The sequence below is a fragment of the Streptomyces sp. NPDC006332 genome (assembly GCF_040612855.1).
Lineage (GTDB): Bacteria > Actinomycetota > Actinomycetes > Streptomycetales > Streptomycetaceae > Streptomyces.
This window is the reverse complement of the sequence record NZ_JBEXRA010000033.1, coordinates 57070-105361: the sequence shown is the minus strand read 5'-3', so window position 1 is coordinate 105361 and position 48292 is coordinate 57070. Positions and strand designations below refer to the sequence as shown.

Sequence of the window (48292 nt, the reverse complement as noted above, 5' to 3'; positions counted from 1 at the left end):
GTCGCCCCTCGCCGGTCTCGGCGGGGGGCGACGGCCTTCGCGCACGAAGCGGGCGGTCTGTCGTGCATAAGGGGACGGGCGTCGTACATGAAGGGACCGACCTTCGTGCATGAAGCGACCGACCGCCGTGCATGAAGCGACCAATCGCCGTGCATGAATATGCTAAGCAACTAGAAAAGATGCAGTCCGGGATTCCTCGCGACAGGAGACGCTGACATGTCCGACACCGCACCGCAGGCACCGCAGGGGTTCGTCGTGCACACGGCGCCGGTGGTGGCCGACGACGGCCGCGACGACTTCACCGTGCTCGCTTCGACGGTCCCGGCGCAGGTGAGCGCCGTGTACACCCGCTCCCGGTTCGCCGGGCCGAGCGTCCGGCTGAGCCGGGACGCGAGTGCGGACGGCCGGGCCCGCGGCGTGGTGGTGCTGGCCCGCAACGCGAACGTCGCCACCGGCCGCCAGGGCGAGGCCGACGCGCGTGAGATCCGGGAGTCCGTCGCCCGCACCCTCGGCGTGCCCGAGGACGAACTCCTGATCGCCTCCACCGGGGTGATCGGCCGTCAGTACCCGATGCAGAAGATCAGGGACCACCTCAAGACGCTCGCCTGGCCCTTTCCCGAGGGCCGCTTCGACCGCGCGGCCCACGCCATCATGACGACCGACACCCGGCCCAAAGAGGTCCGGGTGAGCGTCGGCCCGGCGACCCTCGTCGGCATCGCCAAGGGCGTCGGCATGCTGGAACCGGACATGGCGACGCTGCTGACGTTCTTCGCCACCGACGCCCGGCTCGACCCGGCCGAGCAGGACCGGATCTTCCGCCGGGTCATGGACCGCACCTTCAACGCGGTGAGCATCGACACCGACACCTCCACCAGCGACACGGCGGCCCTGTTCGCCAACGGGCTGGCCGGCGAGGTGGATCCGGGGGAGTTCGAGCGGGCGCTGCACACCGTCGCGCTGGCCCTGGTCAAGGACATCGCCGGGGACGGCGAGGGAGCGAGCAAGGTCATCGAGGTGCAGGTCACCGGCGCCCGCGACGACGCCCAGGCCAAGCGGGTCGGCAAGACCGTGGTCAACTCCCCGCTGGTGAAGACCGCGGTGCACGGCAGCGACCCCAACTGGGGCCGGGTCGTCATGGCTATCGGCAAGTGCTCCGACGACACCGACATCGACCAGGACCGGGTCACCGTCCGCTTCGGGGAGGTCGAGGTCTATCCGCCGAGCGCCCGCGGCGACCGGGACGAGGACGCGCTGCGCGCCGCCGTGGCCGAGCACCTGCGCGGCGACGAGGTCGTCATCGGCGTCGATCTCGGCATCGCCCAGGGCGCCTTCACGGTCTACGGCTGCGACCTCACCGAGGGTTACGTGCGGCTGAACTCGGAGTACACCACCTGACACCGCCCGGCCCGGCTATACCGACCGGGCCCGGGCTATGCGCGCACGCCGCCACGGCCCTCGTTCGGCGCACCGCCCCCGCACGATGTGAGGGAACGCGACGACGAGGGCTGGAGGGCCATGGAGACCACCCGTTCGACGACCACGGACGAGGACTTCGACACCGCCGTCCGCGGCGTGGTCCGCGCCACCGACGCCGAGGGCGGCACGCTCCGGCTCGTGCGCACGGACGACTTCGACTCACTCGACCCCGGCAACACCTACTACGCCTACACCTGGAACTTCCTGAGGCTCATCGGCCGAACCCTGGTCACCTTCGACACCGCCCCGGGCAAGGCGGGCCAGCGGCTCGTGCCCGACCTGGCCGAGTCCCTGGGCGAGTCCTCCGAGGGCGGCCGGGTGTGGACGTACCGGCTGCGTGCGGGGCTGCGTTACGAGGACGGCTCCCCGGTCACCTCCGGCGACGTCAAGTACGCGATCGCCCGCAGCAACTACGGCACCGACGTGCTGGGCGCCGGGCCGACCTACTTCCGCCAGCTGCTCGGCACCGACTACGGCGGCCCGTGGCGGGAACCGGACGCCGACGGCCCGGCCACGCTGGAGACCCCCGACGACCGCACCCTGGTCTTCCGGCTGCGCGAGCCGTTCGCCGGCCTGGACCTGCTGGCGACGATGCCAAGCACGACCCCGGTGCCGCGCCGGCTGGACACCGGCGCGCGGTACCGGCTGAAGCCGGTGGCGACCGGACCGTACCGGGTCGCCTCCTACACGCGCGGCGAACTGGCCGTCCTGGAGCCCAACCCGCACTGGGACCCCGCCACCGACCCGGTGCGCGTCCGGCGGGCCCGGCGCGTCGAGGTCCACCTCGGCAAGGACCCGCACGACGTGGACCGCATGCTGCTGGCCGGGGACGCGCACATCGACCTGGCAGGCTTCGGGGTGCAGCCCTCGACGCAGGAGCGCATCCTCGCGGACCCGGCGCTGCGGGCGAACTCCGACAACCCGCTGACCGGCTTCACCTGGATCTACTGCCTGTCGAGCCGGATCCCGCCGTTCGACGACGTGCACTGCCGGCGCGCCGTGCAGTTCGCCACCGACAAGGCCGCGATGCAGGAGGCGTACGGCGGCTCGGTCGGCGGGGACATCGCGACCACCATCCTGCCGCCGACGCTCGACGGCTACCGTCCCTTCGACCGCTACCCGGTCGGTCCGCACGCCACCGGGGACCTGACGGCGGCCCGCGCCGAGCTGAAGGCCGCGGGGATGCCCGATGGCTTCCGGACGAAGATCGCCGCCCGTAAGGACCGGCTCAAGGAGTACCGGGCCGCCGAGGCACTGTCGGCCGGCCTCGCCCGGGTCGGCATCGAGGCGGAGGTCCTGGACTTCCCGTCCGGTGACTACTTCGACCGTTACGGCGGCTGCCCCGAGTACCTGCGTGAGCACGGGATCGGCATCATCATGTTCGGCTGGGGCGCCGACTTCCCGGACGGCTACGGCTTCCTGCAGCAGATCGTCGACGGGCGGGCGATCAAGGAACGCGGCAACCAGAACATGGGCGAACTCGACGACCCGGAGATCAACGCGCTCCTCGACGAGGGCGCCGGCTGCGCCGACCCGGTACGGCGGGCGGAGATCTGGCACCGCATCGACCGCCTCACCATGGACCACGCGGTGATCGTGCCCTACCTCTACCCGCGTTCCCTCCTCTACCGCCACCCGGACGCCCGCAACGTCTACGTCACCGGCTCCTTCGGGATGTACGACTACGTGGCTCTCGGAGCGAAGTGAGAGCGGCGCCCGTCCCGACAGCCCCGGGGGCCAACGAGACGGGCGCCCCTGTCACCCCGCCTCCCCCGACAGCCCCGCCGCCGTCGCGTGCCGGGCCGGCCAGTGCCCGCGCGGCAACGGATGGTCGACGGTGCGGCAGGCGGCCGTGGCGACCCGGAACTCTGCCTCGTAGCGGGAGAGTTGGTGCAGGAAGCGGCGGGTGGGGTCGGTCAGCTCGGTGCCCCGGGGGCTGCGCAGCAGCAGATGGGCGCCGAGGGACCGCTCCAGGCGGTGGATGCGGCGGGTGAGCGCGGACTGGCTGATGCACAGCGCGGCCGCCGCGCGGTTGATGCTGCCGTGCTGGGCCACCGCCCGCAGCAGATGGAGGTCCGTCACGTCCAGTTTGCGGGCCTCGGCCGGCACCGGCGCCGGGCCCTGGTCCGGGCCACCGTCCGCGAGAGGGTTTGGGGCGCCGTCGGCGAGAGGGTCCGGGGCGCCGTCGGCGAGAATTCCGGTCCGTTCCGTGTACCAGCGCGCCCACCAGGGCTCGTGCAGCAGGTCCCGGTGCTGCTCGGCGAACCGCCGCAGATGCCGGTCGGCGATCAGCGCGGCCAGCCGCCGGGCCACCGCCCGGGGCACGATCGTGGGGTCGACGAGCAGGCTGGTGGTGCGGTGCGGACGTTCCGCGAGCGAGCGGCGGACCAGCGAGGGGTCGAGGACGGCCGGGTGGGTGGGTGAGCCCAGCCCTATCGCGTCACCGCGGCGCAGCATCCCCCGTGCGACCGAGGCGTCGGTGACGCGCAGCCGGGTGGGCGAGGGCAGGCCCGCCGTCTGGAAGACCCGGGACACCAGGATCTCGGAGCTGGGTCCGGTCTCGGACACCCAGGTCTCGTCCCGCAGATCGGCCAGCGAGACGGTGTCGCGGACCGCGAGCGGGTGGTCGAGCGGCAGGATCACCCACAGCGGATCGTCGAGGACGGCGTACGTGCGGGTCGCCCGGTCGAACGAGTGGCGCGGGGAGTCCAGGCTCCAGGTGTACACCGCGTCGACGTGGTAGCCGGCCAACTGTCCGGCGATCCGGTGCGGCGCCTCGTGCCGGACCGACAGCAGCAGGCCCACCAGGGCCGCGGCATCCTCGACGACCTCCTCAAGGAGCGGTTCGCTGGAGGCGATGGACAGCACTTCCGGGGCGTCGACGGCCTCGGGGCCGTGGCCGAAGATGTGCGTGCGCGCGGCGAGGTCGACCCGGTGGAAGAACCGGCGCCCGGCGACCAGCAGCCGCGAACCCGCCGAGGTCAGCCGGGCGGTGTGACGGCTGCGCAGGGTCAGCGGCAGTCCGACGGCCCGGTCGAGACGGTCCAGTCGGCGTTCCACGGAGGCGAGCCGGGTCCCGGCACGCCGGGCGATCTCACCGAGGTCCCCGCACTGCCCCACCGTGTCCAGCAACGACAGGTCATGGCGGCTGAACGGGGAGAGTAATTCCGGCCGACCGGCCACAGACGTCAATTCCGACCCGAGAGACAATGTCGGTTTCCTTTTCCGTGAAGATCAGTACCGCTGAATTGTCCGCATTTCTCTGCTATTTGTTCGGAATCGATCGTAGGCAACGTCACTCTTCGGGCTCTCCTCGTCGGCCGGTGTGAAGAGCGGCCGAAGACCGGGCGGATAGCGGGGGCGGCGGGGCCGTCGCCGGGTGGCGCGCCGCCTCGGGCGATGCCGGCGCTATGACTGTTTCCGCCGGGTTATGCGGGCCGCGCCGGGCCCCCGGGCGCGCCCTGCCGGGCTGCGGCAGATTGGCCGGACGAACGGCGCCATCCGGGTGCGGCGATGGGCGGTGTGGAGAGCGCCGGATGCCCACGGTTTTCTCCCGTTTCTCCCGCACAGCGGCCGACAAGGAGCGAAGATGATCGAATCTGCCGGTTCCGTCCCGTCCGTCCCGTCCGTCCCGTCGATCCCGTCCACCCCGTCAGTGCCCTCCGTGCCGTCCGCCGCGCTTGCGGCGCTCGCCGCCGACGCCTCGCCGCGGGGGGATGCGGCCCTGTGGGTCGTGGGGCTCCTGACCGGGCCCGAGACCGGCCAGGACGTGGACCTGGCCGGCCGTTTCGTGCCCTCCGTGACCGCCCGGCCCGGCTGGGACTTCGCCGCGACGCTGGCCGGGTGGCGGGCGAAGGGCCCGTTCACCGTCGTGTCGTACCAGCCCGTCGCACACAAGGCGTGGGTCACGCTGTCCGGGCCGGAAGAGCAACGCCAGACGCTGTCGCTGACGCTCGACTCCGACGGCCTGATCCGCGTGCTCACCCTCCAGCCCGAGGTCGTGACTCCCGAGATACGCACCTGGGACGAGTTGGAGCAGGCGCTGCGCACCCCCGGCGTGGAGCACTCCGTCCTCGCCGCACGGCTCACCGCCGACGGGTACGACGTCCTGCACGCCTCGGCCGCCGACCGTCCGATGCCGTCCGCCTCCGTCAACAAGCTGTACCTCATGCGCGCCCTCGCCCACGCCGTCGAGCGCGGGGAGCTGACCTGGGACGACGAGGTGACCGTACGGACGGAACTGCGCAGCCTGCCCACCGGTGACATGCAGGACCTCCCGGACGGCACCCGACTGCCGGTGCGCGGGACGGCGCAAAAGATGATCGCGATGAGTGACAACACGGCCGCCGACCTGCTCCTCGACCGGCTGGGCCGGAGGGCGGCGGAACAGGCGGTGGCCGACTCCGGGCACCACGACCCCGCGCTGTTACGACCGTTCCCGAGCAGCCGTGACATCTTCGAACTGGGGTGGGGGGAACCGGAGGTGAGGAAACGCTGGGCCACCGGAGACGAGGGAACACGACGGGCTCTGCTGGACGGGATCGACCGGCCGCTGACCGTGCGTCTGTCCGACCTCGGTGAGAGTGCCCACCAGTTCGGCGTCGACTGGTTCATGAACGCCTACGACGTGCTGCACGTCCTGCGCGGACTCGTCGCCGACAGCGAGCGGGACGCCACCGGCACGGTCGAGCAGATCATGACCGCCAACCCGGGCATCGTCGTGGACAGCGGCCGCTGGACGCGGGCCTACTTCAAGGCCGGGTCCCTTCCGGGCGTGATGATGTTCTGCTGGCTGCTGAGCGACCGCTCCGGCGACACGTACGTCCTGGTGCTGCGGCAGCGGGCCGACGAGCAGAAGTCCGTCGGGGACGGTCTGTTCCTGCGCGGGCTCGGCGCCCGTGTGATCGAGTCCGGGATGCTCGGCCGGTGAGCGTCAAGGATCGTCTCCTCGCCTCCTTCGTGGCCCTGGTGTGGGGCCTGAACTTCCTCGCCGTGCGCATCGGCCTCGACCACTACCCGCCGTACTTCCTCTCCGCGCTGCGGTTCCTGGTCCTGGCCGTGCCGGTGGTGCTGTTCGTGCCCCGGCCCAAGGTGCCACTGCGCTGGCTCATGCTGTACGGGATGGGCTTCGGGGTGCTGCAGTTCGGGCTGCTGTTCCTCGCCATCGACCAGGGCATGCCGCCGGGGCAGGCCTCGGTCGTGGTGCAGGTGGGGGCGCCGTTCACCATGCTGCTGGGCATCGCGCTGCTCGGGGAGCGGATCAACCTGCGGCAGCTGGGCGGGATCGTCCTGGCCGTGCTGGGCATGACCGTGATCGCGGTGGAACCGGGCCGCACCGTCGCCCTGCTGCCGCTGCTGCTGACCGTGCTGGCGGCCCTCGGCTGGGCCGTGGGGAACATCGCCGGACGTCTGGCCCGCCCGGACCACCCGGTGCACTTCGCCCTGTGGATGGCGGTCGTGCCGCCGGTGCCGCTGCTGGCCCTGTCGGCCGTCATGGAGGGCCCCACCACGGGCTGGCGCGCGCTCGGTTCCTCCTTCAGCGCCGACGGCTGGCCCGCCCTGGTGGCGCTGCTGTACATCGCGCTCGCCGGGACCGTGGTCGGCTCCGGCATCTGGACGGCCCTGCTGAAGCGGTACGAGGCGGCCACGGTGGCTCCCTTCGCCATGCTGGAGCCGGTGGCCGGCGTCGCGGCCTCCTGGATCTTCCTCGACGAACGCCTGACCGGCTGGGCGGCCGTGGGCAGTGTGGCGGTCGTCGGCGGTGTCCTGGCCGGCTCGACCACCGCACGCCGCAAGGCCCTCGCGAACCGGACACCGGTCAGCGAGGGCCGCACACCACCCGGGGCTCAGCCCCCCGCCGAGCCGACCGCACCCGTCCAGGACACCAACCGGTCATAGGGTTCGAACCCCATCGCCCGGTTCACCGCGATCATCGGCCGGTTGGTCTCGTCGTTCGCCGTCTCCACCAGCCGCACCTCGGGCTCGTGGCGCAGCGCGTGGTCCAGGTTCGCCAGCTTCAGCAGCAGGCCCAGGCCGTGGCCGCGGTGATCGCGGTGGACCACGGTCATGCCCTGGAGCAGGTACCGGGGGTTGCCGGTGGTCTTCGAGACGCTGGTGTACCCGGCGAGTTCACCGCTCGCCTCGTGCACCAGGCCGGTGTGGTGGGCGCGTCGGCCCCGGCCGACGCGCATCGTCTCGAACTGGCGGGCGTAGCTGGTGCGGACCTCCTGCTGGGCGGCGTCCGCGGGGGTGTCGCCGAGGGAGAGCTCCAGCGCCGACACCTGTACCGCGTACTCGTCGGGCGTGATGGTGCCCCAGGTGACGAGGGAGTAGCCGGACGGCGGGGCGGGGACGCCGCCGGCGAGCGGATCGTGCCGGTCGAGGTCGAGCCACTGGTGCAGTCCCGCCGGGGCATCCGCGCGGACCGCGCCCAGCGCGGCGGCGAACGCGGCCGGTCCCGCGCCCAGCGGCGGCCCGTCCGGCAGGCCCTCGGTGAGCGTCGCGGCGAGCGTGGACCGCCCGTGCTTGCGGGCCAGTTCGAGGGCGTGGCCGTGCAGCGCGCGCCCGATGCCCCGCCGGCGCAGCCGCGGATGGACAAGCAGCTGGTCGACGCGGGCGGCCGGTGCCCCTTCCGGCAGCACCAGGCGCAGCGCGCCCACCACCCGGCCGTCGGCCCGCACCACCCAGTCGTCCAGGGCAGTGGCGGGCGGGGCGTGGCGCAGCGAGCCGACCATGTCGACGTCGCAGGGGGGAGCCGCGTGCGGAAGGTCGCCGGACGACTCGGCCAGCAGGGCGAGCCACTGGCCGACCGTGTCGTCGTCGTCCGCGACGAGCGGGACGAACTCCAGTTCCTGTGGGATGTCGGTCATGCGCGTTGTCCTTACGAGTCGGAGCCGGGGGCCGCGTCGGGGGCCAGGTCCTGTCTGACAATTCCCGTCGTCGCGCGGCAGGCGGGAATTGTCAGACAGGGCCTAGGCCCATCGCCTGGATGTCGTAGAGGCCGAAGGCCGGATGGACGTAGACGTTGGTGACCCACGGGTTGCGGAAGTGCAGGGTCTTGTCGTGGACGAGGGGCAGCAGCACCGCGTGCTCCATCACCCGGCGTTCCACCTCCCGCCACCGGTCGGCGCGCTCGGCGGGGTCGGTGGTGTGCAGGGTCTCGTCGATCAGGCCGTTGACCACCGGGTCGTCGAGTTCGGGAAGGTTCCAGTTGCCGCCGTTGCGTTTGATCTGGCGGCCGTCCACCAGCGGCGCGAGGAAGCCGTACTCGGTGGGGAAGTCGGCGCCCCAGTCGGTGACGATCAGCCCCAGCGCGTTCTCCCGCACCGTCCGCGGATGACCGGCCCCGAGGCTGAAGTACGTCGCCACGTCCAGTTCCTTGACGGTCAGGTGGATGCCGACCCGGGCCACCGACTCGGCGAGCGCGTCGGCCACCAGCCGGAACTTGCCCCGCTGGGTGCCGATCACCGCTTCGAGGCCGTCCGGGAGGCCCGCCGCCTTCAGCTCGGCCCGCGCCGCGTCCAGGTCGCCGCGCAGGTCCGGGCCGCCCGGGTAGGGGTCGAGGTCCTGATGGGCCGGCAGCCGCGGCGGGAACAGGGCCGTGGTCAGGTCACCGCCGGTGACGGGACCGCCGCGCGCGTCCTGGAGCAGCAGCCGGTCGGCGGCGTAGTGCACGGCCCGGCGCGCGTGGACGTCGCCGAACGGCGGGATGTGCGGCTGGATCGCGATGAAGTGCAGGAAGCTCGTGCGGGGGTTGTCGGTGTGCGAGCGCAGCACCTCGTCCACCGTGACCCGGCCCTGTGCGGCGTGCTGAAGCCCCCGGCCCTCCAGGTTGATGTCGAATTCCCCGGCGATCAGCCGCGCGTCGAGTTCGTCGACGTCCAGGCCGATGGTCAGCTCCACCCGGTCGGGCAGCGCGGCCCTGATCGGGTCGGTGGCCGCGTCCCAGTGCGGGTTGCGCTCCAGCTGGAGGTGCGCGCCCAGCCGATGCCGGGCCACGCGGTACGGGCCGCTGGAGAGCGGGGCGTCGCCGTAGTCGGCGCCGGTGTCGGCATGTCGCGGCACCGGCGCCGCACAGGGCTGCGCCATCAGGTGGTCGAAGTCGGAGAACGGCCGGTTCAGGTGGAAGACGATGGTGTGCTCGTCGGGCGTGCGTACGGACCGCAGCGGTTCGTCGGTCCGGTACGGGCCGGGGTAGGGCCGGGCGGGATCGTCGAGCAGCGGTACGAGGTAGGTGGGGCCGCCGGGCAGTACGTCCTGGGCGAACACCCGCTGCACGGCGTGCCGTACGTCGGCGGAGGTGATCGGGGTGCCGTCGGAGTGGCGCAGGCCCTGGCGCAGCCGATAGGTCCAGACGCGGCCGCCGTCGCTGACCCGGCCGGGGCCGTCGGCCAGGTCCGGGACCGGGACGAGTCCGCCCGGCCCGGGGTCGGTGGGGTAGGCCATGAGCGTGCGGTTGAGCAGCCGCTGGAGCAGCCACACCCACACGTAGTAGGTGCGTGCCGGGTCGAGCGAGTCCATGGCGGACGAGGAGACCAGCCGCAGCGTTCCGCCGCGCCGGTCGGAGGGGTTCACCAGCGCGCCCACGGCGGCGTCCCAGCCGGGGCCTCTGGTCGCCGGGGCGGAGCGTCGGGTCGGGGTGGTCATCGTGGACCCTTTCCGAGACTCAGGAGGTAGGAGTGTTCCTGGGCGGCGAGGCAGCCGCGCGCGAGTTTCGCCTCGACGCTGCCGATCCCGGCGTGCAGAACGGTGACGCCCTGCTCGGCCGCCGCCTCCAGGACGCGGTAGTACAGGACGTCGTAGTAGAGCGGCAGCCTGCCCTGGGCGTCGTAGTCGAAGCCGGCCCGGTGGCCGAACCACTCCTCCCGGCCCCGGGATTTGGAGCGCAGCACCATCCCGAAGCCGATGGGGACGCCGTCCTTGCGGGCGACGGAGACCATCACGTCGTCGCCCATGACCTCGCCGATCCAGCCGATCAGGCCGGCCGAGTGCTCGGGGCTGGCCGGGTTGCCGTACTTGCGCAGCAGGTTGCAGTCCAGCTCGCCGAGGCGGGGCACCAGTTCGGGGGTGAGCGGCTCGACGCGGGTGTCGATCTTCGCCTCGGCCAGCGCGCGTCGCTCCAGACGGACCCGGCGGCGCCGGTGCTTGCTCATCTCGGCGAGGAACTGGTCCCAGCCGCCGGGTGGGATGGGCAGCCAGGCGTAGTGCGCGGACGGGTGGGAGACATAGCCGCGTCCTTCCAGCAGGTCGACGAGGTCGGCGTCGCGCTCGTCGACGTGCGGGAAACACACCGAGGCCGCGCCCCGCTCGGCGGCGAGCCGCTCCGCCTCCGCCACCAGAGCCTCCACGTCCGACGGCAAAGCCTCGGGCGCGGCCAGCGGGCGGGTGCGGCCCAGGTGGCGGCCGCCGCACACCAGGGACGGCAGCAGCGAGGCCGGATCGCCCCGGGCCACGTCGGCGAGCCGGGCCAGCGCCTCGGGCACCTCGTCCCGCACTCCCCGGGCGAGCATCGCGTCGGGACGGGCGAGCAGCCAGGGCACCGAGTCGTGCGCCCAGGCGGTCACCAGGGCCGCGACGGGCGTGCCGGCCCGGCGGCGCATGAGGAAGTCCATGGTGGTGCCGGAGTTGCGCTCCTGCACCCCCAGCCAGCGGGACGTCTGGAAGAAGTCCTCGGGGCCGACCAGATCCGACCAGCCGGCCTCCTCCAGCGCTGCGGCGCCGGGGACCTGCACCACCTCACCGTTGTCGTTCACGACTGGGTGTCCTGGCCGGCCTCGTCCTCCTCGACCACGAAGTCGAGGAAGCCCGCCGCCTTGTCGGCGAGGGCCCGCGCCTCCAGTCGGTCCGGTCCGTTGCAGTAGGTGAAGCCGACGCAGGAGGAGTTGTCCATGCGCTGGAGCAACTTGTCGCCCTTCTCCACGTGCAGCAGCACCTGGACGCCCGGTACGGCGGAGGCGGCCTCGATGCCGTCGATCCGCTTGAGGGTGCCGCGCCGCTCGGGGTAGATCATGCGCACGGCCGCGCCCCCGTTGTGCACGACGGGCTCGATCGGCGGGACCTCACCGATCGCCAGCAGCCAGGCGTCCAGGATCGGGCTGCGCCCGGTGACGTCCGTGACCAGCATCGTCATGCAACTCGACGGTGTGCGCGGATTGGCTTCGATGACCCGCCACCCGGTCTCGGTGCGGCGTACCTCGGTGTGGCAGGGGCCGTGACGGTAGCCGATCGCCTCCAGGGTCAGGCGGACGACGGAGTACAGCGCGTCGCGCTCCTCGTCGGACAGCGGCACGGGAAAGGTGTGCCCGCACTCGATGTAGGCGGGGTCCCCGAACAGGTCCTTGGACGTGACGCCGAAGACATGGGTGTGTCCGTCCACCGTCATGGTCTCGACGCTCACCTCGACTCCCTCGACGTACGTCTCAAGGAGCACGTCCCCGGACCGCGGCTGGCCGCGCAGGCTGTGGCGGACCTGCGACAGCTCCTGCCACGCCTCGAGCAGCTGGTCCATGTCGTCGACGCGCCGGACGCCGTAGCTGATGGCCTCCGCGGGCGGCTTGGCGATCATCGGGAAGCCCAGTCGGGCGGCGGCCTCCGCGAGCTCGTCCCGCCTGCTCACCAGGGCGTGCGGGATGTTGTACGGCACGTCCCCGAGCGCGACGCGCAGCCGGTCCTTGACGTTCGCGGTCTCCACGGCGGCGGGGTCGGGCCCGGGCAGGCCGAGCCGCTGGGCAGCCCGCGCGGCGAGGACGGTGTGGTAGTCGGAGAACGACGTCAGCCCGTCCACCAGAGGGCGGCCGTCGGGGCCGGTCACCGCCGACAGCACCGCCTCCAGGTCGGTGGTGTCCACGTCGATCACCCGGTCGACGGCCGCCGCGAGGGGGTGGGACTCCCAGTCGTGGCCGTGGGTGTACCAGGAGCGGTCGCCGGTGAGCAGCCAGACCTCCAGTCCGTGCTCACGCGCCTGGTGCAGTCCCAGGACGAAGGGGTGGTTCTGCATGTGCTCGACGATCGCGACGCGTTTGCCCGCGAACTTGGCATAATCGGCCAGGGGTGTGGTCATCGAACCGCCTCCGTCACTCCGCGTGCAGTCACCGGACTCTGGAACGGACCCAGTGGAACCCGTCGGTCACGTGCGGGGCACGGATCGGGCGGCGGTGTGCATAGGCGGCGGGCGAGGCGCATAGGAAGGACGACGGACGGCTCCCGACCAGGGTCAGGAGCCGTCCGTCGTCGGGCGGATCGTTACTTCTTGAGGACGGCCTTCATCACGTTCCGCGCGATGGGACCGGCCAGGCTGCCGCCGGAGATCTCCTCACGGGAGATGTCCATGGCGGTCGGGTCGATGAAGACGGCCACGGCGACGGACTGGCCGTCGGACGTGATGCCGTAGGAGACGAACCAGCCGTAGGGAACCTGGTCCCGCACGTTCACGCCGCGCTGGGCGGTGCCGGTCTTGCCGCCCACCGTGACGCCGTCGATCAGGGCGCGCTTGGCGCTGCCCTCCTTGGCGGTGAACTCCATCATCTCCCGGACCTTCGCGGCCGTTTCGCTGGAGACGGCCTGGCTCATCAGCTTCGGCTGGTGCTTCTCCAGGGTGTTCAGCGCGGGCGAGCGCACCTCGTCGACGAGGTAGGGCTGCATCACCTTGCCGTCGTTGGCGAGGGCCGCGGTCACCATGGCCATCTGCATCGGCGAACTGGTCAGACTGCCCTGCCCCATGCCGGTCAGCGCGGTGCCGGGCTTGTCCAGGCCGCCCGGGTACAGGCTCTTGGCGGCCCGCAGGTCGCCGAGTTCCGGGGCGTAGACGTCCTTGTTGTAGCCGAACTTCTCGGCCGTCTCCAGCATCCGGTCCCGGCCCACCTTGACGGCGGCGTCGAGGAAGACGTTGTTGCAGGAGTACTGCATGGCGGTCTTCATCGAGGCCTTGTTGCAGACGGCGTCCCCGGCCTGGCTGCTGATCTTGTTGGTGGACAGCGGCAGCGGGTACGGCGAGACCGCGTCCGACCGGGCGTCGACGTCCGTGACGACGCCGTGCTCCAGCGCGGCCGCCGCGGTGAGGATCTTGAAGGTGGAGCCGGGCGGGAACGTCTCGCGCAGCGCCCGGTTGGACAGCGGCTTGCCCTTGTCGGATTCCAGCGCCTTGAACCGCTTGCTCTCCTTGAGGGAGTTGCCGGCGAACGCGCCGGGGTCGGCGGAGGGCGTGGAGACGAGGGCGAGCACCTTGCCGGTCTTCGGGTCGAGCGCCACCGCCGAGCCTCGGGCGTTGAGCTTGGTGAGGCCCTCGTACGCCGCCTTCTGCGCCTTGGGATCGATCGTCGTGATGATGTCCCCGCCGCGCCGTTCCTCGCCGGTGACGACATCGGTGAATCGTTCGAACGCGAACCGCTCATCCGTGCCGCTGAGCACGCTGTCGTAGGTGCTCTCCAGCAGGGTCATGCCCATGGACTGCGAGGCATAGCCGGTGACCTGCGCGTACATCGGGCCGTTCATGTACTTGCGCTTGTACTTCAGTTCCGAGCCCTCCACCTTCACCGACTCGGTGACCGGCCGGCCGCCGACGATGATGTCGCCGCGCGGCATCGAGTACCGGTTGATCAGCACGCGTCGGTTGGAGTCGTCAGTGGCGAGGTCGTCGGCCTTGACGTATTGCAGCCAGTTGGCCCGAAGCAGGAGCGCGAGCGTCAGAAGTCCGCAGAAGATGGCTATGCGCCTGAGCGGTTTGTTCATGCGACACTCCGTCCGGCGGCCATCGAATGGCCACGCACCCGTCTTAATCGGCCGTGGGTCGGAGTTGAAAGCACCATGCGCGGCACCCTAGTTGACGGATTGCCACCCCCGGCGCAAGAGACGGTTACCGGCCAAAGGACCGCCGGAATGCGCCGCTGAGCGGTGTGGTGGCGGAGTGCGCACGATGCGGTCCGCGCTGTACACGGCCGACCTCTGAGGCCGTCGTCGCCGCCGACCGGACACCCCCTGGCAGCTGGCCCGTCTGGAGCTCATGCCCTTTTCGCCGAAGCCGGCCAGAACGTATGTCTCCAGTTCTCGAACGCAACCCCCGCGGTAGCGGTCCTCGACACCCGTACGGCCCTGACGCGCTGACGGGCCCACAGCTCGAAGTAGTACCGCTCCTCGACGCGGGCCCAGGGCCGATGCACCCCGCGCCTTTCACCCTGCCGGGCGGCCACCGCCGGCCTTGTCGTCGACGGCCTGGCGGAAGACTTCCGCCGAGGCCTCGTCGTCGAACCGCTCGGTCTGAAACAGAGCCGTGTTCCACGTGGTGCCCGGAGCCGGACTTGAACCGGCACGCCCGCGAAGGGGCAGCGAGGTTTAAGCTCGCCGTGTCTGCATTCCACCATCCGGGCAGGCCATGGGCTCCGCATCGAAGTCCCGAGCCTATCGGGAGGCTTCCCCCGAACATCGGGTGGGCGGACCGATGTTGTCTTATTTTATTGAGGTCTGAGGGTGCATCAGCACGTGGAACAGGCCATCCGCACTTGCCAACAGCCTTGCGCGCGGCGTACGGCCACGCATGCGGAATGACGGAATTTCACCGTCTGAACAAGGACGCTCCACCTGTTCTTGACGCCTCCCGCCCCCACCGCGCTGTCATCCCCAGGTATGACAGCGCACGGTGTGGTCCGACCCGAGGCTGCCTTCGGAACCAGAACAGCGGCTGACTACACGGCGGCCCGTGGCGGCGACGATTGAACACGTCCCGTCGGGGGCCCCATCCGTCGTCGTTCCCTCAGGAGTGCCAACTCGTGACCACCGCATCCATCGCCGACCGGACCACCGCAGTGGCCGCGCGCGCCACGGATCTGTCGAAGATCTACGGACAGGGCGACACCCAGGTGGTCGCCCTGGACCGGGTTTCCGTCGACTTCCGGCAGGCCGAGTTCACCGCGATCATGGGCCCCTCGGGCTCCGGCAAGTCCACCCTGATGCACTGTGTGGCCGGCCTGGACACCTTCTCGTCCGGTTCGGTGCGCATCGGCGAGACGGAGCTGGGGTCCCTCAAGGACAAGCAGCTGACCAAGCTGCGCCGGGACAAGATCGGCTTCATCTTCCAGGCGTTCAACCTGCTGCCCACGTTGACGGCCCTGGAGAACATCACCCTCCCGATGGACATCGCGGGCCGCAAGGCGGACAAGGACTGGCTGAACTCGGTGATCACGATGGTGGGCCTGGCCGACCGTCTCGGCCACCGTCCCTCCCAGCTCTCCGGCGGCCAGCAGCAGCGCGTCGCGGTGGCCCGCGCCCTGGCGTCCCGGCCCGAGATCATCTTCGGTGACGAGCCGACCGGGAACCTCGACTCGCGCGCCGGCGCGGAGGTCCTCGGCTTCCTGCGCAACTCCGTACGGGAGCTCGGGCAGACGGTGGTGATGGTGACTCACGACCCGGTGGCCGCCGCGTACGCGGACCGGGTGGTGTTCCTGACGGACGGACAGATCGTCGACGAACTGCACGACCCGACCGCGGACTCGGTCCTCGACCTCATGCGGCGACTTCCCGGGGGCGGTAACACCAGCGGCTCCGCCGCGCGGCCCCAGACCCCCGAGTTCGACGCGAAGGGCCGTACCAGCTGATGTTCCGCACCGCCCTGCGCAACGTGTCCGCGCACAAGGCCCGGTTGCTCATGACCGTGCTCGCCGTGATGCTCGGTGTGGCCTTCGTGTCGGGGACCCTGGTCTTCACCAACACCATCTCCGAGGCCTTCCAGAAGAGTTCGGCCAAGGGCTTCGACCAGGTCGACGTGGCCGTGGAGGCCGAAACCCAGGAGGACAAGGGAGACACCGTCGGCAAGACGGCCGAGCTGACCCAGGCGCTGCTCGACGACAGCTCGAAGGTGCCGGGGGCCGCGTCCGCCGTCGGCGTCGTCAACGGATTCACCGCGATCGCCGACAAGGACGGCAAGCTCATCGGCGGCGGCTTCCAGTCCCAGGGAGGCAACTACTGGGGCGCCAAGGACTCCCGGTACCCGCTGGCCGACGGCCACGCGCCGAGCGGCGCGAACGAGGTCCTCATCGACGCGGAGACCGCGAAGCGCGCCGGATACGAGGTCGGTGACACCGTGCGGATCTCGGTGGACGGTCCGGTCCTCGCCCCGAAGATCACCGGCATCTTCACCACCGACGACGGCAACGTCACCGCAGGCGGCAGCCTCGCCCTCTTCGACACCGCCACGGCCCAGCAGCTGTTCGGCAAGAAGGGCACCTACGACGAGATCGACGTGCGGGCGAAGTCCGGGGTCAGCCAGACGGCGCTGAAGGCGGAGCTGGACAAGGCGCTGCCGGACGACCTCGTGTACACCACGACCGGGCAGGAACTGGCCGACAGGCAGGCGGAGATGATCTCCACCTCGATGTCCGGGATGAAGCAGGGCCTGCTGGTGTTCGCGGGCATCGCGCTGTTCGTCGGAACGTTCATCATCGCCAACACCTTCACCATGCTGGTCGCCCAGCGCACCAAGGAACTGGCGCTGCTGCGCGCGGTCGGCGCCTCGCGCCGCCAGGTCACCAGGTCGGTGCTGATGGAGGCGTTCCTGGTGGGCGCGGTCGCCGCGGTGACCGGCCTGGTCGCCGGGATCGGCATCGGGGCGGGCCTGCGGTCGCTGATGGGCTCGTTCGGGGCGACCGTCCCGGACGGACCGCTGGTCATCACGCCCGGCACGGTCGGCGCGGCCCTCGCCGTCGGCGTCCTCATCACCATGCTGGCCGCGTGGCTGCCCGGCCGCCGCGCCGCGAAGATCCCGCCGGTGGCCGCGATGAGCAGCCTGCACGCACCGGCCACCACCAAGTCGCTGGTCCTGCGCAACACGCTGGGCGCGCTGTTCTCGGCGGCGGGTGTCGCGGTGGTCCTGGCCGCGACGACGATGTCCGGTTCGGACGGCCAGGCCCCCATGGGCATGGGCGCGGCCCTGCTGATCATCGGCGTCTTCATCCTCACGCCCCTGCTGTCCCGCCCGCTGATCGCGGCCGCGGCACCGGTCATGCGGGTGTTCGGCGTCTCGGGCAAGCTGGCCCGTCAGAACTCGGTGCGCAATCCCCGTCGTACGGCGGCCACCGCGTCCGCGCTGATGATCGGCCTCACCCTGATCACCGGCATGACGGTGATGGCGGGCAGCGTGCAGAAGTCCATCGACAAGATGGCCTCCTCGGCGATCCGCGCGGACTACGTGGTCCGCATGGCCAACGGCAACGAGCTCTCCCCCGACGTCGAGAAGAAGCTCCGGGCGACCGACGACGTCACCGCCGTCAGCCCGCTGCGCAACGCCCCCTCCCGCATCGGCGGCGAGACCGAGTACCTCACCGGCGTCACGGGCGACGCGATCGGAGAGCTGACCGACCTCAAGGTCGACAACGGCTCCTTCGAGGTGGGCGGCACACAGGTCGTCGTGGACAGGACGACGGCCGAGTCGCACGGCTGGAAGGCCGGTTCGGGCTTCACCGTCGCCTACGAGGACGGCAAGAAGCAGACGCTGACCGTCGCCGGGGTCTACGAGGGCAACGAGCTGATCCAGGGCATCATCCTGGACAACGCCACGCTCTCCCCGCACCAGTCCGACCTGGCCGACATGCAGGTGATGGTCAAGACGTCCGACGGCGCGTCCGACGCGACCAAGGACAGGCTGGAGAAGGCCCTCGGCTCCAACCCGGCCATCAAGGTGCAGAGCAAGCAGGACCTCTCCGACGACATCGCGAAGATGTTCACGCTGATGCTGAACATGCTCTACGGGCTGCTCGCGATGGCCGTGATCGTCGCGGTGCTCGGGGTCATCAACACCCTGGCCATGTCGGTCTTCGAACGCTCCCAGGAGATCGGCATGCTGCGCGCGATCGGCCTGGACCGCAAGGGCATCAAGCGGATGGTCCGCCTGGAGTCCCTGGTCATCTCGCTCTTCGGCGGGGTGCTCGGCATCGGGCTCGGTGTGTTCTTCGGCTGGGCGGCCGGTGAGCTGATCGGCACCAGCCTGCCGACGTACGAACTGGTCCTGCCGTGGGCGCGGATGGCCGTCTTCCTCCTGCTGGCGGCGACGGTGGGCATCCTGGCGGCGCTGTGGCCGGCCCGGCGGGCGGCCCGCCTGAACATGCTGACGGCGATCAAGTCGGATTGACTTGCACCTCGGGCTGAAGCCCAAGGATTCTGGCCTTCTCGACCGAACGCTGTGCCGCTACGCGGCACAGCGTTCGGTCGAGAATCCGTGGCTTCCTGTTTCTTCGCGCTGTGCCGGGACTGCTCCCGGTCTTACCGGCGCTCCGCAGGCCGTCACCGCCAGTCCGGCGGCCGTCTTCACGTTGATCGCGGCGTTGGTGTCCCGGTCGTGGACGGTGCCGCAGGCGCTACAGGTCCATTCCCGGACGTTCAAGGGTTTGGGCCCGTCCTTGATCCCGCAGGTGGAGCAGGTCTGGGAGGTCGGCTCGAACCGGCCGATCTTCACCAGGGTGCGGCCATACCGCTCCGCCTTGTACTCCAGCATGCTGATGAACGATGACCATCCGGCGTCGTGCACGGACTTGGCCAGCTTCGTGCGAGCCAGTCCCGCCACCGACAGGTCCTCCACGGCGATCCCTTGGTTATCGGTAATCAGCCTGGTGGAGAGTTGGTGGTGGAACTCACGGCGTGCGTCAGCAACTTTGGCGTGGGCGCGGGCGACCTTGAGACGGGCCTTGGCCCGGTTCCCTGATCCCTTCTGTTTGCGGGACAGCTCACGCTGGGCTTTCTTCAGCTTCTTCTCCGCGCGCCGCAAAAAGCACGGGGAGTCGATCTTCGTGCCGTCGGAGAGGACCGCGAAGTGGGTGAGGCCGAGATCGATACCGATGGTGCCGTCGGTCTCAGGCATCCGGGCCGCGTCGGCGGCGGGGTCGGTGTCGATGACGAAGGAGGCGAAGAACCAGCCTGCTGCGTCTTTGATGACGGTGACGGAGGTGGGGGTGGCGGGTAGGGTGCGGGACCATTTCACCTTCACCGCGCCGATCTTCGGCAGGTTCAGACGGCCGCTGTCGGTGATGTTCCAGTGGGCGTTGGCGGTGAACCGGATCGACTGCCGGGCGTCCTTGCGGGACTTGCACCGGGGCCGGCCCATTCTCGGGCCCTTCCGCGCACCCTTGAGGGAGGCGAAAAAGTTGCGGTACGCGGTCTCGGCGTCCCGCAGGGACTGCTGGAGGACGACGGCGGACACCTCACCCAGCCAGGACCGCTCCGGCGTCCGTTTCGCTTCCGTGATCAGGCAGGTGGACAGCTGCCCCGCCGTCGGGAACGGCTGCCCGGCCTTACGGGCGTCCTCACGGGCACGCACGGCGTCGTTGAACACGACGCGTGCGCACCCGAACGCCCTGGCCAGCGAGGCCTGCTGAGCGGCGTCGGGGTACAGGCGGAAGGCGTACCGGAGCTGCATGACGATCACACTAGGTAAGTCGAACCTCCGTCGTCACCGGGAACATGTGGACGATCCGTCACCGCCACGAAGCGAAGTCCGGCTCCGCCGGAACGAGACCACGACACTCCGCGTCGCAGCCACAAGATTCGCTTCACCCCCGGCCTGAAGGCCGGAGCACTGCGAATGATGTCCGGTAGCGGCTGGGACAGGGGTACGGCAGTCGGGGCCCGCTTCCGTCCAGGGAAGCGGGCCCTTCGCCTCAGTTCCAGGTGCGGGAGCGCAGTGGCAGGCCGGAGTCGCCGGACTCGGGTGTCCGGACGGCGAGGACCTGGTTGACGCCGATGCGGTTGCGTTCGAAGGCGACCGCGGACGCGGCCATGTAGAGCCGCCAGACGCGGGCCCGGCCGGGGCTGGTCAGCCGCACGGCCCGGGTCCAGTCGGCCTCCAGGTTGGCGACCCAGCGGCGCAGGGTGAGGGCGTAGTGCTCGCGGATCGACTCGACGTCCCGCACCTCGAACCCGGCGCGTTCGAGCTGGGTCACGGTGGTGCCGACCGGGGCCAGCTCGCCGTCGGGAAAGACGTAGGCGTCGATGAACTCGTCCATGTCGTAGGCCGATTCGTCGCGCTGCGGGCGGCGGCCGATCTGGTGGTTGAGCAGCCGTCCGCCGGGCTTGAGGAGCCGGAAGAGGTTCTCCGCGTACTCCAGGTAGCGTTCGGAGCCGACGTGTTCGGCCATCCCGATGGACGAGATAGCGTCGTACGGCCCGTCGGCGACGTCCCGGTAGTCCTGTACGCGGATCTCGATCCGGTCGGTCAGTCCCTCGCCGGCGACGCGCTTGCGGGCGTAGGCGGCCTGCTCCTGGGAGAGGGTGATGCCGACGACCCGCACGCCGTGCTCGCGTGCGGCGTGGATGGCCATCGAGCCCCAGCCGCAGCCGACGTCGAGGAGCCGCTGACCGGGCCGCAGAGCGAGCTTGCGGGAGACGAGTTCGAGCTTGTCGCGCTGGGCGGCCTCCAGGATGCCGCCGTCCGCTTCGGGGGCGGGCCAGTAGGCGCAGGAGTACACCATGGACGGCCCGAGGACGATCTCGTAGAAGTCGTTGCCGACGTCGTAGTGGTGACTGATGGCGCGTCTGTCGGTCCGTTTGGTGTGCAGGCCACGGCGCGGTCTGCGGATCTCCTCGCGCGGTGGGGCGGGCGGCAGCGGGGGCCCGGCGAGCGCGACGAGGCCCCGGGCGGCGGCCCGGAACTCGGGGTCGCGGAGTGCCTGGACGAGCGTGCGGGCGTCGTCCCCGCGCTCCCAGACGAGCCCAGACATCAGGTCGAGGCAGGCGTAGAGATCTCCCTCGATGTCCAGGTCACCGGCGACCCAGCCACGGGCCAGACCCAGCTCGCCCGGCTTCCACAGCAGGCGGCGCACGGCCCGGCGATTGCGCACCACGAGGGTGGGCGCGCCCGGCGGCCCCGCCTGCGAACCGTCCCAGGCGCGGACGCGCACCGGAAGCGGGGCTCCCACCAACTGTTCCACGAGGCTCTGCAGCCGCAGCGCGGCATCCGGCATGATGTGCACCTCCGTGACAATGGATCCCGGAATGTCCAACACCACGTAAACACCTGCGGGGCCGGGGCACAGTCCCCCATGCGCGTTACGGCTTGGCAAAGCGCGTGCAGACGCCACGTTGACTGATCTGCGGACTGGGGGTGTTGTCCCCACCCACTCCCGCTCAGTCTTTAGGAACGGTGCGTCGACTACGTCCGGCGCGACACGGTCATCGGTTGCCACCGCGACCGACGACCGTCATCACAAAGAGTGAGCGGGCCTTCATCCATAGGCGCTACTTCACGGCGGTGGGCGGGTCTGCCGGAACCGTCGGGTTGTTCTTGCAGTCGAAGGAGCGGGCCACGACGCCGGCGGAGTGCAAGAGGTACTTCATGTGGGTCCGGGTATCGGTGTCGCCGGTGAGAGTGTCATTCATGACTCCCTCGATCGGTACCTCGTTCTCCTGCCCTTCGGGTGCGCCGGAAACCCGACACTTTATGTAGACGTAGTACTTGGCGGTTCCGTTTCGTGCTGTTTTATGCACCAGTTTCACGTCGGCGTTGACGGCGGTGGCCGTCCCAGCCTCTGAAGCGCCCGATTTCTCATGGAAGGGGACGATGGACGCACCATAGTGGATCGACAGATTCTTATTACCTGAGGCGCCCGCCGTCTTCAAAACCCTGCACAGTTCAGAGTTCGTGAACATGGGGATTTCTGAACTCTTCGGAGACCATGCCTTCGCATAGCTGTAGAACAGCGATCTGGCGCTCTTCAGTGTCTCGGAGTCGGTCGCCACACCCGTCTTGTCCTTGGTGCTGTTCTTGACCCAGTCCACGCCGGACGCGCCCAGCAACTGCTCGCAAGTCGTCTGCTCGCCGGCAGTCGCCTCTGTGCCGTCCTCATCGCCGTCCCCATTCCCGGACGTGCAGCTCCCCGCCCCCAGCAGCAGGACGAGCAGCGAGCCGACGGCGGTCTTTCGCATCCTCACCATCCCCGCGTGTCATCGGTGTCGGTGTACTCGCCGCCGTCGTTGTAGACGCCACGCGCATCCCTGGCCAGTTTCCGCACCTCGCTGGCCGACATGTCGTGCTGTTCCGCGTAGTTCAAGAGCGGGGTCATCGCGTTGTGCTGTCCGTCCTGCTTGGCCTTCTGGATGCCTTCCACCGCCTGCTGGTCGTTCTTGTACTCGTTCTCGTCGAGCCAGTCGATCGTTTCCGTCGCCATATGAGTCTCTGCGGCGCTCCCGGCGGTCTCGAAGGCGAGCGGCACCGCGATGGCCGCGGCCGCCCCGACAGGCACGACCACCCCGGAGGCCACACCCACGGCGACACCGACCGTCGCACCGGCCGCGAAGTTACGCCACTCGCCCTGCTTTTCGAGCGCCTTGTTCCGCTCCTTCTCGTCGTCGGCGAACTGCTCCCCGATGCTCTCGGCGCGGGCCTGGTCCAAGAGACCGTGCATCGTGACGCTGTGCAGCCCGGCGTCGAGCGCGTTGCTCTGATGATCCCCCTGCGCGGCCATCAGGCTGGAGCCATACGTTTGTTGAGCCACCGAAACGGTGTCGTAGGAGTCCTTGTCGGAACCCAGGGCCCTGAGGAAGTTCGCCGTGTTGGGTTCGCCGAGATCCCGCAGATGCCGCTGATCGTCATTGAACATCCCGTCCCGGTCGGCGAGATCTCCGCTGCCACCCCAGTCGGCCATGGAGTAGTTGAGGCTGTCGATATGGCCCGCCGCGATGTTCGCGATGCTGTCCCTGATCCCCGGCTGATTGTCGATCACCTCCGCCGACTCATAGTTGTCCACAACCTTGGAGACCAGATCCAGTCGGTCGTTCCGCGCCTCGATCTGTGCCTCGGTCTTCATCGGCGGAATGCTGGGATCCTGGTCGTCGTACGCATACCCGAGCGTGGCGGACTCCAGCGCGTGGCCGAGATTGTCGAATCCCGTCGGCTTGCCGTCATCGCCCAACGGCCATTTGCGGGCGTCATTGCCATGACCGACCAAGTAGTCCCAGTTGTCGAGCTTCTTGCCGTCCGCTGTCGTCGAGTCGTTGAAGAATTCCAGGGACGCCTCGGGGTTGTGGCCGAGGGCCTCCATGTAGCCGGCGACCGGATCGTTGGCGTTGCCGGTGGGCGGGTAGCTGAGGTCGGTCGTGTCGCGCCAGGCGACGCCGGGGTCGCCCGGGTACTCGCGTTCGTACTTGAGCATCGCGTCGCCGTAGTCGTGCAGGAAATCGTCGTCGTACTTTCCCTTGCCCATCAGGCTACTCATCACCTGGTAGCCGTTCGGGCCCATGGGCATGGCGGGATCGACGGGGAAGATCTTGGTGCCGGACGCGATCACGTCCTTCTTCCAGGTCTCCATGGCCTGGCTGTCGCTGTGGGAGGCGTTGGCGAGGGCCATGCTCAGGTTGTCCTGTACGTGCCCCAACATCTTGGCCCGGTCACCCTCGACCGCACCGCCGGGTGGGGCGGCGAGGTCACGCCAGAACTGGAGAGTGCCGTCCGCGCCCAGACCGGTGGCGAAGGACTCGGTGAAGCCGGGGTTGTCGCGCTGGTTCTCGAGGGTCTCGTTGAAGCGCGCCAGCTTCTCTTCGCTCCACTCGGAGACGTCGCCCTTGGCCACCTCCTTGCGCCAGTACTCGGCGTCCGCCTTGCCCTGGTCGCGATCGGCGTCCTTCAGGTTGTCCGGGCCCTGGTCGGTGAAGTCGTACTTGTTCCTGGCAAGTTGGCGCAGCGCCCGGGCCGCGATGCGGTCGGTTTCAGTCGCCTCCCAGAGGATCCTGGTGATCCTGCTTTGGGCGGCGTCGAGTTCCCCGTCCGTGGGCTTGTGGATATCGGCGTCACCGGCGGCCTGGCCGGAGGGGACGGAGGCGGCGACCTTCCCGTTGCCGTTGACGTAGATGTTGCTCTTCGCCAGCTCGTCGATGGCGGTGCGCAGGCTTTCCTTGTGCTTCTTTAAGGCAGTGTGCGCGTCACGCAGAACCGCCAGTACGCTCTTCGCCTCATCGGCCGCGTCCGCGAACTGCGCCGCCGTCTTCGTGACGAACTCCCGCGAGACCGTGGCGTTGGCGCCCTTCCAGTTCGCGGCGTTGGCCTTCTTCTCCAGATCCGTCGCGCTGGCCTCGCCGTTGCCGCCGGTGGCCAGCAGCTCCAGTCTGTCGGCCATGGTCTTCCAGTCGGAGACCGCGGTGTTCAGCGTGCCCAGGCGCAGGTCCGTGAGTTCCTGCGCGGTGAGTGTTTCCGTCGCCATCTTCGTCAGCCCCGCCGCCGCTACTTGAAGTACTCGTTTATGCGGGAGACCGTCATCAGGTCGCCCGCAGCGTTCCTCATGCCGGTCACGACGGCCGCGTCGTCCTTGGCGTGCTGGGCACGGCTGAAGTCCAGATGGTTGGAGATGTGGGCGCAGGCCTCTTTCAGCGTCTGCTGTTGGGTGTTCCACGCGTCGTGTAACTCGGTGAGGGCGGACCCCATGTCCAGGCCGTCGTTGAAAAGGTCGATGGACGCCGTAAAAGTGCTGGGCCGTGCGAAGTCCGCGTCCACCCGGAATTTCCCGAGCAGGTCGTACGCCATGTTCCCGAGCTTGCCCAACTCGTCGTCGTGGACGACCAAATCCCCGGAGCTACCACCACCCTCCGCAGGCAGCTGGTTGAGCTGCATCTGCGCAGAGCCCCCACGTGCCGCGTCGGACTTGAGTTGCTCCCACTCGTCCCAGGCCATGCCCCGTACCCTCCCGCGTTCCCCGTGCCGCGACAGTCGCGAACGCGCGACTGATCACGGATTCCCTTACCCAACTCTTGACGTATCAACGGCGGAGGCGGCCTGAGCAGTCGAATGCACACTCGCATAATTGCTTCACACTCATCTCCTCCGCACGACGCCGGGCTCGCGTGCGAACCCGAGAGATGGTGAACTGAGAGAGCCGGAACACGCCGAAGGGGCCGCCCGCACCACGGATGGCGGGCGGCCCCTTCGGGGCGTTCAGTGACCGGAGGTCAGGAGGCCTTGGCCTGCTCGGCCTTGGGCTTCTCCGCGGCCTTGGGCGCGGCGACCGGCGCCGGCTTGGCCGCCTCGTAGAACTCCTCGCGCGGAGTCTCCAGGGCGCCCAGGGCGACGACCTCGCGCTTGAGGAACATGCCGAGGGTCCAGTCGGCGAAGACACGGATCTTCCGGTTCCAGGTCGGCATCGCCAGACCGTGGTAGCCGCGGTGCATGTACCAGGCGAGACGGCCCTTGAGCTTGATCTTCATCTTGCCCATGACGATCATCGCGACGCCCTTGTGGAGGCCGAGGCCCGCGACAGCACCCTTGTTGGCGTGGCTGTAGTCCTTCTGCGGGAAGCCCCGCATACCGGAGATCACGTTGTCACCGAGGACCCGCGCCTGCCGCAGCGCGTGCTGCGCGTTCGGCGGGCACCAGGCGTTCTCGTTGCCCGCCTTGCGGCCGACGAGGTCCGGAACCTGGGCGTTGTCACCGGCGGACCAGATGTAGTCCGTGCCCTTGACCTGGAGCGTGGACTCGCAGTCGACGTGACCACGGGGACCCAGGGGAAGGTTGTAGCGGGACAGGACCGGGTTGGGCTTGACGCCGGCCGTCCAGACGATGGTGCTGGAGTCGACCTCGAGGCCGTTCTTCAGTACCACGTGGCCGTCGACGCAGGAGTCCATGGAGGTGGAGAGGTAGACCTCGACACCGCGGCTCTCCAGGTGCTCCTTGCCGTACTGGCCGAGCTTGGGGCCGACCTCGGGGAGGATCTTGTCGGCCGCGTCGACGAGGATGAACCGCATGTCCTCACGGGACACGTTGTTGTAGTACTTGGCCGCGTCGCGGGCCATGTCCTCGACCTCGCCGATGGTCTCCGCACCCGCGAAGCCACCGCCGACGAAGACGAAGGTGAGCGCCTTGCGGCGGATCTCCTCGTCCTGCGTGGAGTCGGCCTTGTCCAGCTGCTCCAGCACGTGGTTGCGCAGGCCGATGGCCTCCTCGATACCCTTCATACCGATGCCCTGTTCGGCGAGGCCGGGGATCGGGAAGGTGCGGGAGACCGCGCCGAGCGCGATCACCAGGTAGTCGAAGGGCAGCTCGTACGCCTCGCCGACCAGCGGGGAGATCGAGGCGACCTTGCGGTCCTGGTCGATGGTGGTGACCCGGCCGGTGAGGACCTCCGCCTTGGGCAGCACGCGTCGCAGCGGGACGACGACGTGGCGCGGGGAGATGCTTCCGGCGGCGGTTTCGGGGAGGAAGGGCTGGTAGGTCATGTACGACCGGGGGTCGACGACCGTGACGGTCGCCTCGCCGTAGCGCATCTTCTTCATGATGCGCCGAGCTGCGTACAGGCCTACGTACCCACCGCCTACTACGAGGATCCTGGGACGCTCCGTGGTGCTCATGCCATCGAGTATCCACCCGCCACTGGACCATGGCTCGTGCGCCCCTTCACAAGCATGGTCGGGGTGTGTGCTATTCTCCGCGGCTCGCGTGATCCACATCATGGCGTGAACCGGGAACCTGTGCGCAGAGAACGCCGTTGTCAATGCCGCGTGAGCTGCCTCTCTGTGCCCCCGAGCCCCCTGTGAAGCCCTCTCGCCCGGCCCTCCGCCACCCCCTTCGAAGCACCCCCGCACACCCCTTCTGAACACGTTCAAAGGGGCTTTGACCCCCCAGAAGGGTCAACGGGCCGCCATTCGTCCTCCGAGCGGGCCGATTTCCTTGTGAAGAACTTCACGAACTTTCTCGGGAGCCCGTCACCGAGGGGCCCGCGCGGACCTCCCCGAGGCGCTCATACGTTCTCCGACCTGCTCAGGAGAGGCCCGTGGATCTTCGATGGCGGACCTACGCCACCGACCACGCGATCCCGTCGAGGATGTCGTGCTCGCTCACCACGACCTCCGCCGCGCCGGTCCGTTCCATGATCGCGAGGAGGACGAGGGCGCCCGCCCCGATCACGTCGACGCGGCCCGGGTGCATGGAGGGAACGGCCGCGCGCTCGGCGTGGGTGGAGCGCAGCAGCCAGTCGCTGATCTCGCGGACCCGGTCGCGGGAGACGCGGGAGTGGTGGATGGCCACGGAGTCGTACTCGGGGAGGTTCTGCGCGATCGCGGAGACCGTCGTCACCGAGCCGGCCAGGCCCACCAGGGTGCGCGCCTCACGCAGCGGGACCGTCTGTTCGGCGAGGTCGAGGGCGGCCTCGATGTCGGCGCGCATCGCCTCGACCTGCTCCTCGGACGGCGGGTCGGACACGACACGGTCCCGGACCAGATGACGCTCCGTCATACGCACGCAGCCGACGTCCACCGAGCGTGCCGCGCGCACCTGGTCGTCGCCGACCACGAACTCGGTCGAGCCGCCCCCGATGTCCACGACCAGGAAGGGCCGGTGCAGGTCGTCCCGTCCGGTCAGCTCCCGCGTCGCGCCGGTGAAGGAGAACTCGGCCTCCTGGTCACCGGAGATGACCTCGGGCTCGACGCCCAGGATGTCCAGCACCCCGCGCACGAACTCGTCCCGGTTCTCGGCGTCCCGGGATGCCGAGGTGGCCACGAAGCGCACCCGCTGCGCGCCGTGCTCCTTGATGATCGCCGCGTACTCACGGCAGGCGGCGAAGGTCCGCTCCAGCGCCTCGGGGGCGAGACGGCCCGTCCGGTCGACGCCCTGGCCGAGCCGGACGATCGTCATACGGCGGTCCAGGTCGACCAGTTCCCCGGTCTCGGGGTCGGCGTCGGCGACCAGGAGCCGGATCGAGTTCGTGCCGCAGTCGACGGCGGCGACCCTGGTCACTTGGCGTTCTCCTGAGCCCGCGTCACACAGGTCCCCTTGCGCCACCACTCCGGCAGCATCTCCAGCGCCTCGTCGCCCAGCGGGTTCACCCCGGGGCCCGCCGCGAGGGAGTGGGCGACCAGGACGTGCAGGCACTTCACCCGGTCCGGCATGCCGCCCGCGCTGGGGAAGCCGGTCAGCTCCTCGATCTCGTCGCGGCGCCGGATGTAGTCCTCGTGCGCGGCGCGGTAGGCGGCGGCCAGCTCCGGGTCGCTCTCCAGCCGGGCCGTCATCTCCTTCATCACGCCGTTCGCCTCCAGCGTGCCGATCGCCGAGGCGGCCTTCGGGCAGGTCAGGTAGTACAGCGTCGGGAAGGGCGTGCCGTCGGGGAGGCGCGGGGCCGTCTCCACCACGTCCGGCTCGCCGCAGGGGCAGCGGTGCGCGATCGCGCGCAGGCCGCGCGGAGGGCGCCCGAGCTGCTGCTGGAAGGCCTCGACGTCCGCGTCGGTGGGCTCGGTGCGCGGGGTGGGCGGCGGGGGCGTTTGCATGCCTGTACGGAAGTCTCTCTTAGGTGTCTGTCGGTTCACTGGTCGGAGGCGTCGGACGAGTCGACGCCGTCCCAGACGTTCGCGTACCAGGGGCGGTCCGCGGCGCCCAGGTCGGAGCGGGACTGCCTGGCCGCGTTGGGGTCGATGACGACGAAGCCGGTCTCCCCCGGCATGACGTAGTGCAGCCGCTGCCGGATCTGCTGCTCCGCGTACGCGTCGTCCTGCCACCGTGCCTTGAGGTCGCGCAGCTGCTCGACCCGTTCCCGGGTTCGCTCCTGCTTGCGCTGCACCTCGGCGAACTCGGCGCGCTGGGCGACGTACTGCCTCATGGGATAGGCGAGCGCCACGATCAGCGTGCACAGCACGAGGGCGAGCAGCGCGGCCCGGCCGGTGAGCCGGGAGCGGCGGGCCTGCCGTTTGGTCTGGGAGCGGTAGACACGGGCGGCCGTCTGCTCGCCGAGCAGCCTGATCCTGGTCGTCGTGGAGAAACGGTCCCGGTCCTTCACGGCCATGTCCCCGCCTCCCGTCTCACACGTGCGTACGTCCCCGGACACGGTACGGGACCGGGTACGGGGACGTACGTACGACTGGCTAAGGCTTGGACCTTAACGGGTCAGGCCTTGGGGATCGCGCCGCGGCTGTGCTCACGCCTACTGGTTCGCAGAGCGCTGTGCTTACTAGTTCGCGGAGCGGCCGTGCTTACTAGTTCGCGGAGCGGCCGTGCTTACTAGTTCGCAGAGCGAAACCGCGGGAAGGCCGAGCGGCCGGCGTACACCGCGGCGTCGTCGAGGATCTCCTCGATGCGCAGCAGCTGGTTGTACTTGGCGACGCGCTCGGAGCGGGCCGGGGCGCCGGTCTTGATCTGGCCGCAGTTGGTGGCGACGGCGAGGTCGGCGATGGTGACGTCCTCGGTCTCGCCGGAGCGGTGGGACATCATGCACTTGAAGCCGTTGCGCTGGGCCAGCTCGACGGCGTCCAGGGTCTCGGTCAGCGAGCCGATCTGGTTGACCTTGACGAGCAGCGCGTTGGCGGCACCCTCGTCGATGCCGCGGGCCAGGCGCTCCGGGTTGGTGACGAACAGGTCGTCGCCGACGAGCTGGACCTTGTCGCCGAGCCGGTCGGTGATGGTCTTCCAGCCGGCCCAGTCGTCCTCGAACAGCGGGTCCTCGATGGAGACGAGCGGGTACGCCTCGACGAGCTCGGCGTAGTAGTCCGTCATCTCGGCGGCGGAGCGCTCCTTGCCCTCGAAGGTGTAGACGCCGTCCTTGTAGAACTCGGACGCGGCGACGTCGAGCGCGAGGGCGATCTGCTCGCCGGGGGTGTACCCGGCCTCCTTGACCGCCTCGAGGATGAGGTCGAGGGCCTCACGGTTGGAGCCGAGGTTCGGGGCGAAGCCGCCCTCGTCACCGAGACCGGTGGCCAGGCCCTTGCTCTTCAGGACCTTCTTGAGGGTGTGGTAGACCTCGGTGCCCCAGCGCAGCGCCTCGGAGAAGGACTCCGCGCCGATCGGGGCGATCATGAACTCCTGGATGTCCACGTTGGAGTCGGCGTGCGAGCCGCCGTTCAGGATGTTCATCATCGGCACCGGCAGCAGGTGCGCGTTCGGGCCGCCCAGGTAGCGGAAGAGCGGGAGGTCGCTGGCCTCGGAGGCGGCGTGGGCGACGGCGAGGGACACGCCGAGGATGGCGTTGGCGCCGAGGGAGCCCTTGTTGTCGGTGGCGTCCAGGTCGAACATGGCCTGGTCGATCAGGCGCTGCTCGGTGGCGTCGTAGCCGACCAGCTCCGGGCCGATCTGCTCGATGACGGCGAGGACGGCCTTCTCGACACCCTTGCCCTGGTAGCGGTTCGGGTCACCGTCGCGGAGCTCGATGGCCTCGAAGGCGCCCGTGGAGGCGCCGGAGGGGACGGCGGCACGACCCGTGCTGCCGTCGTCGAGGCCGACCTCGACCTCGACCGTGGGGTTGCCTCGGGAGTCCAGGATTTCCCGGGCTACGACGACGTCGATGGACGGCACGAGCATCTCCTTCTGGGATGTGACGCGGGGTACGCGGGCCGCGGGGACCCGTAGTGCACGGAGTCGCGGTCGGCTCCGCGGGATGAGCCTAACCGCCTCGGGGCGATCGGCCCCCCTGTCGCCCACCCCTTGGGCAGAACCGAGAGGAAATTGTTTCCGAACGGAACAAAGCGTGGGCGTGGAAGCCCACAACGGTCGCGCGGAAGACCACACAAAAAGACCCCGCTCCGGTGCGTACGGGGGAACACGCACCGGAGCGGGGAGCCCGTGGGGACGGGGCCCTCACGAGGCCCTCGACATGAGGGCCACGGAGGGGAGGGCGCTGTGGTTCGGACGGGCGCCGCGTACTACTTCAGGTGCAGCTGCTGACCCGGGTAGATGAGGTTGGCGTCCTCGACGATGTCCTTGTTCAGCTCGAACAGCTTCTCCCAGCCGCCCTTGACCTTGTGCTTCTCGGCGATCGAGCTGAGGGTGTCACCCTTGACGACCTTGTACTCGCCGTCACCCTTCTTGACCTTCTTGCCGGTCGGGGTGGTGACGGTCTTCTTGGCCGCCGGGCGCTCCTGGGAACGCGAGGCCGGCTGCTCGGCGGAACGGGTGTTGACCTCCGAGGAGCCGCTGGAGCTGCTCGAGCCGCTGGAGCTGTCCGAGCTGCTGGAGCTGTCCGACGAGGTGCTGGTGCCGCCGTCGTAGCCACCGCTCGACAGGCCCTTGCCGCAGACCGGCCAGGCGCCCTTGCCCTGGGAGGCGAGAACCTTCTCGGCGACGGCGATCTGCTGCGCCTTGGAGGCCTGGTTGGCCTGCGCGGCGTACTGCGTGCCGCCGTACGCGGCCCAGGTCGAGGCGGAGAACTGCAGGCCGCCGTAGTAGCCGTTGCCGGTGTTGATGGACCAGTTGCCGCCGGACTCGCACTGGGCGACGGTGTCCCACTCGGAGGAGGTGGCGGCGGAGGCGTTGCCGGCCGCCATCAGCGGAGCGGCGATGGCGACGCCGGTGACTCCGGCGATCGCGGCGGCGCGAGTGGTCTTGGACGGACGACGGTGCTTGCCCTTGCCGGAAAACAGCATGGTTGATCCCCTCACCGACGCCTGCGAGGTGAGCTGTCGGGTTCGGGCCGGTTGAGTTGCCCGGCCGCATCCCTTCCGGGACGCGGCTTCACCCCAAGCCGGGTCCAGCTCAACTGCTGAGCCCGGCGCCTACCTTGGGTCCCCCGCTCCTGCCTACGGCGCTTGACGCGACGACTGTTCCCGTACGGCCGCTGGCAGGATTCGGCGTTGCGGCAGCCGGGGCTCGTGTTGGCGAGCGGTCCGACGTTAGACACGCGATCCGTGGAATATCAAAGACGATCAGGTCTTCTGAGACTCATCCCACACTTTCACCAAACAGGACATTCAGCGCGAAGTGTGACGTGAACTTCCGCCGGTTTAGCCCTATTCGGCACCAAGTCCAAGGGTCTGACCGGGGGAGATATGACTTGGGTCGGAGCCGATCGCCTGCTTGTTCTCCTCGTAGAGGGCGCGCCACCCTCCCTGGAGGTCGAGGGAGCCGGCGATGGACTCAAGGGTGTCCCCGAGACGGACGGTGTACGAGTCACGACCGGCGGCATGACGGCCGCCGGCGGTGCCGGCGTCGGCGGCGTCGACAGCCGCGCCCTCGTCGGCGCTGCCGCCGCGGTGCTTGCCGCCACCGAGGGCCCCGGTGTCCACCAGACTCGAAGAGCCGCCCACCCGCCAGGAGTTGCCCGAGTCGCCCGAGTCGTCCTGTTTCGCCGTACCGGTGGAGGTATCTCCGGAGTCCTGCGAGTCACTGGATTCGGATCCGGAATTACCGGACTTGCCGGGCTCAGCCGAATTACCCGCACGACTCGAACCGTCCGACGCCCCGGAGGAATCGGACGACGAGCCGGAGGGGCTGTCCGACGCGGAGGCCGAAGGCGTGCCCGACGTGTCGCTCGAGGATCCACTCCCGGACGAATCGGCCGATGAACCTTCAGAGTCGGACAAGCCGGACGAACCCGAGTCGTTCGAGGCGCCCGAGCCCGTGTCGGCCCCCAGACCCGTGTCCACGTCGGCCGCCTGGGAGTCCTTGGTGAGCCCGTTGAGCAGCCCACAGGTGGACCAGTAGCCGACACCCTGGTCGGCCAGGATCTTCTCGGCGACGGCGATCTGCTGGTTGCGGCTGGCCTGGTCGGCGCGCGCGGCGTAGTCAAGTCCGCCGTACTGATCCCAGTCCTTCTGCGCGATGTGGAGGCCGCCGTAGTAACCGTCGCCTTCGTTCGCGCTCCAGGAGCCCTCGGTCTCGCAGTTGGCGACCTGGTCCCACGTGGTTCCGGTGGCCGCGCTGGCGCCGGTTGCGCCGAGCAGCGGGATCGCGATGGCGGAGCCGGTCACTCCGGCCGCGACGAAAAGAGCCGGAGCCTGACGGGGGCGACGATGCCGGCCGTTCCCGGAGAGCATGCGGAGACCTTTCGCGAGACAACAGTGACCGCACGGCGGGTGACATTCGCCGCCGCGTTGATCCGTGAACGTATAGGCAGACGATCACTTGTCACAAGTTAATGCCGCGTAGATCACGTGAAGATCACAGGTTTGAAGGCGTGTCACCTTTACGCAGGTGAGGGGCTCGACCACGTGGCGTGAACTCGACGGGCAGGGTACGCAGTCCGCGCATGATGAGCCCGCCGCGCCAGCGCAAATCGGCCGAATCCACGGCGAGTCGCAGGTCCGGGAGGCGGGTGAGGAGCGTCCCGAGGGCACTCTGGCCCTCCAGCCGGGCGAGGGGCGCGCCAAGACAGTAGTGGATGCCGTGGCCGTATCCGAGGTGTTGGTTGTCACTCCGTGAGAGGTCGAGCACATCCGGATCGGCGAACCGCTCCGGATCCCGGTCCGCGGCGGCGAGTACGACGAGCACGGGGTCGCCGGCCGCGATGTCCTGTCCGCCGATGCTGACCGGCCGGGTGGCGAACCGCCAGGTGGCGAGCTCGACGGGGCCGTCGTAGCGCAGGAGTTCCTCGATGCCGGTCTCCAGGAGGCCGCGTTCGCCGGCGGCGAGGGATCGCTGGAGGCGGGCGCGCTGGTCGGGGTGGGTGAGCAGGGCGTAGGTGCCGTTGCCGATGAGATTGACGGTGGTCTCGAACCCGGCGAACAGCAGGATGAAGGCCATCGCGGCGGCCTCGTTCTCGGTGAGGTGCTCGCCGTGGTCGGAGGCTCGGATGAGCCCGGAGATGAGGTCCTCGCCGGCGGCGCTCTCGGCGGGGAGTGCCGCACGCTTGCGGTGGATGAGTTCGGCGAGATAGCCGCGCATCTTCTTCACCGACCGCGCGACGCCACCGCGTGGCCCGCCCCCGTGACGGATCATCATGCCCGCCCAGTCACGGAAGTCGTCCTGGTCCTCGCGTGGGACGCCGAGCAGGTCGCAGATCGTGTAGATGGGGAGGGGGAACGCGAAGTCGTGAATCAGATCGGCACTCCCCTTCTCCACGAAGGCGTCGATCAGGTCGTCGGTCAGTTCCTGCACCCGAGGGGCGAATTCGGCGACCCGTCGCGGAGTGAACGCCTTCGACACCAGCCGACGGAGCCTCGTGTGGTCCGGCGGGTCGATGTTGAGCAGATGGGTCATCAACTCGGCCTTGCGCTCACCGGGGATACCGGTCTTGCCCTTGGCGTGCGCGGGCTCGTCGTGGTGCGCCGGGTTCTTCGAGAGTCGCTGGTCGGCGAGGGCCTGCTTGGCGTCGGCGTAGCGGGTGACCAGCCAAGCCTCCACGCCGCTCGGGAGCTTCGTCCGGTGGACGGGGGCATGCTCCCGGAGCCAGGCGTACGCCGGGTACGGGTCGGTGGCGAACTCCCAGGTGAAGAGTTCCGGGACTGAGCTCGTGGGAGTGGGCTGGTCGGTCACTCCCCGACGGTATCCGGATCGCCGGGACCCGTTAGCTTCCGAGCCCCTCGGCAGCCCGTATCGCGTCCCGGTAGGCCCGGGCGGCGACGCGCAGTGCCGCTTCCGGGTCCACTCCGGCCGCTTCCGCCCGGACCGCCTGGGTCAGCAGCTCGTAGCCGATGCCCTCGCCGCCCGGGAGCGGTACGTCGAGCTGCGCCGTGCGGACTCGTGACGCCAGCTTCGCCGCCAGGGCGAGGCCCGGCTGCCCCAGGGGTATGCCGTCGGTCACCGACTCGCGGCACTTCTCGATCGCCTTGGTGCGCAGCCAGTGCTCCTTGACCTCCTCGGGGGTCGTCGCCGTCTCGTCGCCGAAGACATGCGGGTGGCGGTGGATGAGTTTGGCGACGATGCCGCCGGCCACGTCGTCGATGGAGAAGGGGTCGGTGCCGTCCTCGGCGCGGCCCTCCTCCGCGATGCGGGCGTGGAAGACGACCTGGAGCAGAACGTCACCGAGCTCCTCCCGCAGTTCGTCGCGGTCGCCCTCCTCGATCGCCTCGACGAGTTCGTACGCCTCCTCGATGCCGTACTTCGCCAGGCCCTGGTGGGTCTGCCGGGACGACCAGGGGCACTCGGCGCGGATGCGGTCCATGACCTGGACGAGGTCGAGGAGGCGGGCGCCCGGGAGGTCGTAGGAGGCGGGCAACAACTCCAGCTCCGGCATCGAGACCCGGCCCGATCCGGCGAGGCGGGCCAGGCCGTCGGTGAGGGTGGACTCGCCCTCACCGGTCGCGACCACGACCACCGTCTTCCCCCCGGCGCACGCGGCGACCAGTTCTTCGGCGGTGGGGGACGCCTCGTCGACGGTTATCCCGGCCTCGCGCAGATACGGCAGCTGCGGATGCGCGCCGTCCGCGCACAGCACGCGATCGGCGGCGTGCAGTGCCTGCCAGGCAGGCCAGGACAGCAGTCCGGGTGCGACACGGTGACTGGTGGTGAGCAGGACGACACGGCCGGGGGCGGGGTCGGCGTCCGGGGGGTGACCTGGGGTCGAGGCGGCTTCGGGGCTGATTGCGTTCACCATTCGAAGCTAACGCACGCCGCCGGGCGGGCGATCAGGTTGTCCACAGACACAGGGGGGCGGTGCGATCGTATGAACATCTCTCGTGTGGGCGTCCCGGCGTACCGTCACGCCTCCCCGCCCGCCCCGCGTCAGCGCATGCTCACGCTCACGCTCACGCCGTTTGATCGGTCACCGACACCGTGACCTCGCGTACCCATGGCGTCTTCGCGTCGACGCGGCTGCTCTTCTTCACGTCCCAGGTGCCGTAGCGCGGGTTGAGGTCGATGCCGAGTTCCTTGGAGGCCTTGGCGAGGACGCTCCAGAAGGCGGGGTCACGTGTGTCGGTGCCGAGCTTGGCGGCGAGCTTCTGGGCCTCCAGCTGGAGGCGGAGGTTCTCGTCGAGGCGCTCGGGGGCGATGCCGTACTCCTGGAGCCAGGCGGTCTCCAGCGCCTGGGCTCCGCCGGTCTGCTGCTCCAGGCCGGCCCGCATCTGCTGGATCTCCTTGCGGCTGACACTCACGCCCGCGTCGTCGGCGGCGCGGTGCAGCACCTGGTCGAGGACCATGTTGTGCAGGGTGTCCCGGGCCAGCGTGCCCGTCTTGGCGATGACCTGCTGGTACTGCGCTTCGTCCGGCACCGCCGCCCGCTGGGCGTCGCGCACCTCGCTCACCCGGTTCTCCAGCTGGGCGACGGTGATCCGCTGGTCGCCGACCACGGCCGCGGCGCCCGGATGCGCGTCGTTCCCGCAGGCGGTGAGGAGGGGGGCTGCGGCGATCGCGGCGGAGAGCAGGAGCGCGGTGCGACGGCGACGGCGGTGCAAGGAGACCTCCCGAGGAGATTGTGCGACGGTGCACAAGGTCTTGCGATGATCGATGTTAGGCAGTGGGCAGGCTCTGGCCAACCCATTGGACCAACGATTCACCAGGACTTCGGGCACCGCCGCGCCTGCTCCCCGCCCTCACCGTGCGGGGCGGTGTTCAGTCCCGCCCGGCCACCGCCCGCTCGACGGCGTCGGCGACACCGGCCCGCACCCCGTCGCCGGCGCGGACGGCGGTCACGTTGGAACCGCCCGCCTTGCCGTCGCCCACCAGCACGAAACCCACCTTGCGGTGCTGCGGCGCGGTCTGCGCGGCGGCCGTGACCTCGGGCTTTCCAACGGCGAGGACGACTTCGCAGGAGCGCTGGAGCATGCCGTTGAGGAACGGTCGCGCATTCCCCGCGCTCTGCTCTCCGGTCACCTGCGCGTAGCTCACGCGTGCGTGCGTCTTCGCGGAGGCGTCCTGCATGCCCTGCCAGACCTCGGCCTCGGCCCCGGCGGTGATGCCCTTCTCACCGGTGAGCAGACAGGCGTCCGCTTCGGTGTAGTGCCGGGCCCGGGTCTCCGGGACGGGCGGCCGGTCGTCACCCTGGTTGAGGAGTACGAGGGTCACGACCACCGCGGCGACGACGGCGACCGCCCCCGTCGCCAGCGCGATGGTGCGCCCGCGCAGCGAGCGCAGCCACGCGACGACGGCCCTCCCCACGACCGCGGTCCGTCCGGCCGCTCCGGCTCCCCCGATCCGTCCGGTCCCTCCGGACCGTTCCTGGCGGGCGGAGCGCGCCCGCGACACCTGTCTCACTTGCTTGCCCACTGCTTTCCTGCTTTCGAACTTTGTACTGCTTTGTGCTGCGTCGCCGTCAGCGCTGTCCGGACCGGCGGGGCCAGACCGTCCATGCGTGCAGCGAGGCGCCCACCATCGACAGCAGGATCAGCAGCAGGTCGGACGCGAACAGCACGCCGTGGGTGTCGTCCGGGGTCAGCCCGAGTTCGGCGACCCAGGCCACCAGGACCGCGCTGAAACCGGCGAAGGCCCACAGGTCGGCGCGGGCGCGCCGCCGCAGCGCGAGCACGAGCGAGGGCACGGGGCACAGCAGGCCCAGGCTGACCAGGGGCAGCACCGCGAACCCGGCTCGCACCGCGGTCGCGCGCAGCACCGGCGCGGCGAAAACCTTCGCCGGTCTCAGCATCCTTGTCATCCCCGCACCCGTGTCATCCCCGCACCCGACTTCGGCGTCAGCCGACGATGGCGACCGGCGCGTCCCACGCGTCGCGGTCCACGGTGATCGTGTAACCGTTCCGCGTCTCCTTGCTGTTGACGAGGTACTGGTGGCCGCGGCTGTGGTCGGTGAACTGGGTGGCACCCCACGGCCAGTCGGTGGTCGTGGTGTTCTGCTTGTCCCACAGCGCGTACCAGAGGTTGCCCGGCAGGTCCGTCTTGTCCTTCGCCGTGGCGATGGCCTTGGCGCTGGAGCTGGTGAAGCCGTAGTAGCCGCCACGGTAGATCTTGCCGCGCAGTGTCTTGGTGAAGGAGCGGACGTACGTCAACACGGCGTTGTTGCACGACGTGTTCGTGATGTCGTACGGCTCCATGTCGAGGTAGATGGGGCTGCCCGCCTTCATGCCGAGGGCGGACGCCTTGGACACCGCGTCGGCCGCGTCGGTCGCGCCGAGGGAGGCCGCGTTGGTGGCCGTGAGCTTCTCGGGGTTGGAGCTGGTCTGGCAGGGCGGCTGGGCGCCGACGTAGATCGGTATGAGCTTCCAGCCGGCGGTGTTGACCGACTTCACCCAGGAGTTGGTGAGGTTGGGCTGGGAGCAGCCGCGGTTCTTGCCGCCGACGTAGACGGCGGCGGCGCCGTAGAGGCCGCCCTTCCATGCCTTCATGGCGTTCAGCGAGGGAGCGGTGCAGGTGTCGAAGGCGCGGCCGGTGTACGTCTTCTGGGCGGGCCAGGCGGTGGCGGCCATGGAGGTCTGCGCGGCGATCCCGCCCCCCGCGACGACGGCAGCGCCGGCGACCGCCCACGTGATGTATCTGCGCTTCCTGGACTGCCGGTGCTCGGCCATGTCCCACCCCTTCATGCGTACGTCGTTTTCGCGTACGCGCCTGAGCGGCGTACGGCGTCGCGTGACGACGGCGTACGTCAGCCCGAACCAAGTTTCTCTGAGCCCCCGAGACGGCGCGGCGGTACGGCGATCACGTCGATGACGACGGTGACAGCGACCTTCATCCTGCGCGCGAAGGGAAGAGAACCGTAACTGACGGCGCCTCACCGATCGGGCAATATCACCTCTTGATCACCACAAGATTCCCTCAAGTCCCGGCAAAAACACGCACAGTGCACCCACTTCGAAGTCACAGAACCGGCCAAACCGGCACCTTGGCCGGACCACCCGTACGGACGGTGAGCCCGTCGCCCTTACGCGACTGCCAGCTCGCACCACACGAATTCGCCCCGCCCACCACCCTCCCCGGCCGACGGCTGCCAGCCGCAGAGGTCGGCACAGGCCCGCACCAGCGCCAGTCCGCGCCCGTCCCTCCAACTCGCCCAACTCGTCCAACTCGCTGAACTCGTCCAGTTCGTCGGCAGGCCGGTCGAGCACCCGTGACGGCTCGGGCGGCTCGGACGGCTCGGGGTCGGCATCCCAGGCCCTTGCCGTCACTGTGGTCGTCACGCACCCCAGAAAGCCCCACCGGCAACCCGGCCGGTGAGGCTTTTTTCTGGCAATTTGAAGGATTAGCTTCTACTTCTATCGCAAGTTTTCGATGAAGCGGCGGATGCGTGCCTGATGGTCGGAGATCCACCCATCTTCCAGGGCAATCGGGATGCGGACGGTCACCATGGAGATGGATTCGTCCTCCACGACAACCTCTGGGCAATCCCGTTCGCCTTCGAGCTGGACGCTCACCGTAGGGCCGCGATCCATCTGCATCCACGTGACGTCCTGCCCCAGAGACAGCACGTCCAGCGCCTGGGCCCAGGCTTCGAGCTTGGACTGGGAGAGGACGAGGAGAGTGCTGCCCTTGACGAACAGGCTAGTAATCTCGATCTGCGCTTCCCAGAAACCGCCATCCATTGATGACTGCACAACGATCCGGACTTCGTTTTCAAAATCGGTCAGCCGTACGAGCTCAAACGGAAACATGTTTATCCACCCTCACCCGACCAGAAACTGAGCTGCAGTGGACCAACCGTTATCGTCGAACGCGCTTATATCGACCCTGAACGGAACATTAGATCCTGGTAGATATCTCGGCGTCGCCTGAAACAGGATCTCATTCCCATTCGATACATGCGCGGCAATCGAGTCGCCGAATGCAGACATCGCCCCATTGTCCACCTTGGAATTTGTCCTGACGATATTGGCCGCCACCTTGCCATCTCCACCCAATGATTGCGGAAGGAGGTGACCTCTTGTATGGCCGGGGGAGTTCTTGACAAATCCCGGAGGGATGATCCTGCGACCAGCTTTGCTTCCCGTACCAAGATCCGCCGGGGTGATGATGGCCGTCACTCCTGTGCGCCGTTCATCAGAAAGCACCTGCCCATAGTCAGCGTCACCGCAATTGTGAACCAGGACCGGCGTAGCCCCCGCCAGCACATAGTACGTATGGAGGCTGCCGATCGTGAGGTCGTACGTCGTGGTGTTCGCGTGGTAGAGGCGGACGTCCGTGACCTCGGTCGTGCCGGTCGGGGTCTGGAGGACGTCGCCGGGCTTGAGGTCCTTGGCCTCGACGAAAGCCGACTGGGTCTCGTCGTAGAAGGGGTGGTGGAAGGTCGTCGTCAGGTGGGCGGCCTGTGCCGTCGCTCCGGACGCCGTGCTGACCGCCGCCACCGGCTGCGTCGCCGGCGTCCGGGCGTCGCCGTGACCGTGGCCGCCCGACAGGGCACCCAGCACCGCCGCCGACGCCGCCAGGCCGAACGCCGCCTTACGGGCGACCTTGTTGGCCAGCGACTTCGCCCCGGCCTTCGCCGCAGACTTTGCCTCAGCCTTCGGCACCTCGGTCGCAGAAGCAGCCGCCTTCCCGGCAGCCGTCGCCCCCGTCACCGACACATCCACAAAGTCCCGGTCAGTCCGCGTCACGATCACGTCCGTGACCTCGTGCGCCTCGGTACCCGAAGCTCCCGGTACGGAGTTGGCGATGGTGTCGCCCACCCGCACCCGGTCGATCGCCTTCGTCGAACCGTCGGACATCAGCACGCGCGTCGAACCGGTGAAGCTGTGCGGCATGGTCGGGACCCGGCAGCCCGGGCCCGACTCCCCGCCGGCCCCGCCCGCGTCGTCCGAGTGGGACTGCGCCCGGGTCCCGGCTCCCTCCGACTCCGCCCGCGACGCCGCCACCTCGGTGGCGTCCGTCGCCGCCGACTCCTCCGCTCCCGTCGCGCCCTTGCCGAAGAGCCCGCCGACGACCTTCATCGCCTTGGGGGCCGCCTTTGCCAGGAGCTTGCCGCCGATCTTGCCCAGGGCGCCGCCGAGCGCGCCGGCCACCGCGCCGGTCACCGCCGCGCCCGCGAAGGCGCCCGCGTCGCAGTCGTCGCCGCCGTTCTCGGCGCAGGCGAAGCCCTGCTCCACCAGGGAACCGACCGCGCCCGCCGCGGCCGCGCAGCCGATCGAGCCGACGCCGCCCGTCAGGGCCTCGCAGCCGGCGAAGACCGCCGTGGAGACCACGAAGGACGTGATCGCGGCCGCGTGGTGCTTGACGTACTTCGCTGTCGTCTTCGCCGCCTTGACGGTGGCGTGGTACGCGGTCCTCGTCGCGTGGGCGACCGCGTGGGCCGCCTTCTTCACGGCGTGCGTGACCTTCTTCGCTGCCTTCTTCACCGTGTGAACCACTCGGTGCACCGCATGGGAGACCTTGTGGTACGCGCTGTGCACGGCGTGGACGACCCTGTGATACGCGCGTCTGACGTGCCGTGCCGTGTAGTGGTAGACGCGGCGCACCACGTGCACCGTGGCGTGGTAGACGTCCCGCACGTGGTGCACGACCTTGCGGGCCGCGTGCTTGACGGCGTGGACGACCTTGCGGGCCGCGTGCTTGACCGCGTGGTAGACCTTGTGCGCCGCGTGCTTGACCGCGTGGTGCACCTTGTGCGCGACCTTCTTCGTGCCGCACACCACGTCGTACCAGGAGCAGTTGCCCGACTCGTCGGTGCCGGCGAGGGGGTTGTCGTCGACGTAGGCGAACGGGTTGGCCGAGACGGAGTTCGGCACCGGGTTCAGCGAGATGCTGTCCTTGTTGAGGAAGACTCCGGTGTCCGGGTCGTACCAGCGTGAGGCCGTGCCCACGTCGCCGGTGCCGGGTTCGGTCCAGCCGGACTGGAAGCCGAGGTGGCCCGCCAGTGACGCGGTGGACAGCACCTTGCCCAGCGGGTCGTACGACGCCGAACCGGTGAGCGTCGTCGCGCCGGAGGTGAACGTGCCGACCACGTCGTTGTGCTGGTCGGTCAGGGCCAGCACCCCGCTGCCGCCGGCCGGCTTGATGCCGACGCTGCCGCCCGCCGGGTCGTAGGAGTACGTGGCGTCGCCGTCCGACGCGATCGTGTTGCTCGCGCCCGAGTAGGCGAAGGTGCGCGTGGAGTTGTCGGAGTGGTCGGTGTCGGTGATGTTCCGGCCGGTGGCGTCCAGCGTGTAGGACTGGTCGCCCGCCACGATCTGGGCGCCGAAGCCGTCCGTCCGGTACGACACCGTGCCGCCGCCGGTCGACGTCTCCTGCGTCATCGTGCCGCGCGCCGAGTAGCTGTAGGAGTGCGTGCCGTCCGAGGTCAGCTCGTCGCGCTCGTCGTAGGTGTAGACGTCCGCCCCGCTGCGGACCCGGTTGCCGGAGGCGTCGTAGCCGTACGCCGTGGTCTTGGTGCCGTCGTTCCAGGACGTGAGGCGGTTGGCCCAGTCGTAGGTGTAGGTGTTGTCCGACGCGCCCGACACGCCCGTCGTCTTCTTCGACGTCAGGTTGCCGATCTTGTCGTAGCCGTAGGTGAAGCTCGCCAGGGTCGAGGCGCCCTGCGTCAGCACGTCGCTGGTCAGCTCGTGGGAGCTGTTGTAGCCGAAGGTGCGGGTCTGGCCGGTCGAGCCGTACTTGACGGTCTTGAGCGCGTTCAACTGGTCGTAGCCGTACGTCAGTTGGGTGCCGGTCGCCGCGTCGTCCAGGGACGACAGGCGGCCGGCCGTGTCGTAGCCGTAGGCCGTCCGGCCCGCGGCGTCGGTGCGGGAGGTCATCGCGCCGTCGTCGTTGTAGGCGAAGCTGGAGGAACCCGCCGAGCCCGAGGTGGTGAGCACGTCGCCGCGGTCGTCGTAGGTGAACGCGTCGTGCGTGGCGCTCTGGTGGTCCGCCTCGCCCGTGGTGCCCGCCTGGTCGGTGTCCGCGGACAGCACCCGGCCGTCGGCGTCGTAGTCGAAGCTGCGCCTGGCCGTCGCCGCGTCGGCGTCCGCGCCGGACATCGACTTCAGCTGACCGTTCACGTCATAGGTCAGCGCCGTCGTGACGCCGCCCGGCAGGGTCGCCGACGTCATCTGCCCGTCGGCGTCATAGGCGAAGGTCGTGGTCGAGTCGGCCGCGGAGGTGTACCTCGCGGTGGTCGGCTCGATGAGCTTCTCCTGCTGCCCCCATGGCGTGTACGTGTACCGCCAGGAGTTGCCGCGGCCGTCGGTGAAGCGGGTGCGGTTGCCGGCCGCGTCGTAGCCGAAGCTCGTGGTGATCGACGTGGTGGCGTCGACCGGCTGGATCTCCTGCGTGACGGTGCCGGCCGCGTCGTAGGTGAAGCGGCTGGTGTGACCGTTCGCGTCGGTGGCGGCGGTGAGGTTGCCGACGCCGTCGTAACTCTGCGAGGTCTCCCACAGCTTGTTGCCGAACACGTCGTAGCCGCGGGTGGCGGCCGGGTCGCCGGAGGCGTTGTAGTCGGTCTGCGTCGCGGTGCCGTCCGCCAGGGTGGTCTTCTGCGGGTTGCCCTGGAAGTCGTAGGTGTAGCCGGTGGTGTTGCCCGCCCCGTCGGTGACCGAGGTGACGTCGCCGGCCCGGTTGTAGCCGTACGTCGTCGTCACCCCGCCCGGCGAGGTGCTCGACGCGGCGTGCGCGCCGTACGGGTTGCCGGTGGTCACCGCGTAGGAGGTGGTCGCCGTCAGCGTCCTCGTCGACGGGTAGCGCTCCAGGGTCGTCTGTGTCAGCTGGCGGCCCAGGTAGTCGTACGTCGCCTGCGCCTGCGCGCCGGTGGCGTCCGTGGAGGACAGCGTCTCGCCGTTGGCGTCGTAGACGGCGTGCGTCTTGGTGCCGTCGGGCGCGGTGATCTGCGCGACGTTGCCCATCTGGTCGTACAGGTACGAGGTGGTCCGGCCGCCCGGCGTGGTGACCGAGGTCTGATTGCCCTCGCTGTCGTACGTCCACACGGTGGTGCCCGCGTCGGGTGCGGAGGCGCCCGCCGGGGTGTACGGCGGCAGGGTCTCGGAGACCTTGTCGCCCTCGGCGTCGTACACCGTCGTGGTGACCGGGCCGCTCGGGTCCTGCTCCTCGACGGCCTCGCCGAAGGTGTTGAAACCGCTGGTGGTGACCGGGCGCACGGTGGCGGCGGTCGTGCCGTCCGCTTCGGCCTGGACGGCGGGCGCGGTGGTGACCGCGAGGTTGCCCGCCTCGTCGTAGGCGTACTCGGTGGTGTGCTGCTCGGCGTCCGTCATGGACGTGGGCAGGCCGCGCTTGTCGTAGGTGTACTTCGTCGTCTGTTCGGTGGAGGAACCCACCGTGCCGCCACTGCGGCCCTTGCCGTACAGCGAGGAGATCTCGGAGGTCGACAGGGCCCGCTGGTAGGTCTGGACGTTGCCGACCGATCCGGCGACGACGTTGCCGACCGTGCCGTCGGCCTGCTGCGCGCCGCCGATCGACAGCGGCCCGGAGCCCGTCCACGGCGTGGCGTTGGTGGCCGTGCCGGCCTGCGCGCCGTCGACGTACAGCTTCATCGCCCCGTTGGTGGCGTCGAAGACGCCCACCAGGTGCGTCCACGTGTTCAGCGTGGGCGCCGCGGACGCGGAGGCGGAGGCGTAGGTCGGGGAGGCGACGTCCCCGCTGGGGGAGATGAAGCGGTAGACGCCCGTGCTGGACGAGTACTGCAGGTAGAACGACGATCTCGTGCTGCCGCCCTGCGCCACGAACGTGCGGTAGGTGGAGGTGTCGGCGAGGTTCACCCACGCCGAGACGGTGTAGGAGGCGCTGGTGTCCAGGACCGGGCTGTCGGTGGCGACGACGTCACCGGTGCCGGTGCTGGATCCGGCGAACTTGGCCGCGTCGCCCGTCCAGGTCACGCCGGGGCCCGCGGTCGCGGTGCTGCCGGTACCGGAGGAGTCCGTGACCGACCTGCCGGAGTCCTGGTTCAGCTTCCACCAGCCCGCCGGGTGACCTGAGGCGTCCCCGTACAGCGTCTCGCTGAGCAGGTTGCCCATGTCGTCGTAGGTGTTGGTGGTGGTGCGGTCGTAGCCGGAGGCGTCGTGCTCGTTCTCGGAGGCGACCTGGTCGTCCGGGGTGTACGACACCGCGGTCACGCGGTCCACGCCGGTCGGGTCGAGTTCGGTGGAGGTGGTGCGGGAGGCCGCGTCGACCTTGTACTTGGTGACCGTCTCGCCGTTGTCGGTGGTGGACTGCTGCAGGTTGCCGGCCGCGTCGTAGGTGTCCGACTCCAGCACATAGGTGCTCTTGCCGTCGGCACTGGACCGCTTCACCGTCGCGGTCAGACCGTCGTCGGTGTAGGTGTACGACGTGGTGTTGCCCATGGCGTCGGTGACCGACGCCAGCCGTCCGGCCGGGTCGTAGGCCCGGGAGGACTCGGTCAGCAGGGTCGCCGCCTGCGGGCTGACCGGGTCACCGGTGTACATCAGGCCCTGCGTGAGCAGGTTGCCGTTGTCGTCGTAGGTGTACCGGGTCTCGTTGCCGGCGCTGGTGACCTCCTTGGTCTTGTTGCCGGAGGTGTCGTAGGAGTACGTCGTCGTGTTGCCGGCCGGGGCGTCCTCGGCCGCGTTGGCGTCCGACTCCGTCAGCACGCGGTCGTAGGGGTCGTAGCTCCACGTCTGGGTGCGGGCCTGGTCGCCGCCGCTCGCGTCGGACACGGTCTGCGAGGTGACGTTGCCGTCCTCGTCGTAGACCGAGGTGGTGACGGCGGCGTGGGTGGCGCCGGTGACGCGGTCGGTGAGCTGCGGGTCGTGCTCCGCCACGACCTGACCTGCGGCGTCGTAGGTGTACGCCGTCACCAGGCCGCCCGGGTAGGTGTCGGAGACCACCTTCTGGCTGAGGACCTGGCCGAGACCGTCGTAGGTGTACGAGGCCTTCAGCCCGACGGCGTCGGTGGTGCCGGCCACGTCGCCGTTCTTGAAGTACGACACCTGGTTGACCGCGCCGCCCGGGCTGACCGTCTTCACCGGCAGGCCCTTGGGCACCACGCCGCCGTCGGCGGACGGATAGGTGCTGGTGCCGTCGCTGTAGACGGTCGTGGTGGTGCGGCCGTCGGGGAAGCCGGGCACGGCCGGGCCGGTGATCGCCGTCTGGTTGCCCGCCGTGTCGTAGGTGTACGACGTCAGGTAGGTGGTGTCGGTCGCCGACGCCGACCGGCCGTCGCGCTCGGTCAGCAGCTGGTCGTTGCGCGGGTCGGCGGTGGTCAGCCGGTCGGTGGTGTCGTCCGGGTAGTACGTGTAGTACTCGGTGTTGCACCTGTTGGCGGCCTGGTCCTGGCAGGACGTCGAGGAGACCACGTTGCCGCGCACGTCGTGACCGGTGACGGTCATCGCCCCGTTGGGGTCGGTCACCGTGTGCTCGAAACCGGCGGAGTCGTAGCCGAAGCTGGTCTTGTGGCCGAGGCCGTCGGTCTGGGTCAGCGCGCGGTTGCCGTTGGTGACGTCATAGGTGTACGTCAGCGTCGAGTTGGTCGGCGAGGTGACCTTGACCGTCTCCACGGGCAGCAGGCCGGTGGAGTTCTTCGCGGCCTCGTACTGCTGGGCGACGTCCGCCGCGGACAACTGGGCGCGGTAGAGGGCGACCTCGGCGATGGAGCCCTTGAAGTAGCTCGCGTAGCCGGTGCTGCTGGTCGAGCTGGTGTGGGACTCGTCCGGCCAGTTGCCGCCGTTGAACCCGGCGCCGACGTAGGTGTACGGCTGCCCGGACATCGCGGCGGTGCCGGTCTGCGTGCCGACCAGGGTGCCGTCGAGGTACAGCGTCTGGCTGGTGGCACTGGTCGACAGCACCACGTGGTGCCACTTGCCGTCGGTGACGGCTGTTGCGGAGACGAGCGGCTTGGGGGATCCACCGGAGAAGTAGTACTCGCCGTGGAGTTTGCCGCTGCTGCCCACGTACACCATGGGGGTGAAGCTCGTCGTGGTGGTCGCGGCCAGCGGGCCCTTGCTCGCGCCGAGCAGGACGCCGTTCGCGGTCGTGGTCTTGAACCACATGCTCGTCGACTCCGCGCCCGAGCCGGGCACCGAGCCGTTCGGCAGGGTCAGCGTGGAGGCGGTGCCGTCGAAGGTGGCGGCCTTCTGGTCGCTGAAGGGACCGGCGGTACCGAGCGTCACCGCGTTGTAGCCACCGTTGCCGCCGCGCACCTGGTCGACTGCCGTGGTCGCGCCCGCGGCCTCGTTCAGCCGGAAGTACTCGGAGGGCGCCTGGCCGAGAACCGCGCCGCGGTAGGTGTCGCTGGAGCCGGCGACGGACGGCGTGCCCATCTTCCACACGCCGCCGTTCTCGTCGGTGAGCTGCGTCAGCGCGGTGGTGTTGGCGTCGTACGACATGGTCGCGTACGTCTTGCCGGACGGCCGCGTGACGGAGGTGAGCAGGCTGGTGCTGTGGGTGCCGTAGGTGTAGAGGGCCTTGACGTCGGCGGCGACCAGCGGGCGGCTGTACCAGCCGGCGTTCGCGATGGAGCCGTTGAAGTAGGTGGCCTTGGCGTCCTTCCCGCTGTTCGGCTCGTCGGGCCAGTTGTCGCCGAGGAAGCCGGTGCCGAGGTAGTTGAAGGACTGGTTCTTGCCGAAGGCGACCGCGCTCTGGATGGAGATGGTGCCGGTGCGCGAGCCGACCTTGGCGCTGTCCAGGTACAGGGTCTGCGAGTTGCCGGCCGCGGACAGCACCACGTGGTGCCATTTGCCGTCGGCCACGGACGCCGAGGACACGATCGGGTTGACGCCGCCGCTGTACCAGAACTCGGCGTTCAGCTTGCCGTCGGTGCCGACGTAGACGGACGGCGTGTAGAAGCCGGCCGCCTGCCCGGAGCCGATCGGCTGGGAGGCGTACGAGTAGAGCACGCCCGGGCCCGCCGAGGTCTTGAACCACAGCGAGATCGCGCCCGAGTCGGTGTCGTTGCCGAGGTCCTTCGGCAGCGCGATGTCCGAGGAGGTGCCGTTGAAGCCGGCCGCCTTCGCGGAGGATCCGGTCAGGGGGCCGCTCTGGCCGAGGGTGACGTTCTCGTACGTCGCGTTGGTGGTGCCCTCGTTGCCGAGGACCGCGTCCTTGGCGGTGGTGCCGGAGGCCTCCGACAGCGGCCAGAAGGTGTGCGGGTCGAGGTCGAGGGCCGCGTTCTGGTAGCCGGAGCCGGTGGTGTAGCCGTACGTGGTGCACTTGGTGGTGGACACCGGCGAGCACACCTTGGTCAGCTGGTCGCCGGTGTAGCCGTAGGTCCACGTCTGCACGGTCGCGGTGTCGCCCGGCGTGACCGGGTCGGTGGACACGGTCGCCACGTGCGCGGCCAGCGCGCCGGAGGGGGTGTTCCAGGTCAGGTTCAGGGAGCGCCCGGAGACCGCGGAGGCCATCTTGGTGACGTGGCCGCCGCTCCAGGTGAGGTTCACCGAGCGGCCGTTGGCGTCGGTGACCGCGGTCAGGCCG

32 protein-coding genes, 1 tRNA gene, 1 pseudogene and 1 riboswitch (1 of these 35 cut by a window edge) are annotated in these 48292 nt (G+C 69.5%); of the genes and pseudogenes, 6 read left to right on the top strand and 28 right to left on the bottom strand.

Annotation, left to right across the window (positions count from 1 at the left end):
- Window positions 1-216 precede the first annotated feature (216 nt).
- Together argJ and ABZ027_RS27180 are read left to right on the top strand one after the other, a co-directional pair.
- Window positions 217-1395, top strand: coding sequence for a bifunctional glutamate N-acetyltransferase/amino-acid acetyltransferase ArgJ (gene argJ, locus ABZ027_RS27185; RefSeq protein WP_356772787.1), 1179 nt, complete (start codon window positions 217-219; stop codon window positions 1393-1395).
- Between the two features lie 120 nt (window positions 1396-1515).
- A complete protein-coding gene (locus ABZ027_RS27180; RefSeq protein ID WP_356772785.1) occupies window positions 1516-3183 on the top strand; it encodes an ABC transporter substrate-binding protein in 1668 nt (555 codons plus the stop codon).
- Between the two features lie 51 nt (window positions 3184-3234).
- Here the strand turns inward: ABZ027_RS27180 and ABZ027_RS27175 are convergent, their stop codons facing one another.
- The gene (locus tag ABZ027_RS27175) at window positions 3235-4608 is read right to left on the bottom strand and encodes a LysR family transcriptional regulator (protein WP_356772783.1); all 1374 of its coding nucleotides are present in this window, start codon (window positions 4606-4608) and stop codon (window positions 3235-3237) included.
- Between the two features lie 457 nt (window positions 4609-5065).
- On the opposite strand from ABZ027_RS27175, the gene ABZ027_RS27170 reads away from it, so the two are divergent.
- Both ABZ027_RS27170 and ABZ027_RS27165 read left to right on the top strand, forming a co-directional pair.
- The gene (locus tag ABZ027_RS27170) at window positions 5066-6406 is read left to right on the top strand and encodes a serine hydrolase (RefSeq protein WP_356772782.1); all 1341 of its coding nucleotides are present in this window, start codon (window positions 5066-5068) and stop codon (window positions 6404-6406) included.
- Window positions 6403-7374 (top strand): EamA family transporter, encoded by a 972-nt coding sequence (locus tag ABZ027_RS27165; RefSeq protein WP_356772780.1) that lies wholly within the window; start codon window positions 6403-6405, stop codon window positions 7372-7374. The genes ABZ027_RS27170 and ABZ027_RS27165 overlap by 4 nt, the downstream gene beginning before the upstream one ends.
- Here ABZ027_RS27165 and ABZ027_RS27160 read toward each other — a convergent pair.
- The 6 genes from ABZ027_RS27160 to ABZ027_RS27135 all read right to left on the bottom strand — a co-directional run bounded on the left by ABZ027_RS27160 (window position 7323) and on the right by ABZ027_RS27135 (window position 14837).
- Complete coding sequence (locus ABZ027_RS27160; RefSeq protein ID WP_356772778.1) at window positions 7323-8345, bottom strand: GNAT family N-acetyltransferase; 1023 nt, start codon at window positions 8343-8345, stop codon at window positions 7323-7325. The two genes, ABZ027_RS27165 and ABZ027_RS27160, sit on opposite strands and share 52 nt — an antisense overlap.
- Window positions 8346-8436: 91 nt before the next feature.
- Complete coding sequence (locus ABZ027_RS27155) at window positions 8437-10122, bottom strand: ABC transporter substrate-binding protein (RefSeq protein ID WP_356772776.1); 1686 nt, start codon at window positions 10120-10122, stop codon at window positions 8437-8439.
- Complete coding sequence (locus ABZ027_RS27150; RefSeq protein WP_356772774.1) at window positions 10119-11228, bottom strand: GNAT family N-acetyltransferase; 1110 nt, start codon at window positions 11226-11228, stop codon at window positions 10119-10121. Before ABZ027_RS27150 ends, ABZ027_RS27155 begins: the two co-directional genes overlap by 4 nt.
- Entirely contained in the window at window positions 11225-12535 is a 1311-nt protein-coding gene (locus ABZ027_RS27145; RefSeq protein WP_356772772.1) for an ATP-grasp domain-containing protein, read from the bottom strand. Before ABZ027_RS27145 ends, ABZ027_RS27150 begins: the two co-directional genes overlap by 4 nt.
- Before the next feature lie 182 nt (window positions 12536-12717).
- Window positions 12718-14202 carry a penicillin-binding protein 2 gene (locus ABZ027_RS27140; protein ID WP_356772770.1) on the bottom strand — a complete coding sequence of 495 codons (1485 nt, stop codon included), beginning with the start codon at window positions 14200-14202 and terminating at the stop codon, window positions 12718-12720.
- A gap of 548 nt (window positions 14203-14750) precedes the next feature.
- Window positions 14751-14837: transfer RNA gene (locus ABZ027_RS27135), tRNA-Leu, on the bottom strand.
- A gap of 399 nt (window positions 14838-15236) precedes the next feature.
- Here ABZ027_RS27135 and ABZ027_RS27130 point away from each other — a divergent pair.
- Window positions 15237-16061 (top strand): ABC transporter ATP-binding protein, encoded by an 825-nt coding sequence (locus ABZ027_RS27130; RefSeq protein ID WP_356772768.1) that lies wholly within the window; start codon window positions 15237-15239, stop codon window positions 16059-16061.
- Window positions 16061-18589 carry an FtsX-like permease family protein gene (locus ABZ027_RS27125; protein WP_356772766.1) on the top strand — a complete coding sequence of 843 codons (2529 nt, stop codon included), beginning with the start codon at window positions 16061-16063 and terminating at the stop codon, window positions 18587-18589. The genes ABZ027_RS27130 and ABZ027_RS27125 overlap by 1 nt, the downstream gene beginning before the upstream one ends.
- A gap of 57 nt (window positions 18590-18646) precedes the next feature.
- Here ABZ027_RS27125 and ABZ027_RS27120 read toward each other — a convergent pair whose 3' ends face one another.
- The 21 genes and pseudogenes from ABZ027_RS27120 to ABZ027_RS27020 form a co-directional block, all read right to left on the bottom strand.
- Window positions 18647-19870, bottom strand: coding sequence for an RNA-guided endonuclease TnpB family protein (locus tag ABZ027_RS27120; RefSeq protein ID WP_356772764.1), 1224 nt, complete (start codon window positions 19868-19870; stop codon window positions 18647-18649).
- A 241-nt stretch (window positions 19871-20111) separates the two neighbouring features.
- Entirely contained in the window at window positions 20112-21413 is a 1302-nt protein-coding gene (locus tag ABZ027_RS27115) for a cyclopropane-fatty-acyl-phospholipid synthase family protein (protein WP_356772763.1), read from the bottom strand.
- A 274-nt stretch (window positions 21414-21687) separates the two neighbouring features.
- Window positions 21688-22374 (bottom strand): hypothetical protein, encoded by a 687-nt coding sequence (locus ABZ027_RS27110; RefSeq protein ID WP_356772761.1) that lies wholly within the window; start codon window positions 22372-22374, stop codon window positions 21688-21690.
- A gap of 2 nt (window positions 22375-22376) precedes the next feature.
- Window positions 22377-24644 carry a hypothetical protein gene (locus ABZ027_RS27105; RefSeq protein ID WP_356772759.1) on the bottom strand — a complete coding sequence of 756 codons (2268 nt, stop codon included), beginning with the start codon at window positions 24642-24644 and terminating at the stop codon, window positions 22377-22379.
- Between the two features lie 20 nt (window positions 24645-24664).
- Window positions 24665-25111 carry a hypothetical protein gene (locus ABZ027_RS27100; RefSeq protein ID WP_356772757.1) on the bottom strand — a complete coding sequence of 149 codons (447 nt, stop codon included), beginning with the start codon at window positions 25109-25111 and terminating at the stop codon, window positions 24665-24667.
- Between the two features lie 275 nt (window positions 25112-25386).
- Window positions 25387-26781: an NAD(P)/FAD-dependent oxidoreductase gene (locus ABZ027_RS27095; protein WP_356772755.1), complete on the bottom strand. Its 1395-nt coding sequence runs from the start codon at window positions 26779-26781 to the stop codon at window positions 25387-25389.
- A 442-nt stretch (window positions 26782-27223) separates the two neighbouring features.
- Window positions 27224-28165, bottom strand: coding sequence for a Ppx/GppA phosphatase family protein (locus tag ABZ027_RS27090; RefSeq protein ID WP_356772753.1), 942 nt, complete (start codon window positions 28163-28165; stop codon window positions 27224-27226).
- The gene (locus tag ABZ027_RS27085; protein ID WP_356772751.1) at window positions 28162-28692 is read right to left on the bottom strand and encodes a DUF501 domain-containing protein; all 531 of its coding nucleotides are present in this window, start codon (window positions 28690-28692) and stop codon (window positions 28162-28164) included. Before ABZ027_RS27085 ends, ABZ027_RS27090 begins: the two co-directional genes overlap by 4 nt.
- 35 nt (window positions 28693-28727) lie before the next feature.
- Complete coding sequence (locus tag ABZ027_RS27080; protein ID WP_356772749.1) at window positions 28728-29204, bottom strand: septum formation initiator family protein; 477 nt, start codon at window positions 29202-29204, stop codon at window positions 28728-28730.
- Window positions 29205-29419: 215 nt separating this feature from the next.
- Window positions 29420-30706: a phosphopyruvate hydratase gene (gene eno / locus ABZ027_RS27075; RefSeq protein WP_356772747.1), complete on the bottom strand. Its 1287-nt coding sequence runs from the start codon at window positions 30704-30706 to the stop codon at window positions 29420-29422.
- 347 nt (window positions 30707-31053) lie between these two features.
- Complete coding sequence (locus ABZ027_RS27070; RefSeq protein WP_356772745.1) at window positions 31054-31773, bottom strand: transglycosylase family protein; 720 nt, start codon at window positions 31771-31773, stop codon at window positions 31054-31056.
- Between the two features lie 3 nt (window positions 31774-31776).
- Window positions 31777-31944: riboswitch (cyclic di-AMP (ydaO/yuaA leader) on the bottom strand.
- A gap of 192 nt (window positions 31945-32136) precedes the next feature.
- A complete protein-coding gene (locus ABZ027_RS27065; RefSeq protein WP_356772743.1) occupies window positions 32137-33162 on the bottom strand; it encodes a transglycosylase family protein in 1026 nt (341 codons plus the stop codon).
- Window positions 33163-33286: 124 nt separating this feature from the next.
- On the bottom strand, window positions 33287-34600 hold the full coding sequence (locus ABZ027_RS27060; RefSeq protein WP_356772741.1) for a cytochrome P450: 1314 nt from the start codon (window positions 34598-34600) through the stop codon (window positions 33287-33289).
- A gap of 31 nt (window positions 34601-34631) precedes the next feature.
- Complete coding sequence (locus ABZ027_RS27055; protein WP_356772794.1) at window positions 34632-35648, bottom strand: nucleoside triphosphate pyrophosphohydrolase; 1017 nt, start codon at window positions 35646-35648, stop codon at window positions 34632-34634.
- A gap of 163 nt (window positions 35649-35811) precedes the next feature.
- A complete protein-coding gene (locus ABZ027_RS27050) occupies window positions 35812-36459 on the bottom strand; it encodes a SurA N-terminal domain-containing protein (RefSeq protein ID WP_356772739.1) in 648 nt (215 codons plus the stop codon).
- Window positions 36460-36616: 157 nt separating this feature from the next.
- Entirely contained in the window at window positions 36617-37162 is a 546-nt protein-coding gene (locus ABZ027_RS27045; protein ID WP_356772737.1) for a hypothetical protein, read from the bottom strand.
- Window positions 37163-37316: 154 nt separating this feature from the next.
- On the bottom strand, window positions 37317-37646 hold the full coding sequence (locus ABZ027_RS27040; RefSeq protein WP_356772735.1) for a hypothetical protein: 330 nt from the start codon (window positions 37644-37646) through the stop codon (window positions 37317-37319).
- Window positions 37647-37692: 46 nt separating this feature from the next.
- Complete coding sequence (locus ABZ027_RS27035; RefSeq protein ID WP_356772733.1) at window positions 37693-38520, bottom strand: glycoside hydrolase domain-containing protein; 828 nt, start codon at window positions 38518-38520, stop codon at window positions 37693-37695.
- Window positions 38521-38873: 353 nt separating this feature from the next.
- Window positions 38874-39015: pseudogene (locus ABZ027_RS27030) on the bottom strand (ATP-binding protein); the annotation flags it as partial.
- Between the two features lie 189 nt (window positions 39016-39204).
- Entirely contained in the window at window positions 39205-39600 is a 396-nt protein-coding gene (locus ABZ027_RS27025; protein WP_356772731.1) for a DUF5959 family protein, read from the bottom strand.
- A gap of 12 nt (window positions 39601-39612) precedes the next feature.
- Window positions 39613-48292, bottom strand: the 3' portion of a protein-coding gene (locus tag ABZ027_RS27020) for a LamG-like jellyroll fold domain-containing protein (protein ID WP_356772729.1). Its footprint extends 2378 nt past the window's final position; only the last 8680 of its 11058 coding nucleotides appear in the window; its start codon lies off the right edge, out of view — the gene reads right to left on this strand; its stop codon occupies window positions 39613-39615.

Bases quoted from the DNA above. Each gene is read 5' to 3' on its own strand.
- argJ (WP_356772787.1), top strand. From the start codon at position 217: ATGTCCGACACCGCACCGCAGGCACCGCAGGGGTTCGTCGTGCACACG.
- ABZ027_RS27180 (WP_356772785.1), top strand. From the start codon at position 1,516: ATGGAGACCACCCGTTCGACGACCACGGACGAGGACTTCGACACCGCC.
- ABZ027_RS27170 (WP_356772782.1), top strand. From the start codon at position 5,066: ATGATCGAATCTGCCGGTTCCGTCCCGTCCGTCCCGTCCGTCCCGTCG.
- ABZ027_RS27160 (WP_356772778.1), bottom strand. From the start codon at position 8,345: ATGACCGACATCCCACAGGAACTGGAGTTCGTCCCGCTCGTCGCGGAC.
- ABZ027_RS27155 (WP_356772776.1), bottom strand. From the start codon at position 10,122: ATGACCACCCCGACCCGACGCTCCGCCCCGGCGACCAGAGGCCCCGGC.
- ABZ027_RS27145 (WP_356772772.1), bottom strand. From the start codon at position 12,535: ATGACCACACCCCTGGCCGATTATGCCAAGTTCGCGGGCAAACGCGTC.
- ABZ027_RS27140 (WP_356772770.1), bottom strand. From the start codon at position 14,202: ATGAACAAACCGCTCAGGCGCATAGCCATCTTCTGCGGACTTCTGACG.
- ABZ027_RS27125 (WP_356772766.1), top strand. From the start codon at position 16,061: ATGTTCCGCACCGCCCTGCGCAACGTGTCCGCGCACAAGGCCCGGTTG.
- ABZ027_RS27120 (WP_356772764.1), bottom strand. From the start codon at position 19,870: ATGCAGCTCCGGTACGCCTTCCGCCTGTACCCCGACGCCGCTCAGCAG.
- ABZ027_RS27115 (WP_356772763.1), bottom strand. From the start codon at position 21,413: ATGCCGGATGCCGCGCTGCGGCTGCAGAGCCTCGTGGAACAGTTGGTG.
- ABZ027_RS27110 (WP_356772761.1), bottom strand. From the start codon at position 22,374: ATGCGAAAGACCGCCGTCGGCTCGCTGCTCGTCCTGCTGCTGGGGGCG.
- ABZ027_RS27105 (WP_356772759.1), bottom strand. From the start codon at position 24,644: ATGGCGACGGAAACACTCACCGCGCAGGAACTCACGGACCTGCGCCTG.
- ABZ027_RS27100 (WP_356772757.1), bottom strand. From the start codon at position 25,111: ATGGCCTGGGACGAGTGGGAGCAACTCAAGTCCGACGCGGCACGTGGG.
- ABZ027_RS27095 (WP_356772755.1), bottom strand. From the start codon at position 26,781: ATGAGCACCACGGAGCGTCCCAGGATCCTCGTAGTAGGCGGTGGGTAC.
- ABZ027_RS27085 (WP_356772751.1), bottom strand. From the start codon at position 28,692: ATGCAAACGCCCCCGCCGCCCACCCCGCGCACCGAGCCCACCGACGCG.
- ABZ027_RS27080 (WP_356772749.1), bottom strand. From the start codon at position 29,204: ATGGCCGTGAAGGACCGGGACCGTTTCTCCACGACGACCAGGATCAGG.
- ABZ027_RS27070 (WP_356772745.1), bottom strand. From the start codon at position 31,773: ATGCTGTTTTCCGGCAAGGGCAAGCACCGTCGTCCGTCCAAGACCACT.
- ABZ027_RS27065 (WP_356772743.1), bottom strand. From the start codon at position 33,162: ATGCTCTCCGGGAACGGCCGGCATCGTCGCCCCCGTCAGGCTCCGGCT.
- ABZ027_RS27040 (WP_356772735.1), bottom strand. From the start codon at position 37,646: ATGCTGAGACCGGCGAAGGTTTTCGCCGCGCCGGTGCTGCGCGCGACC.
- ABZ027_RS27035 (WP_356772733.1), bottom strand. From the start codon at position 38,520: ATGGCCGAGCACCGGCAGTCCAGGAAGCGCAGATACATCACGTGGGCG.
- ABZ027_RS27025 (WP_356772731.1), bottom strand. From the start codon at position 39,600: ATGTTTCCGTTTGAGCTCGTACGGCTGACCGATTTTGAAAACGAAGTC.